Origin of the sequence: Planococcus sp. ISL-109 (assembly GCF_018613655.1) — a bacterium.
In the GTDB taxonomy this organism is placed as follows: Bacteria; Bacillota; Bacilli; order Bacillales_A; family Planococcaceae; genus Planococcus.
The window spans coordinates 1-48783 of the sequence record NZ_JAGGPW010000010.1 but is presented as its reverse complement, the minus strand read 5'-3'; the positions used below and the strand labels follow the sequence as shown (position 1 = coordinate 48783).

At 43.3% G+C, this 48783-nt stretch carries 41 protein-coding genes, 1 pseudogene and 2 riboswitches; of the genes and pseudogenes, 19 read left to right on the top strand and 23 right to left on the bottom strand.

Going from position 1 to position 48783, the window contains the following annotated elements; genetic code table 11:
* Positions 1–93: 93 nt before the first annotated feature.
* Positions 94–903: a TspO/MBR family protein gene (locus tag J7E21_RS09515; RefSeq protein ID WP_215106993.1), complete on the bottom strand. Its 810-nt coding sequence runs from the start codon at positions 901–903 to the stop codon at positions 94–96.
* Between the two features lie 315 nt (positions 904–1218).
* Between J7E21_RS09515 and J7E21_RS09510 the strand changes: the two genes are divergently transcribed.
* Both J7E21_RS09510 and J7E21_RS09505 read left to right on the top strand, forming a co-directional pair.
* Positions 1219–1413 carry a hypothetical protein gene (locus J7E21_RS09510; protein WP_215106992.1) on the top strand — a complete coding sequence of 65 codons (195 nt, stop codon included), beginning with the start codon at positions 1219–1221 and terminating at the stop codon, positions 1411–1413.
* A gap of 365 nt (positions 1414–1778) precedes the next feature.
* Positions 1779–3215 carry a carbon starvation CstA family protein gene (locus tag J7E21_RS09505; protein WP_215106990.1) on the top strand — a complete coding sequence of 479 codons (1437 nt, stop codon included), beginning with the start codon at positions 1779–1781 and terminating at the stop codon, positions 3213–3215.
* 277 nt (positions 3216–3492) lie between these two features.
* Here the strand turns inward: J7E21_RS09505 and J7E21_RS09500 are convergent, their stop codons facing one another.
* The 3 genes from J7E21_RS09500 to J7E21_RS09490 all read right to left on the bottom strand — a co-directional run bounded on the left by J7E21_RS09500 (position 3493) and on the right by J7E21_RS09490 (position 7926).
* The gene (locus J7E21_RS09500; protein ID WP_215106988.1) at positions 3493–4170 is read right to left on the bottom strand and encodes a type 1 glutamine amidotransferase domain-containing protein; all 678 of its coding nucleotides are present in this window, start codon (positions 4168–4170) and stop codon (positions 3493–3495) included.
* A 354-nt stretch (positions 4171–4524) separates the two neighbouring features.
* Positions 4525–6795, bottom strand: a complete 2271-nt coding sequence (locus J7E21_RS09495) for an ATP-binding cassette domain-containing protein (protein ID WP_215106996.1) — start codon at positions 6793–6795, stop codon at positions 4525–4527.
* A 330-nt stretch (positions 6796–7125) separates the two neighbouring features.
* On the bottom strand, positions 7126–7926 hold the full coding sequence (locus J7E21_RS09490) for a ZIP family metal transporter (protein WP_215106986.1): 801 nt from the start codon (positions 7924–7926) through the stop codon (positions 7126–7128).
* A 367-nt stretch (positions 7927–8293) separates the two neighbouring features.
* Here J7E21_RS09490 and J7E21_RS09485 point away from each other — a divergent pair, with 367 nt between their 5' ends.
* The 3 genes from J7E21_RS09485 to J7E21_RS09475 all read left to right on the top strand — a co-directional run bounded on the left by J7E21_RS09485 (position 8294) and on the right by J7E21_RS09475 (position 10902).
* A complete protein-coding gene (locus J7E21_RS09485) occupies positions 8294–9346 on the top strand; it encodes an aromatic acid exporter family protein (RefSeq protein ID WP_215106984.1) in 1053 nt (350 codons plus the stop codon).
* Between the two features lie 167 nt (positions 9347–9513).
* Positions 9514–9702, top strand: a complete 189-nt coding sequence (locus tag J7E21_RS09480; protein WP_215106982.1) for a YecA family protein — start codon at positions 9514–9516, stop codon at positions 9700–9702.
* Between the two features lie 18 nt (positions 9703–9720).
* The gene (locus J7E21_RS09475; RefSeq protein ID WP_215106980.1) at positions 9721–10902 is read left to right on the top strand and encodes a hypothetical protein; all 1182 of its coding nucleotides are present in this window, start codon (positions 9721–9723) and stop codon (positions 10900–10902) included.
* 131 nt (positions 10903–11033) lie between these two features.
* Here the strand turns inward: J7E21_RS09475 and J7E21_RS09470 are convergent, their stop codons facing one another.
* The 3 genes from J7E21_RS09470 to J7E21_RS09460 all read right to left on the bottom strand — a co-directional run bounded on the left by J7E21_RS09470 (position 11034) and on the right by J7E21_RS09460 (position 13349).
* A complete protein-coding gene (locus J7E21_RS09470) occupies positions 11034–11759 on the bottom strand; it encodes a CPBP family intramembrane glutamic endopeptidase (protein WP_215106978.1) in 726 nt (241 codons plus the stop codon).
* Between the two features lie 326 nt (positions 11760–12085).
* Positions 12086–12820, bottom strand: coding sequence for a plasmid pRiA4b ORF-3 family protein (locus J7E21_RS09465; protein WP_215106976.1), 735 nt, complete (start codon positions 12818–12820; stop codon positions 12086–12088).
* Between the two features lie 334 nt (positions 12821–13154).
* On the bottom strand, positions 13155–13349 hold the full coding sequence (locus J7E21_RS09460; RefSeq protein ID WP_215106975.1) for a hypothetical protein: 195 nt from the start codon (positions 13347–13349) through the stop codon (positions 13155–13157).
* Positions 13350–13795: 446 nt separating this feature from the next.
* Here J7E21_RS09460 and J7E21_RS09455 point away from each other — a divergent pair, with 446 nt between their 5' ends.
* Positions 13796–14188 carry a hypothetical protein gene (locus J7E21_RS09455; protein ID WP_215106973.1) on the top strand — a complete coding sequence of 131 codons (393 nt, stop codon included), beginning with the start codon at positions 13796–13798 and terminating at the stop codon, positions 14186–14188.
* 25 nt (positions 14189–14213) lie between these two features.
* Positions 14214–15080, top strand: a complete 867-nt coding sequence (locus J7E21_RS09450) for an alpha/beta fold hydrolase (protein ID WP_215106971.1) — start codon at positions 14214–14216, stop codon at positions 15078–15080.
* 267 nt (positions 15081–15347) lie between these two features.
* Here J7E21_RS09450 and J7E21_RS09445 read toward each other — a convergent pair whose 3' ends face one another.
* Positions 15348–15434 carry a helix-turn-helix domain-containing protein gene (locus J7E21_RS09445; protein ID WP_251047934.1) on the bottom strand — a complete coding sequence of 29 codons (87 nt, stop codon included), beginning with the start codon at positions 15432–15434 and terminating at the stop codon, positions 15348–15350.
* A 279-nt stretch (positions 15435–15713) separates the two neighbouring features.
* Between J7E21_RS09445 and J7E21_RS09440 the strand changes: the two genes are divergently transcribed.
* Positions 15714–16523 (top strand): CPBP family intramembrane glutamic endopeptidase, encoded by an 810-nt coding sequence (locus J7E21_RS09440; protein WP_215106968.1) that lies wholly within the window; start codon positions 15714–15716, stop codon positions 16521–16523.
* Between the two features lie 298 nt (positions 16524–16821).
* Here J7E21_RS09440 and J7E21_RS09435 read toward each other — a convergent pair whose 3' ends face one another.
* From J7E21_RS09435 to J7E21_RS09425, 3 genes are all read right to left on the bottom strand, one after another.
* Complete coding sequence (locus J7E21_RS09435) at positions 16822–17472, bottom strand: vWA domain-containing protein (protein ID WP_215106966.1); 651 nt, start codon at positions 17470–17472, stop codon at positions 16822–16824.
* Between the two features lie 81 nt (positions 17473–17553).
* Positions 17554–18552: a macro domain-containing protein gene (locus J7E21_RS09430; protein ID WP_215106964.1), complete on the bottom strand. Its 999-nt coding sequence runs from the start codon at positions 18550–18552 to the stop codon at positions 17554–17556.
* A 315-nt stretch (positions 18553–18867) separates the two neighbouring features.
* Positions 18868–19383 carry a YfiT family bacillithiol transferase gene (locus tag J7E21_RS09425; RefSeq protein ID WP_215106962.1) on the bottom strand — a complete coding sequence of 172 codons (516 nt, stop codon included), beginning with the start codon at positions 19381–19383 and terminating at the stop codon, positions 18868–18870.
* Between the two features lie 295 nt (positions 19384–19678).
* Here J7E21_RS09425 and J7E21_RS09420 point away from each other — a divergent pair, with 295 nt between their 5' ends.
* Both J7E21_RS09420 and J7E21_RS09415 read left to right on the top strand, forming a co-directional pair.
* Positions 19679–21157: an amidase family protein gene (locus J7E21_RS09420; RefSeq protein WP_215106960.1), complete on the top strand. Its 1479-nt coding sequence runs from the start codon at positions 19679–19681 to the stop codon at positions 21155–21157.
* 197 nt (positions 21158–21354) lie between these two features.
* Positions 21355–21873 (top strand): GIY-YIG nuclease family protein, encoded by a 519-nt coding sequence (locus tag J7E21_RS09415; protein WP_215106958.1) that lies wholly within the window; start codon positions 21355–21357, stop codon positions 21871–21873.
* A gap of 114 nt (positions 21874–21987) precedes the next feature.
* Here J7E21_RS09415 and J7E21_RS09410 read toward each other — a convergent pair whose 3' ends face one another.
* The gene (locus tag J7E21_RS09410) at positions 21988–22203 is read right to left on the bottom strand and encodes a lysozyme inhibitor LprI family protein (protein ID WP_215106956.1); all 216 of its coding nucleotides are present in this window, start codon (positions 22201–22203) and stop codon (positions 21988–21990) included.
* Between the two features lie 669 nt (positions 22204–22872).
* Positions 22873–22977: riboswitch (guanidine-I (ykkC/yxkD leader) on the top strand.
* 57 nt (positions 22978–23034) lie between these two features.
* Between J7E21_RS09410 and J7E21_RS09405 the strand changes: the two genes are divergently transcribed.
* From J7E21_RS09405 to atzF, 5 genes are all read left to right on the top strand, one after another.
* Entirely contained in the window at positions 23035–24387 is a 1353-nt protein-coding gene (locus J7E21_RS09405; protein WP_215106954.1) for an APC family permease, read from the top strand.
* Positions 24388–24483: 96 nt separating this feature from the next.
* Positions 24484–24588: riboswitch (guanidine-I (ykkC/yxkD leader) on the top strand.
* Positions 24589–24633: 45 nt separating this feature from the next.
* Positions 24634–25374 carry an urea amidolyase associated protein UAAP1 gene (locus tag J7E21_RS09400; protein WP_215106951.1) on the top strand — a complete coding sequence of 247 codons (741 nt, stop codon included), beginning with the start codon at positions 24634–24636 and terminating at the stop codon, positions 25372–25374.
* Entirely contained in the window at positions 25374–26024 is a 651-nt protein-coding gene (locus J7E21_RS09395) for an urea amidolyase associated protein UAAP2 (protein WP_215106949.1), read from the top strand. Before J7E21_RS09400 ends, J7E21_RS09395 begins: the two co-directional genes overlap by 1 nt.
* A 21-nt stretch (positions 26025–26045) precedes the next feature.
* Entirely contained in the window at positions 26046–29702 is a 3657-nt protein-coding gene (gene uca, locus J7E21_RS09390; protein ID WP_215106947.1) for an urea carboxylase, read from the top strand.
* Positions 29665–31410, top strand: coding sequence for an allophanate hydrolase (gene atzF / locus J7E21_RS09385; protein ID WP_215106945.1), 1746 nt, complete (start codon positions 29665–29667; stop codon positions 31408–31410). The genes uca and atzF overlap by 38 nt, the downstream gene beginning before the upstream one ends.
* Positions 31411–31593: 183 nt before the next feature.
* On the opposite strand, the gene J7E21_RS09380 is transcribed toward atzF, so the two are convergent.
* Positions 31594–31899: a MerR family transcriptional regulator gene (locus J7E21_RS09380; protein WP_215106943.1), complete on the bottom strand. Its 306-nt coding sequence runs from the start codon at positions 31897–31899 to the stop codon at positions 31594–31596.
* Positions 31900–32784: 885 nt separating this feature from the next.
* On the opposite strand from J7E21_RS09380, the gene J7E21_RS09375 reads away from it, so the two are divergent.
* The gene (locus tag J7E21_RS09375; RefSeq protein ID WP_215106941.1) at positions 32785–33237 is read left to right on the top strand and encodes an OsmC family protein; all 453 of its coding nucleotides are present in this window, start codon (positions 32785–32787) and stop codon (positions 33235–33237) included.
* Positions 33238–33653: 416 nt separating this feature from the next.
* Here the strand turns inward: J7E21_RS09375 and J7E21_RS09370 are convergent, their stop codons facing one another.
* The 5 genes from J7E21_RS09370 to J7E21_RS09350 all read right to left on the bottom strand — a co-directional run bounded on the left by J7E21_RS09370 (position 33654) and on the right by J7E21_RS09350 (position 41178).
* Positions 33654–34880 (bottom strand): DUF1572 domain-containing protein, encoded by a 1227-nt coding sequence (locus J7E21_RS09370; protein WP_215106939.1) that lies wholly within the window; start codon positions 34878–34880, stop codon positions 33654–33656.
* A gap of 165 nt (positions 34881–35045) precedes the next feature.
* On the bottom strand, positions 35046–36383 hold the full coding sequence (locus tag J7E21_RS09365) for a uracil-xanthine permease family protein (protein WP_215106937.1): 1338 nt from the start codon (positions 36381–36383) through the stop codon (positions 35046–35048).
* Positions 36384–37025: 642 nt separating this feature from the next.
* The gene (locus J7E21_RS09360) at positions 37026–38327 is read right to left on the bottom strand and encodes a glycosyltransferase (protein WP_215106934.1); all 1302 of its coding nucleotides are present in this window, start codon (positions 38325–38327) and stop codon (positions 37026–37028) included.
* Positions 38317–40356: a glycosyltransferase family 4 protein gene (locus J7E21_RS09355; protein WP_215106932.1), complete on the bottom strand. Its 2040-nt coding sequence runs from the start codon at positions 40354–40356 to the stop codon at positions 38317–38319. The genes J7E21_RS09360 and J7E21_RS09355 overlap by 11 nt, the downstream gene beginning before the upstream one ends.
* 366 nt (positions 40357–40722) lie before the next feature.
* Positions 40723–41178, bottom strand: coding sequence for a hypothetical protein (locus J7E21_RS09350; RefSeq protein ID WP_215106930.1), 456 nt, complete (start codon positions 41176–41178; stop codon positions 40723–40725).
* 347 nt (positions 41179–41525) lie between these two features.
* Here J7E21_RS09350 and J7E21_RS09345 point away from each other — a divergent pair, with 347 nt between their 5' ends.
* Together J7E21_RS09345 and J7E21_RS09340 are read left to right on the top strand one after the other, a co-directional pair.
* Complete coding sequence (locus tag J7E21_RS09345; RefSeq protein WP_215106995.1) at positions 41526–42410, top strand: oxidoreductase; 885 nt, start codon at positions 41526–41528, stop codon at positions 42408–42410.
* Between the two features lie 512 nt (positions 42411–42922).
* The gene (locus tag J7E21_RS09340; protein WP_215106928.1) at positions 42923–44452 is read left to right on the top strand and encodes an FAD-dependent monooxygenase; all 1530 of its coding nucleotides are present in this window, start codon (positions 42923–42925) and stop codon (positions 44450–44452) included.
* 270 nt (positions 44453–44722) lie between these two features.
* Here J7E21_RS09340 and J7E21_RS09335 read toward each other — a convergent pair whose 3' ends face one another.
* The 3 genes from J7E21_RS09335 to J7E21_RS09325 form a co-directional block, all read right to left on the bottom strand.
* Positions 44723–45316, bottom strand: coding sequence for a hypothetical protein (locus J7E21_RS09335; protein WP_215106926.1), 594 nt, complete (start codon positions 45314–45316; stop codon positions 44723–44725).
* A 3-nt stretch (positions 45317–45319) separates the two neighbouring features.
* A complete protein-coding gene (locus tag J7E21_RS09330) occupies positions 45320–45937 on the bottom strand; it encodes a hypothetical protein (RefSeq protein ID WP_215106924.1) in 618 nt (205 codons plus the stop codon).
* 124 nt (positions 45938–46061) lie between these two features.
* Positions 46062–46964 (bottom strand): exonuclease domain-containing protein, encoded by a 903-nt coding sequence (locus J7E21_RS09325; protein WP_215106922.1) that lies wholly within the window; start codon positions 46962–46964, stop codon positions 46062–46064.
* 441 nt (positions 46965–47405) lie between these two features.
* On the opposite strand from J7E21_RS09325, the gene J7E21_RS09320 reads away from it, so the two are divergent.
* Positions 47406–47753, top strand: a complete 348-nt coding sequence (locus J7E21_RS09320; RefSeq protein WP_215106920.1) for a GIY-YIG nuclease family protein — start codon at positions 47406–47408, stop codon at positions 47751–47753.
* Here the strand turns inward: J7E21_RS09320 and istB are convergent.
* Together istB and J7E21_RS09310 are read right to left on the bottom strand one after the other, a co-directional pair.
* On the bottom strand, positions 47748–48491 hold the full coding sequence (gene istB, locus J7E21_RS09315) for an IS21-like element helper ATPase IstB (protein WP_215106918.1): 744 nt from the start codon (positions 48489–48491) through the stop codon (positions 47748–47750). The two genes, J7E21_RS09320 and istB, sit on opposite strands and share 6 nt — an antisense overlap.
* Positions 48461–48783, bottom strand: a pseudogene (locus J7E21_RS09310) (hypothetical protein); the annotation flags it as partial. The pseudogene J7E21_RS09310 and the gene istB, both read right to left, overlap by 31 nt.

Sequence of the window (48783 nt, the reverse complement as noted above, 5' to 3'; positions counted from 1 at the left end):
TTATTTATTGTACAATATATTGTACAATAAATAAAGTGTGAACTATATTCCACACTATGTTTATGGCGTTTCATCGCTATTCCTAAAGCGCTCTTAAACCGTCTGTCTTGGGAAAAGAGTATTTCCATTTTTAATAAATGTCCACACAACAGCAATCAGAAAGATCCCGATACCTGTCAAAAGAACGCCTTGAATGGCCATGGACATAGCAGGATCGAGCTGTCCGTTCGCATAAGCACTATAGATCCCAAAGAAAGCCCAGGCTAAAGGAATCGGAAAGGCGGCGTTTTTGAAACGCGCCAAGTAAAAGAGGACAAATGCGATGGCAATCCCCAATACGATCATTGTCCAGATGGAATCGGAAATCCCGAATCCATTCCATTGCAGTTGCACTAAAAACACAGAGATATTAACCATTGTCGCAATTAAAACCCACGAACCGTACAAGGTAAAACTGATACCTGCAAGAGTAGAAGGAAATTCAAAGCGATTTTTGTAGATTCTTTCCACAATGATGAGCAAGGAGAACAACATTCCCAAAATTAGCAGCGTGGATATGCCCAATCGTTCATAAGAAAACGCAATGATCCATCCCATATTCAACAGGGAACTCGCGATAAATAAAGGCGAAATCAATAGCACCAACCTACTGATATTCTTGTCTTTCCTTTTTGCAAATAAGTAGATTAAGGTAATCAGCAGCAAGCTATAAATGACGCCCCAAATCGAAAACGTAAAAGGTGCCGGGGATATGAGCGTCATGTATTTATCTGAAATATCTTTTTGAGTGTTTCCATTAAAAAACCCTGAAGATCCGAGGTAATTGACGCCGAGCGTTAAAAAATAAAACACCAGATTTAACAAGGTGAATAGTTTTGTTTTTTTCAATGTGTTTTCATCCATAGTAAATTCATCCTCTCGATAGCTATTGTCCTTTTCAACATACTGATATGCCGCTCCTTCCTTATCTCTTCCCGAATCTGCTATGCGGCAAAACTGGTTTCCTGCAAATTCCTTCCAAACAAACGAAAATCAGCTCGAGCAATTCGCAGTATAGGAGCAAAAGCGATAGAAATCTTGCCGATCTGGTCTTCGTACTTATCGTAAACCGCTTGTGCTGCCTGGCGGGATTCAACGCGTTGTTCACCCGTCCCTTTGTTTATCTCCATTTGGTTTAGGGAATACTAATAAGAAACCGCTATTGAAAGGAAGATTATTATGAGCGACCACCCATCACCGGAACAAGAAAAGAACATACAAAAAATGAACGAGCTCCTTGGGAAAAAAAATAAGGCAACTTCCGAAAAACAAGATTTCGATCAACAAGATCAGAAAAACCAATCCTTAAAAGACAATGCACGTTTCGCCAATGACAACAATAAACTCACGCCCACCAACAACCGAACTCCATGAACCACCACTTTCACCCATTAAAAAACCAGCAAATCGCATCCTGATTTGCTGGTTTTTTATTGGGTTAAAATTGAATCCACAACGGAATGGCTCGAAGTAACGGATGTCCTCTTTCACATAAAACTGTATCTCAAGATAACAAAGAAATGGATAGGACAGCCCATGGATTAAAAAGAGTCATAGAGTATTTAGCTCTAAAAACCCATTGGATAAGCTTTCATCGTCACTATTCTTATCAATTTTCTCTCTGTTTGCCAAAAAAGTAAATTGAATAATTAACTTTTTCAAAATACTATATTTCTTTTTATAGGAAAGGTGTTATCATGTGTATACAATATATCACTGACATCAGGAGGAAGACGCATATGATTACATTTTTCGCTGCACTCGCATTATTGATTTTAGGTTACGTCTTCTATTCGAAGTTTATCGAAAAGGTCTTCGGCGTCGACGATCAAACACCGACTCCCGCATATGCCCAAAAAGATGGCATCGATTATGTGCCGATGAGCTGGTGGAAAGGCAATTTGATTCAATTGCTGAACATCGCTGGACTCGGCCCGATCTATGGAGCCGTGGCAGGCGCTTTGTATGGCCCGGTCGCATTTATCTGGATTGTCGTTGGCTGCATTTTTGCAGGCGGGGTTCACGATTACTTTTCCGGCATGATGTCGATGCGCCACGGCGGAGCGCAGTTCCCTGCACTCGTTGGCCGTTATTTAGGCAAAAACGCCAAAGTCTTTATTAATGGCTTATCGTTGGTGTTAATGTTACTCGTGGCTGCTGCTTTTACCGCAGGGCCAGCTCAGTTGATTGCTCAAATTACGCCAATTAGTTTTATCGTGGCATTAGGTCTTATTTTTAGTTATTTTATTGTGGCAACCATTTTGCCGATCAACCGGATTATCGGCCGTATTTATCCGTTGTTAGGCGGCATTTTACTGTTCATGGCCATTGCTGTGGCAGTAGCGCTCGTTTTTTCAGGGAAACCGATGCCGAACCTGACCTTCAGCAATCTACATCCGGGCGACCTGCCGATTTGGCCGCTACTCATGGTCACGGTGTCATGCGGCGCGATTTCCGGCTTCCATAGCACGCAAAGCCCGATTATCGCCCGCACCATGAAAAAAGAAACCGATGGCCGCAAAATTTTCTACGGCGCCATGGTCATCGAAGGCATCATCGCCTTGATCTGGGCGGCGGCTGGCATGACCTTCTTTAGCGGGACGGAAGGCTTAGGTGCGGCACTTGCCGCTGGTGGACCTTCTGGAGTAGTCAACGAAATTTCAATTTCTCTCCTTGGCACATTGGGCGGAATCTTGGCGATTTTCGGCGTCATCATCTTGCCGATCACGACGGGGGATACAGCGCTTCGCTCTTCACGCATGATTTTAGCGGACCTGTTGTCGAAGTTTTTCAAGACAGACGGCAAAGTAAAAATCCTATTGATCACGATTCCGTTGGCCATCCCGACATTTTTTATGGCGACAATTGATTATACCTTCTTATGGAGATATGTCGGCTGGACCAACCAAGTGGTCGCCACGTTCATGCTGTGGACCGCAACGATGTATCTACTCAAAAACTACAAACTGCATTGGATCAGCGGCGTGCCTGCCATCTTCATGACAGGCGTCGTGTCCATGTACATCTTTTATGCACCTGAAGGTTTGAACATGGACTACCACATCTCCGCCATAATCGGCTCGGTCATCACTTTAGCGGTCGTGTTATGGTATGCAGCACAGATCATTAAATATCGTCCTTCTACACAAGTTGATTCGGAGTATGAAGCTGTTTAAAAAAAGGGCTGTCTCCTAAGCCTCCAATAAGCAGTAGAACCAAAAAGAGCTATGGACTTAATCGGTCCATGGCTCTTTTTCTGTGTGTTTTTTTTTACGCGGGAATTTTAATCTTTTTGGAACGGATATCTATGCTATACCGATTCTCGGAATAATGGGCGACGCAATACAGGGGCCTAGTTTCCACAAAAAATACAGAACTATGCACTGGATCTTCGCAAAGTTCTGTATTTGGCATTTATGAAACTATAGCGGTAATTATGATTGAATCCATCACTTAGTTTTCCTGTTTGTTTCTCTTCTCAAAAGCCTTCACCAATTCTTCGGCCAATTCTTCAGAAGAAAACGGATCGCGTCCGGTCACCAATTGGTCATTACCCCATACTACTTTTTGTTCGGCGGAATAATTTCCTAGTTTATTCATTTCACCTTCCAGGCTGAATGGCAGAATAGCTGAAAGTCCTTCAGGTTCGACGGCTTCCGGATACCCTGTAACGTCCAAGCCGGAAATGATGCTTTTTCCATCCGGACGTTTTGTCCAAATTAATGGAGCCGGTCCGTGGCATACCGCTGAAACGATATTTCCGTTATCGTAAACGGCATTGATGATTTTATGCAGCGTTTCATCTTCAGCCAGGTCATACATCGCCCCGTGGCCACCAACGATGAACACCGCGTCATAGTCTTCTGGAGTAACTTCCGAAAGAGCTTTGGTGTTATCCGCTAATCCCGATTCATACATTTTTTTGTATTTGCCTTCAGGATCATAGTCTTCGCTGATGCTGACCTGATCAAGCGTCGGTTTTCCGCCTAGCGGTGAAGCCAGGTCCAGTTGATGTCCCGCTTTTTCCAATATCTCCATCGGCGCGAATAATTCTTCAGCCCACCAGCCGGTTTCGTAATTATTTTCTGTATCCTTGTGTCCACTTGATAGTACTGCTAATACTTTAGCCATTTTTGTTTCCTCCTCTAGTTATAAATCATCCTAATGCTAGTAGTTCCCGAATATTTTCCCGTTTAAACAAACTAACAATTCCTCAGGCTGTCGAGAAACTCCAGAAAACCGTATTTTCCGAAGCTTATCGCTCGCTTTCCGATGTAATGCGTAGCATTACTGAGCAGAAGTTTTTACGAGCGGACGCTTCTCCAAACACTTAAATAGCTTACACATTCTTTGAAGAGGTAAAAGTATAGATGCTTATAACTCAAATTGTGCGTGACACAGGGACCGCGTTTCTCGGAAATACTGCTGACACAAGGATCTTGTCTCTCGAATTGTGTCTGACACAGGGACACAAAACCGGAAAAACTACTCCTTCATACCTTTTCTTAGCCACTTCGCCGTCAATGTTTCCGACTGGAGCATATCTTCTGGTGTGCCTTCAAACAAGACTTCGCCGCCTTTTTTTCCTCCGCCTGGCCCCATTTCGATGACCCAGTCGCTCGCGGCGATAAAGTTTAAATTGTGTTCGATGATGATGACAGAATTCCCTTTGTCTACAAGGCCTTGGAAAACGTCCAATAAATGAGCGTTGTCCCTTGTGTGCAGGCCTAATGATGGTTCGTCCAACAAATAGATTTGTCCTTCTTTTTTCAGGTGGCTGGCCAGTTTGAGACGTTGCACTTCTCCTCCGCTTAACGAACTTGTCGTCTGTCCGAGTGTCAGATAGCCCAAGCCTACATCCTTTAAGGTATCTACTTTTTTGACGATTTTCGGCATTTTTAAATAATGATTTGTTTCGTCGATTGAAAGTTGTAAAATTTCCACGATATTTTTTCCTTTGTGGCGATAAGACAATGCTCTATCTGAATACCTCGTCCCTCTACAGGCTTCACATGTAACGGTCACGGGATCCGCAAAAGCCACGTCTGGGGTGGTGACGCCTTTGCCCTCGCAAACAGGACAGGCTCCCGACGAATTAAAGCTGAACAATCCCGCAGGCTGTCCTGTTTCTTTTGAAAGAATCGACCGAATGTCATCCATAATCCCCATGTAGGTAGCAAGTGTCGAACGGCTGGAAGTTCCGATGCTGCCTTGGCTAACCGCGATGGTTTCGGGATAGTTCTCTGTAAATGCGCCAAACAGTAACGAACTCTTGCCGGAACCTGAAACGCCGCATACAGAGACCAGGACATTTTCAGGAATTTCCACACTTATGTTTTTCAAGTTATTGGCAGAGGCATTTTTTATCGAAAAACTGTTTTCTGCTCCTCTCGGATTTTGATTGATCGTGACTTTGTGATCTAAATCGGTGATGGCGGAAGCTTTCTTTAACCCTTCCTGTGCGCCTTGATACACCACTTCTCCACCGCTCACTCCCGCTCCTGGACCCATTTCTATTATTTCATCTGCTGTTTTGATGACGGCTAAATTGTGTTCGATAACGACTACGGTATTATAGTTGTCCCTTAAATTTTCCAACATTTGCGTTAACATCTCGATTTCTTCCGGATGAAGTCCTGCACTAGGTTCATCGAAAATATACGTGATGTTATTTAAACTGCTGCCTAAATGACGGGCAATTTTCACGCGTTGAGCCTCTCCGCCAGACAAGGTACCCATTTTTCGCGCCAGGCTCAAATAACCCAGCCCCAAGTCAACCAGTTGTTTTACATTAGGAAACGCTTGCTGTGCAATTGATTTTCCGACAGGATCATTTATTTTCGCCAGTTCAACCAGCAATTCCGTCAGTTCCAACCCTTCGTAATGGGCGATATTCAAGCCGTTGATTTTGCATTCCAGTACTTTCGGATTTAACCCTGAACCCAAGCAGGTCGGGCACGCTGTGTGTGTCGACATCGCCAAGACATCTTCTTGGGAGGTTTTTTTCAGCTTAGAGAGATCTCGATTAATGTACAGACGGATAAATCTCGGAATGATGCCATCCCATTCGTAGTCCTGAGAGCTGTCTTTTGTATAATAAGTTCCAAATGCCCGCTCGCCGAACGGTGGTCCATAGACTAACAGATTATATTGTTCTTCCGTGAAATCTTTAATGGGTATGTCGGCATCAAACAACCCGCCATCCACCATCCATCTGCCTTGCCAGCCTGAGGGAGATAGCGGTTTAAATCTCACTGCGGATTCTCTGAGGGATTTCGTGTCATCGATTATTTTGGTGATATCAGGCGCAACGACTTCCCCGAAGCCATTGCATTCCGGGCAGTTGCCGAAAGAACTTTCACTCGAAAATTCGGTGGCTGAGCCGATCGATGGGCTGCCGATTCTTGAGAACAACAGCCGGATTAAAGGATCAATATCCATATAAGTGCCGACAGTCGAGCGGGAATTGCCTCTTATCGGTTTCTGTTCCACGACGACAACCGGGCTTAAGTGTTGCATCAAGTCGGCATGAGGTCTTTCGTATCTCGGCATCTGATGTCTGATATAAAGAGGATAATTCAACGTCATTTGTCTTCTGCTTTCTGTTGCTAAAGTATCAAATACGACTGAGCTTTTCCCTGAACCTGACAGGCCGGTAAAAACATTGATTTTTTCTTTTGGGATATTTAAATCTATATTCTTCAAATTATTTTCTTGAAGCCCTCTTAAAATGATTTCATCTCTTTTATGTGCCATGTTGACATTCTCCTTTTCCAATCCAATCATGGACTTGTCCTAGTAGTAAATGGGTTCCCTGTTTGGGGCCGGTTCACACAAACGTATTTAAGAAAATCACGATGGTTCCCTGAGTGCCGTACAATTTATAGACAGGCCAAAAAAAAACACAGCCGCTGCGTTGATGCAGCGAGTGCGTCTTAGCCAAAATTGCACGCTAATTGTGTGTGACACAGGGACTTTATTTCAGGGACTTTATTTCACCGAATTGCTTCTAGCACAAGGATCTTGGTTCTAGAATTGTGCCTGACACAGGGACACGTCTCAACTTCTAGCTAGCATTTTCTGTTTTCAGCTCAACGCGACATCGAGCATCATCATGACGGCAAAGCCGATAAGTAGACTATTGGCCGCAAGTCCGTGGTTGCCGTTTTCCCGTGAACCCGGAATCACTTCTTCTGCGACGACGAAAATCATTGCCCCCGCAGCGAAACTCAAGGCATAAGGAAGCAGCGGCTGCATCATGCTGACGGCTAAAGCGCCCACCACCGCCGCCACCGGCTCGACGAGCGCCGAAGCCTGTCCGTACATAAAGCTTTTCAGGCGGGATTTTCCTTCAAGGCGGATTGGCATCGCAACTGCAACCCCTTCAGGAAAGTTCTGTAATCCGATGCCGATTGCCAAAGCGACGGCGCCCGCAAGTGAAGCTTCTTCATAGCCAGCCGCCACCGCCCCGAAGGCGACGCCTACAGCGAGTCCTTCGGGGATGTTATGCAATGTGATTGCGAGCACTAAAAGCCGGCTGCGATTCGCACTTGGTGTGATATTTTTATCGGACGGATGCTGATGGGGAATGTACCGGTTTAAAAGGAAAATGAATAATCCGCCCGCCATGAAACCGACGGCACTGATGAGCCATGCGGGCTGGGAATGCGAATGTTCCGCCATTGCTATCGCGGGAGACAAAAGGGACCAGAAGCTCGCGGCGATCATGACCCCTCCGGCAAAGCCCAACATGGCATCCATGATTTTCAAATTAATGTTTTTCACGAGAAAAACTGTTGCAGCTCCAATCGCTGTAACGCCCCATGTGAAAAGCGAAGCGAGCAAAGCTTGCATGACAGGAGGCACGCCGATCAACCATTCAACCAAGAATCATCACATCCTCACATATGCGTGGAAAAGTCTAAAAAACCGCTAATTCACTGAAGAATTAGCGGTTACTAAAGGTTACTGGCTTAATTTCGCCTAAGAAACAGCAATTATAATGTTTGATAGATTTATTCCTTATTTCCTCTTTTTGTAAACCTAAAACAGAACACTAGTCGCATAAATAATGACGGAATATTCAGTCGGTCTGTTTCAAATTTTTTTAACACAGGGACGCAATTCCCTATCATCATTACTTTTTACTTTCATATTCTCAATGCTGATTGTAATTGCCTTGGAGTACATATAGAAATGGATGATATACTGAACTTCAGTGGAAATACTGCGTAAAGGAGATGGTGGTTAAAATATGAGGCGACCCTTTCATTTCAATGGCAGTCGAATTGTGAAAACAGGTATAGCTATATTTTTAACAGCCACTATTTGTGAATGGTTTAACTGGCCGCCTGTCTTTGCTGTCATCACGGCAATCGTTACGATTGAGCCAACTGTTAGCGATTCGATTAAAAAGGGACTGGTAAGGTTCCCGGCATCTGCTATTGGCTCTGCATTCGCTGTTTTCTTTATTACACTCTTCGGGAATTCCCCGATTACCTATACACTCGCTGCTGTTGCCACTATTTTAGTCTGTTATAGACTCAATCTGCATGCCGGCTTACTCGTTGCAACATTGACAGCCGTAGCCATGGTAGAAGTCATCCACGATAATTTCCTAATCGCTTTCTTCATTCGATTAGGTACGACGACTATTGGCTTGCTCGTGTCTACCGCTGTAAACATGCTCATTTTCCCGCCAAACTACAGTACAGATATCCTGAAAAGTATCAAAAGTATTAGTGAACGTGCAGGAAGTATGTTGGAACACACATTCCGCACGATCCTATTTGACGGTGATGCGAACCTTCAAGAAGATAGGGAGGTTGTTAAGCGACTGACTACGGAAATTAGAAAGACGGAGAAATTAATTCATTTCCAGCGGGATGAAGCGAGTCTTTATCCTTGGGTTCGCGGAAGGGAAGCTGAGCTTCGCATGGCGGAAAGGCAATTGCTATTTTTACATAATCTCGAGTTCCATTTAAATGCTTTACTTCGTGTCCCCCTGCATGATATTCAGTGGACAAAAGCTGAGCGGGATATTATTATGCATGCCGTTACGGCGCTCGCGAACGACTTGCGGTATTCCATTAATTACGATCACGAAAAGCATCAGCAGCAATTAAAAAGTATTACCGACCTATTCTGGGAGAACAGCAAACGAGTACCGGCAAACGATGCCCTGCACCCTACCATGTTTCCGCCGGAATTCACGATTCTTTACGAGCTCATCACAATTTATGATTTAGTGGATAAGTTTTTTGATCCGAATAGCGTGAAGGCCGCACAGGAAGCGGAAAAATCGTAAACAGATAGTAAAACGGCCGTGCCGGAAACTGAACTGTTTCCGGCACGGCCGTTTTAAATTAAATTGTGTCTCACACAGGGACACATCTCTTCCTCCCACCTCTTCCTTGAACTTCAAACACAGTCTCTGTACGATTAAGAAAATAGCTAAAGAAAAGAGAGGATCTCATGGTCGGACGAAATGATCCCTGCCCGTGCGGCAGCGGCAAAAAATACAAGAAATGCTGCGGCAAGGAACAAGTGGTGGATTTGCAGGAAATAATCAGTTCAGAGCTGGAAAAGATCATGGAAGGCTTCGCTGAAGAAGGTTTAGAACCCGCCAATTATTTCGAAGTGGAGCAGCGCACCCGCCACTAGAAGACAGCTTTATCTCAAGTGTTCGATACGGACATGATAGAAGCGACCGCATATGAATCTTATATTTACCATGACCGAGTGGACATTTGGAAGAAATACATCGCCCGCCAAAAAAAGCACCAGAAACGCCAGCGCATCATTGATGTGCTGACTTCGTGGGAAGAGCCGTTTTACCTGCTTGCGGAAATACAGAAAGTCGAAGGCGAAAATTTCGTCATTCGTGATGTGCTGACGAGTGACACCTACCAGTTTCCGGGATCCACACAGGGTCAAGCCGGCGAGTGGCTGTTCGGGCTCGTCATGCGAAACCCGTTAGAGAACAAAAAGGAATTGCAGCCGACTTCCGGCATCCTCTTTATCCCGCCGCATCAGAAAGCCGTAGTCGAAGGGATCAAATCCAAACTAGCGAACGGCATCAGTGATTCGCTGGAGCTATACAAAATCCTTGCCGAGCAAGTCCAATTACCGGAACTGCCTGTATTTGAAACGGATGTACTCGAACTGGTCGAAAGCTTCTTGAAAAAACATGATTTTGAAAACGAGCTTCCCAGAAACATGGCTTACTCTTTCCTGGCCGAAGTTCCACTCAATGCCCGCAAACCGGAAGGCGTCGCAGCCGGCATTCTGCAGGCGATCAATCTCTTCGGTTTTTTTGGGAACCTGTACGTCACGCAAAAGACCCTTGCCGAGTATTTTGGGACATCAGTCGCTTCCTTAACAAAATATCGTGATCTCATGGAAAACTACCTGATGGAACGAATCCAAGGAATGGCGGAAGGTCTAAAAGATCCGGATTCCGATCTGGATTTTGATCTCGATATGGATGTTGACCCGCACATGGCTATGCCGCAAATGCTGACGACAATGGGCACCGATCCACGAATCACCGAACGTGGCATGTGGCAAATGGTTATGCGGACGCAGCATTCAATTGCCGCAACCGAAGATGATCTGAACCGGCTTATTCAACAATCGATGAATTCCCCCTACTCGCCGGCTAATGATGCTGAAGCTGCGCAACTCACAAGCTATCAGGCTTATGAGGCCCGAACTGAAAAGGAACGCCAAAAACTCACCAAACAGGCATTTAAACTGGATCCTGAAAATACAGAAAGGGACCCTGTGTTCCGCACAATTCTCACACAATTAAAACGAAGTCGCAATAACGATGTAGCAGTGGTAGGAATGTATAGAATATAAAGTGTCGTGTATTATCAGAATCGTTTAGAATTTTTTTAGCACAGGGGCGTGATTTTACAAAGGCCTCACAATCTTCTCAATATGAGCCACGCCATGAGGTAATATCTTCTGACATTTTCAACAGGTGTCCTTTAGCGGGACAAAATAAATGTAGCAATAATAGTAAGACCTACCATCACAATGTTACTAATACTGTGCATCATCATCGGGTAATACATACTCTTAGTTTTTTCATAACAATCGCCATAAAAGAGCCCCAGCACAATTGCCATGACGACTTGGAACGGATGATAAACAACTGCGAAGGGTGCAAAAGAAAAGCTCATGTGTGCCAATCCAAAAATAACCGCAGCAATGATATTGGCTGCACTGACTTTTCCATTAAACCATCGATTTTTTATGACAACTCCCAGCATGGTGATCGCAAACGCTCTAAAAATAAGTTCCTCTGACGGCCCTGACAATAAAAGCTGAAAACTCAGTTGCCCTAGGATATTACTTGCCGTTAAAGGATAGGGGAATTGTTGAAATGAGCCGGTAAGAATCGTCAATAAATGTGACACAACTGAGCCTGCGCCGAAAATAAGCGTAAAGGATAAAACATATTTCTTGCCGACTTCTTTGTTGCCCCAGCCAAAACCATATTTTAGCGGTTTAAAAATATTAAGAATGACTATAAAAATGAGAAAGATAAGAGCTTGAACCAGATGCCTTAATGACATCCAAGCGTATGCGCCGTCCGGATCAATTGCTTGATAATCGAACAAGTTTGCAATCATGCCGGATAACCTGGGTACAACCAATAGAAGGAAAGTAAAAAACAACACCCATAAAATACTTTTCATCGCTTTTTTCATGCTCGGCTCCCCCTATCCTATTTGGTGAGGAATACGTTAGTAATATTTAGTCAGCCAAAAATCCCCTGCAATCGCAATCGGATAGTCTAGTTCATCTTCACTCTCCCGGGAGCGACACAATTCTCAGCAGTTCCCAGATTGTCCTTGTGTCGAGCTCCATTATGAATATTTAAACTCCCAGATATAATATTAAAGCTGTACCCGTTCATCCTTGAGATCACTGGGTACGGCTTTTTCTTCATGCAATTGTTGCTAACAAACTGAGTTGAGTTTGACAAGGGACGCGATTTTTTGGCGCTAAATGGCCAAATGAAATCGAAAACATCTCAACCCTTCCGATATTTATCCTCAATCACCCGGTGATTCTCATGATGGATCTTATCCCATTCTGTCTTTTTGTACATCCGGCTTTTCAGCAGCATGTTCATCAGATCAGGATCATACTCCCTAAAATACAGGCTATCCGCCCAGTCCTTAGTTTCTTTGTGCTCCGGATGCTTTGGATCCCGGTAAACTTTCAGGAACTCATAAAACCCCGGAATCCCGCCCACATCTTCCGGCGGCGCTGTTTCTGCCCCGTCCAGCAGCGTCGGAAAACCGAAATAATAATCGTCGACGATGTCTTCCAGTTTGATGCGGAACTGCCAGCCGTCCCCGAAGTCGTAGTTGTAAAGGAGCTCGTCGTGCTTCTCCAGATATTCATCGATCTTGATTCCGGAAGGCTTCCGCACAACCGCCGAGATTCGCTGCTGGTAAGCTTCTTCGAACCGCTTATGTTCGGGCTTCATATTCTTCAGCCGCTCCGCGAATTCTTTTTTGTTCTTCTTGTAATACTGATGTTCCAAGTAGGCTTCCTCGTCGTTCGTCACCCGGATCCCGTCTTCTGCCAAATCAAATTCAAACAAATGGTAAGCCTCATATGGATAACCGCTCTGAAAATTACTGGTCTGCTGCACGATGTCGTGGAGCATATTGAATGTGGCCCCTGCCGGCATGATCACTTGGCGCCAAATCAGCGGGTCAGAGTGTTCAAGTTCGATTCGGACAATATACGATTTCATTTAACACACACCCTACTTTCTATTTTGGGTCTTATTTTAGAGTAGTACGATTGAATAAAACCAGGTTCGCTAATCGGGAAGTAAGGGGATAATGCGCTTGCTACGGCTTAACGATAACATAATATACCCCGTACCTTTAACTCAAACTTTACCAGCAGTTCCCAAATCGCCCCTGTGTTTCGCACGATTCCCACACAATTTATATGGATGAATAAATTGAAAAAACCACACCTGCAATTTTGATACAGCGGGAATGCAATGTATGGAGTATAAATTGTCGTGTATTGTCAAAATCGTTTAGAATTGTTTTTTACACAGGGAAGCGATTTTTTGCTTATAATAGAAATAGTACAAGTAAGATAATCGGGATAGTTATGAACAAGGTCATCAAACAGCCAATCCCCACCATTGCGCCACCAGCTTTTTGCATCCCTTTCCCAACATTCTCCGCCTTTTCGGCTCGTTGCATGCCTTCGTGATACTCTACTTTTTCCTGATCAGTCATTTCATCATAGCTTTTTTTGGGCATACTGAATCCCCCTCATTTCTTAGGATGTTACAAGAAGCAGGCTCCTTCTGCAATATACAGATGTTTCCAATATACATAAGACTAAGAATAATTAGTAAAAAAGATTAAATAGCCGAATGAGAGAGGTCTTATTAGATCTCTCTCATTCGGCTATTTGCTCGTTTTATATCAAGTTTCACTTTTTAAAACAACTTATCATTTCCAGTTTGCTTTTGAACACATAGCTCATCTTACGTACTTGAGCGTACTGCCAATTAATTTACACTCCTAGTTTTGTAAGCGTATGCTATAATAAAAACTGATTATTCAGATTTTATTAAAACGTGTTGTCTGAAGGAGGTTCAATAAGATTCTTATTCTTCGACCACCCTAAGAAATGACGACGTTACTGGCTGTGGAATCGGAAAAAGAGGCGCTACTAAAAAAACACAAGGAGGCAATACCTTATGGCAGTAGCTAAAGAACAACAATGGGTTTCGAGTTTTCAAGAAGCAAACGACACAAACGAAGAATTAACTGCGCATGGCAAGTTTTTCACTTGTACGTATTTGTTGGATATGGAAACCAAAAAAGTTCTGATTCAAATGCATGCCGGGAAAGTTGAAAAAATCACTGTGGACCCCGGCCCTCTTGACTCGTACCAATTTGCCATTCGCGCCAGTGCAGATACATGGCAGAAATTTTCAATGCCTACACCCCCTCCGATGTATCACGGGATTTGGGCAGCCAGCTTCCAACGCGATATGAAGCTTGAAGGAGACTTAATTGTTTTAATGCAAAACCTCCGCTGCATCACAACGCAGTTAGAGCTGCTTCGAGTTGTTGGGTCACCGGTTTAAACTAAACTAAGAGGAGGAAATTATAGTGGCTAATTCTAAAATTTCACCGGTAACGGGGCGTTATGTAACATTTGATGTTGAAGGAGAAGAATACAGAGTCTTTTACTTAGAGAACGGTACAGGACAACCAATCGTTTGCCAACACACAGCAGGATGCCACAATCATCAATGGACCGGACTTCTGGAAGATGAAGAATTCACACAGAATTATCGAATCATTGCCTATGATCTTCCACGTCACGGGAAATCAGATCCTCCGCTGAATACCGAATGGTGGAAGGAAGAATATAAACTAACTGTGGACTTCTTTACAAAATTTGTCGTGGCTTTTTGCGATGCGCTTGAATTGGAAAAACCTATTTTTATGGGATCATCTTTTGGAGGAAATGCTGCTCTGCAACTGGCACTTCACTACCCGGATCGTTTTGAAGCGGTCATTCCTGTAGAAGCTGCTGATTATGCACCTGGGTTTTATCTGGACTGGTGGCATCATCCACACGCAAACGCCGCACAAGTTTGCGCAAGCGGTGTGTGGGATTTAATGGCTCCCCAATCGCCGGACAAACATCGCTGGGCCACATGGTTCTACTACACACAAGGATCCGAAGCATTCAAAGGAGACCTTTACTTCTATTCTGTCGATCATGACTTGCGCGGAAAACTTGACCAAATCCAAGGGGATAAAATCAAAGTAGTCATGATGACAGGAAGTTACGACTACTTGACCCCCCCTGAAGATGGAAGACGTACAGCCGATCAAATAAAAAATGCGAAATTTATTGAGATGGCCGACATCGGACATTTTCCAATGAGTGAAAATCATGAAGTGTTCCGAAAATATTTAAAAGAAGCTTTGAACTTTATTGGTGAATCTACTACTTCAAAAGCTTAGCAGCGTGTATTAATACCAGATTCAACCACCGTCAATGCAAGATGCCAACAAGACGGCACGGAGCATCCCTTTCGAGACAATAAGCAAACACCTGTTTAAGAGCCAGTTGTCGGTATTTCACCGATGGCTGGTTCTTTGTTTGTGTTTCCGTCTAACTATTTAATATAGTAGGGACGCGAGTAAGGCGGGTACTTAAAAAAAGGTGATGATATTTGCGAGGATGGGAATGATTTTCATGAACCACCAATGAATGATATTCGAATACGCTTAAAATCCAAAGCCGATGGTCTTGGCGATGAGCACATGCTGTTTTTGGTTGGGATAGAGTCGAAACTTGTAGGCTTTGTGGACCATCACGATAGGCCACCTCCTTAGCAGCACTAAAGTAAGAACGTATGTTCCTTCAACCGTGAAAAAAAAACAAAAAAAGCGATTCATCGCCCACCTACGCAAGGCGTTGAGATAGGGGTCTTCTCGCTAGGAATGATAAAATTAAAAGTCATGATATTATAAAGTCAAAACATTATCAATACTCCGACTTTGTAATGCTTATTTAATTTATTGTAGAGATTAGATGCCCGGCTCTCCGGGAGCAGTCAAAAACGAAAGGCTGTGATGAGGATGTCCGAGAAAATGAGGTCACGGTTTGTCCTCGGCTGGATGTTGAGCGCGTTCATCTTGGCGATTTTCATTCCGCTGCTGGCCACAGAAAATGTGCTTATCATCAGTGTCGCGATGCAGTTAGTTTTCTACGTAGCCCTGCCAGTGTTGCTATTCAGCTATCATTTTAAAAAACGCGGCGTGAAACTTCGACAGGTCGTATTCTTTCGCGGCACCGCACGCTGGCTGCTGCCGATCTTCGGGCTCACCGTGCTCATGTTGGCATTGTCCATGAGCTTATATTGGATGACGTTGCGGGCGATCATGCCCATCACTCCCACTGTGGTCAATTTTGCCCTCACGCCACAGCCGCTCCCCAAAGCGTTATGGTATTTGGTCGCGACCGGCTTCATTTTAGCGATCATCGCGCCGATTGCGGAAGAGTTCGTGTTCCGCGGACTGATCCTGAATCGGCTGATGGCGGCATTTGGCTTCTGGAATGGGCTCGGCTTGTCGAGTTTGCTTTTCGCCATATTCCACATCAACTTTTTCGGCGCATTCCTGTTCGCGGTGGTGGCGTCGCTCCTGTATTTGAAGACAGGCAATTTGCTCGTGCCGATTTTGCTACACATCGCCAACAACCTTGTCGCCGTTTACCAAAGCTTCATCAATCCGACTTTTCCACAATGGCTGATGGTGACGAGTATAAGCGATCTGTATACGAAAAGCGTGCCAAACTTTATTGTGCTGATTGGGAGTCTGGCACTGTTGCTGTTTGTCATTGAGCGGCTGGCTCAGGGGTTGGAAAACAAGATAGAAGAATATCGTATCTTTTGGAAATGATTCCTTAAGAAATGGCACGAAATGTCCATCCGTTTTTCTCCAAATACACTGCGCGGCCGAATCGACATTCCCGGCATTTGAGGCGAAAATGAGCTTTTTCACAAAGAAAATCCGGGAGCGCTATGCGATTCTGGATTTTCTTTTTAGTAGTTCGCTCCGAGGTATGTTGATTTTCTTGAAGCGACGATGTGTACAGTAAAGATTGAATCAATGACATATCAGTCACTCCCTCCCTCCCTTACTGTTGCCTTCAGATTACTAGCTCCTCATTTCCTCCCAAAAAAGAAAAGAAGGACCTTTATTTCTTCCCACGGGAATTATAATCTTCCTCAATCTCCTTCTTCCACTCCCGGTCAATCTTTTTCCCCGTCCGAAAAGAACTAACCGCTTCACTCAACACTTGATAATTAAGCTCCGTCCCTTCCGCATCCGCATGATAGTCGACCGCGAATTCCTCCTCCACACCAAACTTCCGTGCAGTAGCCACGGCATCGATGTTAGCGCCGAGGAAGATGAATTCCCAGCTCGCTGCTTTTTTCTTCGCGGCAATCATTTCGTGGATCTTTTTGTAGTTGTATTCACAGCTGGAGTTTTCCAGGCCGTCCGTCGTGATGACGAACATCACTTTGTCCGCTTGCTGGTCTGGCATTGTGCTTTTTTGGACGTTGCTGATTTTCTGGATGGTCGAGCCGACCGCATCGAGCAAGGCCGTCATGCCGCCCACTTCGTAATCCGTCTCCGTCATCGGGGAAATGCCTTCCAGCGAGATCCGGTCATGCAGCAGTTCATATCCCTGATTGAACAGCACCGTCGTGACGCGGACATCGCCGGGAAGCTTGCGCTGCTTGTCGATCAAGGCGTTAAAGCCGCCGATCGTATCCTTCTCCAGACCTGCCATCGAACCGCTTTTGTCGAGAATAAACACCAATTCCGTCGTTTGCGTTTTCATATCGGTTTCCTCCTCAAGTTTTCTTTCTAACCCAAGGATACGATTTTCCAACGTGAAAAAGGTCGCTTTAGAAGCGACCTTTTAAGAGCCGAGCAGCGCTTCGTCAAATGCGAACAAAGCCTCGTTGATTTCAAAGATATTGTATTTTTTCCGTTCAATGAAATAGAGGATTATCAAATCAAATTTATGGCTGCGTGATAATGTGTACCCCGCTGTGCCAAGCAATTCTTCAGTTTCGTGAAGATCCAATTCAAGAGCCACGGCAAACGCGACAATGGTCTTTTTCTTAGGTGTGTATCCCGGAGAATTCTTGATTTTGGAAAACAGCTTTTTGTCGATATTCGCTTTTTTATACGTTTCTGCGTCCGTCATGCCTTTGTCGTCAATGAATCGAAGCAGCCGCTCTGAAAAGGATTCGTCCACGTCTCGAAGGACATCCTCCAGACTGATTTCCATGGAAGATTCTAAGGTTATTTCCTCTTCTTGGACGTCCATGAGGATTTTTGAATCTCTTTTCCTACGGTACCGGCTATCCCTTTTCTCCAGTTCCGTTACTTCATGTTCATCAATGAAAGCGGCAATCGATTCGTAAAGTGTTTCACTGATGCCAAAAGACTGCCTGTCGAAGACGACCACATAGACCTGCATTTCATGCTCCATCAGAAAAGCTTCGATCTCCGACATGGCAATCCGCAACGCCGGTTCTTTCGGATAGCCGAAAATCCCGGTGGAGATGAGCGGGAATGCAATCGACTCACAGCCGAGACGAGCGGCAAGTTCAAGCGAGTTGCGGTAACAACTTCGCAGCAGCGCTTCTTCATTAACTGACCCGCCTCGCCAAACAGGACCGACCGTATGAATGATGAAATCGGCATCGAGCGCAAACGCCTCCGTAGATACCGCTTCACCGACCGCGCAATAACCGATCCGGTCGCATGCCTCTTGCAACTCTCGAGAACCCGCTGCATTGAATATCGCGCCGCAGACACCGCCGCCCATTTTCAGGTGTGAGTTAGCGGCATTAACGATGGCATCGGTTTTCATTTTTGTGATGTCGTTTCGCACGATTTCCAGTGGCATATGCTCATCCCTCTCTGGCTTCAGTCTCTTTTATTCTATAGTACCTGATTGTTCTCTAAGCTGCATTTGGTCCCTGTGCACCGCACAATTCCAAACGGCTAGATTTGCCGATAAGCTAGGCGTAGCAGAGGATTCCGTGTGCAGAGAACTGCAGCTTGTCCCTGTGCGCTACACAATTATTTGTAGAAAGGCAAAAATAAAAAGACGCACCTGCTAGCAGGCGCGTCAAATTGTGTGTGACACAGGGACATTTCTTCACCGGATTACTCATAACACAGGAATCCTGGCACTCGAATTGTGTCTGACACAGGGACACTAAAACTCTGCACCCAAAGCAATCTTGATATGCGCCAAATGATGCTCTTCGTGCCAAGACAGTTTCGCGAGATTTTCGGCGACGCGGATTTCGCCATCCGTTTCGTGGATGAAGACGCGTTCCAATTGCGCATCTGTCACATACTGCCCGAGTGCAACGATCCGTTCGTTCAGTCCTTCCAGTATGCGGATGGAACTTTCCACCGGCAGTCGGTTGTCCGGAAGCTGTGCCCATTTTTCCTCGTCGAACCCAGGCACGGTCGGATTGTATTCCGTCAAAGCCAGTTTCAGGCGCTGATACATAGCCAATTGCGAATCTGCAATATGATGCACGAGCTGACGGACGGTCCAACTGTCTTCCCTGTAGGTCTTGCCCAACTCCTCATCACTCAATAAATCAACCTCATCACGAAGCCGCGTCGTGTAACTATTGATCTCCCCGAGCCACTTGTCGATCTCTTTAGTCGTCACTTGATCCGGAACCTGCAATTGCCCGATCGGAAATTTCACATCCATTTATGTAACCCCTTTTCCATCTGTCTTTGTCGAACGCTATATTCACGCTCAATATACCAATGCACCCTGGGTTTGTAAACCAGCTATCTAATCTTGCGTTCACTTCCCTGTAAGCGGCACACTTCCAAAGCAATTGATGAATTCGACTGAAACCAGCAAGCATCTCGGCGAATGAAAACTTAAAAAATTATCTGCTTTATACGTGAAGTTTACCAGTTGAAACCTGCACTTTATGTAAAATTAAGAATTGATGTACAATTAAAGACAGTTCATCAATATAGTTAGGAGCCTACATATGGAGACAAGCACTTTCAAACTGATCGAAGCAACAATCGAAGACATTCAACAGGCTTTTCAGGAAAACAGACTCACTTCCGCGGAATTGGTTCAAGCCTACCTCGACCGAATCGAAGCCTTTGACCGCAATGGCCCGAAGATCAATTCTGTGCTGACCATCAATCCCGATGCGCTGAAGATTGCAGCGGAGCTGGATGAGATGCGCGGACAGGACGGGCAAGGGCCGCTTTACGGCATTCCCGTACTACTCAAAGACAATATCGAAACGGCGGACCCAATGCCGACAACGGCCGGTGCCATTGCACTCGAACACAATTTCGCGAAACAAGATGCCTTCCTTGCGAAGCAATTGCGAGGTGCCGGCGCCATCATTCTTGGCAAAGTGAACTTGAGCGAATGGGCGTATTTCATGTCGCAAGATGGCCCGAGCGGCTATAGCTCACTCGGCGGCCAGGTTCTGAACCCATACGGCGTCGGCATCTTCAAAGCAGAAGATGTCGGCGGCTCCAGTTCCGGAACAGGCGCCGCCATCGCGTCGAATTTCGCCGTGGTCGGCATCGGCACCGAAACTTCGGGATCCATTTTGAGCCCGGCCAGCGCCAACTCCATCGTCGGCATCAAACCGACAGTCGGGCTCGTCAGCCGCTCGCGCATCATTCCGATTGCCGAAAGCCAGGACACCGCAGGACCGATGGCACGCACCGTGGCGGATGCCGCGATCCTGCTCGGTGCTTTGACCGGCGTCGACGAACAGGACCCGGCCACACAAAAAAGCGCAGGTCAGTCATTGACCGATTACACACCGCATTTAAAATCGGACGGCTTGAAAGGCGCCCGCATCGGTGTCGATCTTTCATTCCTCAACAATGAAGAACCGGAAGAACGCGCCATCATGGATGAGGCGATCGAACAATTGAAATCGCTCGGCGCCACCGTCGAAGAAGTGACGATTCCCCAGCAGTCCTTCGAATCAGACGTGATGTGGTATGAATTCAAGCGGGGCGTCAACGATTATCTCAGCACCATGCCTGGAGAGGTGCCGGTCAAATCCCTTGCGGATGTCATCGCGTTCAACAAACAAGATCCAGAGCGCCGCATGAAATTCGGCCAAGCGGAACTGGAAAAATCGCAATCCTTAAGCGATGATCCGACTGACCCGACGTACGTGGAACACCGCCAAACCGATTTGCGCTGCTCCACTCTACAAGGACTGGATCTCATCATGCGTGAACACCAACTGGATGCACTGTTATTCCAAAACAACCGCGGCGCCGCGATGCCAGCACAAGCGGGGTATCCGTCCATCACCGTCCCGGCTGGCTACACGAGCAGCGGGCATCCGATTGGTGTCACCTTCAGCGCGCGGGCGTTCAGCGAAGCGCGCTTGATCGAACTGGCCTATTCCTATGAACAGGCGACCCGAAAACGGAAAGCACCGGATTTCAGTAAGCACCCAATAACGAACACATTCCAATAGAAGATTCTTGATGTGATACCCTTTCCAGATTTAGATTTCCAGGAGGGGTTTTTTCACGATTGTTTCTTGTGTGCCGCACAATTCACACACAATTTTAAAGATGAATAAACTAAAATAGATACATCCGCAATTGTGTTGTAGTGGGTGTGTTTGTAAGGAATAATACAAAAACTAGGTACCTTGAAAGGAGAAACTTTATGGCCCTTACTGCTTCTACCCTAATCCAGATTCACTGGGAAGGTTCTTATAAATTAGAGGACTTGCCGACGCTGATGAATGACAAGATCGACTACGGGATCTATCAAATTTACGGGACGCATCCTGTGTATGGAAATAATGTTTTGCTGTATATCGGCAAAGCCGATTACCAAACTTTGGGCAAACGGATTTCTCAGGAAAATTGGTTGTACACCAATGACTCCAACAATCACAAAATCTATATTGGCAGACTTCACGGCTCCCAACCGCTGAATGACGAAATTTGGTCTACCTATCTTGATTTGGCAGAACGACTGTTAATTTACACACATAAGCCTGCCTATAATGCTAGAAGCATCGCTTCTTTCCCAGACAAGGAACTGCAAGGTATCCATGTGTTAAACTGGGGCCATTACCGGTCACTGCTTCCGGAAGTTTCAGGGCTGCGCTGGACGAGTAAGTTGGATGATGTAGAATATGAAGTTTTTAAGGTTCGGGATGAAGAGGCTTCTATTTGATAATGAACTAAGGTTTACTCTTATTCTCTATGAAACAAAAAATGCATGAAAAATCTCCGCATTTCTGGAGCATTTTTCATGCATTTTTATATAGTTGAAAGTTACCATCAGTGCTTAGTCCAAGTAATTCTCGATTAAATAATAAGTTCTAGCTTTCGTTTCGAATGCTAGATAATCCATTCCTGTAGCTCTTTCTGAAGCTGGCTCTTTTGGTCTTTCAGCAAAATTTTGTTTCTTCATTTTGATCCATTCAGTTTGTTCTGTTTTTAGGTTTTCAAAATCAGATTGTGGCATCGTAGATTTAAGTTCGCCCCATACTTCGTTTAACAAGGCGTCGATTTCTCCTCAAAGAGAAGTCAACGCCTTAGTTATTTATTTCTCTATTCAAGAAGTGCATGCAGAGATCGATTTCCCGTATAGATCCAATTACTAGCTGAGCCGTCTCACTACCAGCTCAGCTAGTATTTATCCTCAATCATCCCGTAGATTTCATTATGGATCTTATCCCATTCTGCCTTTTTGTACATCCTGCTTTTCAGCATATCGTTAATCCAAGCAGGATCATAATCCCGGAAATATTGACTATCTGCCTATACTTTTGTCTCTTTAGGATTCTTTATCAATATCCTTCACGATAATACCAATCTGAGTAATAATGTTTGATTCCAGTAAATTCTTCATCGAACCTCTCCCTTTTATACATTTAGATAAAGATTTCTTTATGGCGATTTACAGAGTCTAAATTTCTAAGTTTTGAGGCTTTACCCCTTTATAATTCTACATTTAAATAGGCTGTCTTAGTGTGTCTAAGATGCTGAATAATTTATCTTAACTAAAAAACCATGTTAGATAATCTAACACGTTCGTTGATTTCATTCTTTTCTGACAATTATAATAAGGACATCACATACAAGACATGCTTAGAAGCACAGAAATTCGGAGCTGTTTTATCGGACTTCTGAACATCGCCTATAAAGGTTTTCACATTGCGTTGAAAACAAAAAAGCTATCTAGGGTTCCGTTTAAAAAGAAATTTTTAAAGACTGGTCCGAGAGAGAGCGTGCAGCTTAGCTGTATACACGGAAGGATAAAAGCCTGGGAGACTTCTCCCTGACTTTTATCTTTTTTATTTAAATCAAATATTAAAGAGGAGTGGATGGAATGGATGAAAAAATGATACTTGTTAAATCACTTAAGCTTCATCAAGTTGTTTTTATGGGACTTGCATGGATGACACCGATGATTTTCTTCACTGTATATGGAGTAGCGTTTGAAGCTGCTGATGGGATGATGGCAGCTGCCTACCTCACCGCCTTTATCGCCATTATCTTTACTGCCTACAGTTATTCCCGCATGGTAAAAGCCTATCCGATTGCAGGCTCGGCGTATACATACACAAAAAAAGCGATTCACCCGAAAGTCGGCTTTCTCGTGGGATGGGCATTGCTCATGGATTATATTTTCTCTCCGATTATTGCAATACTGACATTTGGAATTTTTATGAATATGGAGTTTCCCGCTGTTCCTATTTTTGTATGGATCATCATAATGAACATCGTGCTGGCAGTAGTGAATATTGTAGGCATTAAATCAGCGGCGCGAGTTAGTGGTATTTCTGTCAGTATCCAAGTCGGTTTTATTGTTCTGTTTTGTGTCTTGATTGCTAAGGATATTTTGACCGGCAACACAGAAGCAAGCTCGCTTTTCTCATTGGCTCCATTCCTTGGTGATAACGTTCAGCTTGGCGCCGTCTTTACAGGAGCTGCCTTAATCTGTTTCTGCTTTTTGGGATTTGATGCTGTTACAACGATGGCAGAAGAAACAATTGATCCAAAAAAGACCATTCCTAAAGCAATTTTTCTAATTGTAATAATAGCAGCGACAATGTATATTGCGATATCGTATTTAACACAAATCGCTTATCCGAATTTCACCTTTGTAAATGCAGATAATGCCGCCTATAGCTTAGTGGTAATGGTGGGTGGCAATTTATTGAGTTCTGTTTTTATTATGGTGCTAATCGTCGCTACTTTCACACAAGGTGTTGCTTCGGTAACAAGTGTCAGCCGCTTTCTTTATGCGCTGGGAAGAGAATCGATTTTGCCGAAAAAACTATTTACAACGCTTCACCCTAAATATAAAACACCCGCTTCTAACATATTATTTGTAGCTGTTATTTCCATGTCAGCTGTTTTTATTAACTTGAACACAGCTGTTATGTTTGTCAGCTTTGGCGCTTTAACAGCTTTCACATTCGTTAACCTTTCTGTTATCGCACATTACTACATCAAATTAAAAAAACGCTCACCGGTAGAGACAATATTATATCTTGTCTTCCCTCTTCTCGGTGCCAGCTTTATAGGATGGCTTCTCACACTACTGGATACACATACATTAACAGCCGGTGGAACCTGGCTTGCGATTGGATTTGTTTATCTTATGATCAAAACTGGATGGGCTAAAAAAGCTGCTTTATCCCCGGTTAAGGAAACTCAATTAGAAAAAACCATGTAAGATTATCTGACACAACTCTTGATTTCAGTCTTTTCAGACTATTATAATAAGTACATCACATCACCTATAAAGGTTTCCACGAGAATAAGTTGGAAACAAAAAGCTATCTAGGGTTCCGTTTAAAAAGAAATTTTTAAAGACTGGTCCGAGAGAAAGCGTGCAGCTCAGCTGTATACACGGAAGGATAAAAGCCTGGGAGACTTCTCTCAGACTTTTATCCTTTTTTATTTCAAAGGAGGAGATCGTATGAACACTGTTACACCTTTTATTTCATCCAAAGTCATCCCCGCTGGGGGAAAATGGTCCTGCCGCATTAGTAAAGGCAAACAATTAACTTTTACCGCATTGGAAGACGGGGTCAACATTTCACTGCTTTTGTATAACGCCACTGACTTAACAGAGCGCTATAACATGCCGGATACGCTAAAAGCTCAGCATACTTCTCATTTAACGAAAGGACATATCTTGATGAGCGACAACGGCCGAGTGCTCGCCAGTATTATCGAAGACTCTCTCGGCTGGCACGATACAATTTCAAGTTATGCTACCAAAAAGATGATTGACGAAAAGTACGGGCTGACGAACTACCAGAAACAACGAAACGACTGGTACCGCAGCGGCGAGGAAAATTTCGCTATTGAGTTATTCAGAAACGGCTTAACCACTCGTGATTTGGTGCCTGCCGTTAATTTATTTTCAAAAGTGTACTGCGATGAAAAAGGCAATATGCATTTTGTTCCGGGACACGCTAAAAAAGGAGACACCGTGACACTTAGAACGGAAATGGATGTCGTTTTGATTTTATCCAATACGCCGAATCCTTTTGATACAAGCAGCACGTATCCAACAGCTCCATTTGAACTCGCCATCACAGATGCCAAACCCATACAAGAAGATGATAGTTGCTTGAATAACCGTCCGGAAAACCGACGCGCTTTTGAAAACACATGGGACGATATGCTTCTCACTAAAGGAGGAACTTTATAATGACTGTTTTAACTCATGCTGTAAGCGAACGAAAAACAGAGGACGCAATTCAGACTGAAACTGTTCTGGCAGGAGCAGGCTGGACATACACTTTGGAGCCTGGCCAAGTCCTTCGCATTGTTGATTTAGAAGGAAATCAGGCTGCCGACACACTTTTTTACGATGCCGATAACACGGCTGACCATTACAGTGCAGTGAATACGATTCAACGTCAAGGAAACGTCTACTTGTCAACAGGATCCATGCTGGTAGCTGAATCGGGAAAAGAATTAGTCAAAATCGTTGCTGATACATGCGGACGACACGATACACTTGGCGGCGCATGCTCCGCCCAAAGCAACACCGTTCGTTACGCACACGAGACATTGCCGATGCACAATTGCAGAGACACGTTCATGCTTCAATTATCTAAATTCGACAGTAGCTTCACGAAACGGGATCTTGCACCTAATGTGAATTTCTTTATGAACGTCCCTGTCACACCAGACGGAGGACTGACTTTTGAAGACGGCGTTTCAGCACCTGGCTATTACGTAGAAATGCAGGCTGTCAATCGAACACTCGTCTTAATCAGTAATTGCCCGCAGTTAAATAACCCGTGCAACGCTTATAATCCAACGCCTATTCAGCTATTGATTTGGGATAACTAACAGAAAAAAGGAGTGATTGTCATGTTCAAAAAAATATTAATTGCCAACCGTGGTGCCATCGCAGTTCGAATTGAACGTACATTACGTGAGATGAACATCAAATCAGTCGCTGTTTATACAAAAGCAGATCAGGATAGCCTGCATGTTGACCTCGCGGATGAAGCCATTTTAATTGGTGAGGGAGCAGCAAAAGACAGTTATTTAAATGCAGAACTCATTTTAAAGACCGCTCTTGAAACTGGAGCAGAAGCAATCCACCCTGGCTACGGATTTTTAAGTGAAAATGCGGATTTTGCCCGCGCCTGTACTGAACACGGGATTGTCTTTATCGGTCCAACACCGGAACAGATGGAATTATTCGGGTTAAAACATTCGGCACGTGAAATCGCGGAAAATGCAAATGTCCCGCTTTTACCTGGGACTCCACTGATCACTGAATTAAATATCGCCTTGTTTGAAGCAGAACAAATCGGCTATCCGGTTATGTTAAAAAGTACAGCTGGCGGCGGTGGTATCGGAATGCGTGTATGCATGGATGAACGTTCGCTGCGTGAGGCATTCGATTCTGTTTGTCACCTGGCAGCAACCAACTTTAATAATGGCGGGGTGTTTTTAGAAAAGTATATTCAGAAAGCACGTCATGTGGAGGTTCAAATTTTCGGCAACCAGTTTGGTGAAGTAGTGGCATTGGGTGAGCGCGATTGTTCCATTCAACGTCGCAACCAAAAAGTTGTCGAAGAAAGCCCGGCTCCCTGTCTTTCGTCTTCTGTCCGTGAAGCGATGCACACGGCAGCAAAGCGCTTAGCTGAGGAAGTCGGCTACCATAGCGCTGGTACAGTCGAATTTTTATACGATCCGGATACAGAGCTTTTTTACTTTCTTGAAGTAAACACACGACTTCAGGTGGAGCACGGTGTCACTGAAGAAGTGCTGGACATTGATTTGGTTGAGTGGATGGTCAAAGAGGCGGCTAACGAATTGCGTTCACTCGATACGCTATACTCCACACCAAAAGGCCATAGTATCCAAGCACGTATTTATGCAGAAGATTGCTTAAATGATTTCCGTCCTAGCGGTGGACAGCTCGATCAGGTTCGCTTCTCTGAGCATGCCCGAATCGAGACATGGATACGTGATGGCCTGACAATCACTCCGCTATACGATCCAATGCTTGCGAAAATCATTGTTCATGCAGATTCCCGTGACGAAGCTATTAATCAATTAAGCAATGCACTTAAAGATACACGTTTATACGGGGTCACAACAAACTTACAATATATAGAAGCATTTTTGCAGGAAGAAAACTGCCGCTCAGGCAATGTACATACACAGATGCTAAAAGAATTTGCACCAGCTGAAAGTGCAATTGAAGTTCTTGATGGTGGTATTCAAACGACTGTGCAAGACTGGCCCGGCCGCGTTGGGCATTGGAATGTCGGTGTGCCGCCTTGCGGACCAATGGATCCCTTCTCCTTCCGTATCGGCAACAAGCTATTAGGCAACGATGATCAAGCGGCAGGCCTCGAATTGACACTTCACGGCGGCTCATACCGTTTCCGTGGAGATACCGCTTTTTGCCTGACAGGTGCAGATATGAATGCCACTCTTGATGACAAGGCAGTACCGATGTACACAGTAGTGCATGTTAAGCGTGGTCAAGTGCTTACATTTGGTGAATTAGAAAAAGGGATGCGCACCTATTTGCTCGTCTCAAATGGATTTGATGTACCGCTTTATCTTGGCAGCGCTTCTACCTTTACGCTGGGCGGGTTTGGCGGACACGGTGGACGCGCACTCCGAACTGGCGATGTTATCCGGGTAAACCCATATACCAAAACTTTTTCTTCAAAACTAGAAACTAGCCATCAGCCGATCTTAACGAAAGAATGGACAATCGGCGTTATCCCGGGTCCACATTCTACAGTGGAGTATTTATTGCCTGAGTATATGAAGCAACTTACCTCTACAAGTTGGGAAGTGCATTTTAACAGCTCTCGGACCGGCGTTCGCTTATCAGGCCCGGCACCACTGTGGGCTCGCGAAGATGGTGGTGAAGCAGGATTGCACCCATCCAATATCCACGATAACGCCTATGCAATCGGCACACTGGATTTAACCGGAGATATGCCCATTTTACTTGGACCAGACGGACCTAGTCTCGGAGGTTTTGTTTGCCCGGTCACAACAGCTTCTGCTGAATTTTGGAAGATTGGGCAGCTTCATGCCGGTGACCGCATCCGCTTCCAGCTTGTAACATTGGAAGAAGCAGAGAAATTACGGGATGAACAAGAGCTGCACCTGAAATCGATCGAAACTAAAGATCATGAAACGATGGCTCTGCCCTCTTTGTCGGCAGAAGCTTCCCAGTTATCATCCAGCTATCCTATTCTCGTTCAACAAACAGAAAGCCGCTTCCCTATGACAATCCGTGCTGCTGGGGATGAGCATATACTCATCGAATACGGCGAAATGGAGTTGGATCTTTTACTTCGTTTCCAAGTTCATATATTGATGGAAGCAATTGAGGCGCGCGAGGATATCCCATTGCTGGATTTAACTCCGGGCATCCGTTCCCTGCAGGTTCATATTGATTCATCCAAAATGCCTATTTTATCTCTTTGTTCCATCATTAAATCGATAGATAAAGAGCTGCCTTCACTTGAAGAAATTGAAGTGCCGTCGCGTGTCGTACGTCTCCCCCTTTCTTGGGACGATCCTGCCACCCAATTGGCCATCGACCGTTATCAACAAAATGTCCGTCCAGATGCTCCTTGGTGTCCGAGTAATTTGGACTTTATCAGACGCGTAAATGGACTTGATGACATTGAAGATGTGAAACGAACTGTTTTTGAAGCGAATTATCTTGTACTTGGTCTTGGAGATGTCTATCTTGGGGCTCCTGTTGCTACACCAACTGATCCACGCCATCGTTTAGTGACAACAAAATACAACCCAGCACGCACATGGACTCCAGAAAATGCTGTAGGTATCGGCGGCGCGTATATGTGTGTGTATGGTATGGAAGGTCCCGGCGGTTACCAATTTGTCGGTCGTACTGTTCAAGTATGGAATCGTCTGCGTGAAACTAAAAGCTTCCATGATGGAAAACCTTGGTTGCTTCGCTTTTTCGATCAAATTCAATTTTATCCAGTCAGCGCAGAAGAACTGCTTGTTATGCGTGAAGATTTTTCGCGCGGCCGCTTCGAAGTCGATATTACAGAAACTACCTTTAACCTTGGTGAGTATTTAGAGTTTCTTCAATCAATAGAAGAAACGACTGATGCTTTCCGTACCACACAGCAAGCGGCATTCAATGCTGAACGGGAAAGTTGGAGAGAGCTTGGCCTTGCAGAATATGTTTCTGAACAGGAAGTATCGGAAACATCTGAAGAAGTGTTGCCTGAAGGAGCTGAAGCCTTTCGCTGTTCGATGCCGGGGAGTGTATGGAAAGTCCTCGTCTCACCAGGCGATGAAGTTGAAAAAGGCGATACATTGATTATTGAAGAAAGCATGAAAATGGAATTTCCGCAGTTGGCACCATTTGATGGCTTCATTGAATCTGTTCACGTAATACCTGGAGATACGGTCCAGCCTGGGCAGTTGATTGTTTCTATTACTAAAGAAAAGCGAGGTGTATCCGATGAAAACGCAAAACTTGTCGCAAACACTGTCAATTAATGAACTAAGGGATAAATATAAAACAAATGAACTTACGCCTGAAGCGCTTTTTCAAGATATTGTTGCCCGTGCTGAAGAGGATAAGGACTTCAACATTTGGATAACCCCTCCGACCATGGAACTTATCCAGCCGTATTTAGATAGATTGAAGACATTTAACCCAGAGGAAAAACCACTTTGGGGTATTCCTTTTGCACTCAAAGACAATATTGACCTTGCAGGTACGGAAACCACAGCGGGTTGCGCTGAATTTGCCTACACGCCAACTGTACACGCAACCGTTGTTGAACGCCTCATCGAAGCGGGTGCGATACCGGTCGGCAAAACTAATTTAGATCAGTTTGCGACGGGACTTGTCGGCACAAGAAGTCCCTATGGGGAAGTTAAAAATGCCCTTAATCCTGAGTTGATAAGCGGCGGTTCAAGTTCAGGCTCTGCTGTGTCCGTTGCCCGAGGGATCACCGTTTTTTCACTTGGAACCGATACAGCAGGATCTGGACGAGTACCAGCTGGACTAAATCGCCTGATTGGTTATAAGCCAAGTCTCGGTGCTTGGCCGATTAAGGGTGTCGTACCTGCTTGTGCAAGCTTGGATTGTGTAACCGTATTTGCCAACTACTTATCAGACGCACAGCTTGTTGACAGCGTGGCTCGCGGACTTGATGAGTCAGATCCTTGGTCGAAAGCGATAAAGCACCATCCAAATGCATTACCCCAAAAGGTCTGTTTGTTACGTGAACCACCTGTTTTCTTCGGTCCATTTTCTGCAGAATACAAGCAGGCTTGGGAAGCAACAGTCGAACGCATCAAAATGCTTAATATTCCAATCGAATATATCAACGGTGACTATCTATCTGAAGCAGCAGCTGTTCTTTATGATGGTCCCTGGGTTGCAGAGCGTTGGGCAGATTTAGGTCCGTTTATTACAGAAAATGAACATACCGCTTTTCCTGTTACAGAAAAGGTGCTGCGCTCCGGTGCTAAACCCGAATATACCGCCGCTTCTGTCTTTAAAGCGATGCATAAGCTGCAGGCATTCAAACAAAAAGCGCATAACCAGTTGAAAAATTGCGTTCTTATCATGCCGACCTCAGGGGGGACATGGACACGGGATGATGTGCGAGAAAACCCGATCCAAACAAACAGCGACATGGGACTTTATACAAATCATTGTAATCTGCTGGATCTTTGCGCAGTCAATATCCCAGCTGAAGATGCTGCAGAAAATCTCCCATTCGGCATTACGCTGTTTTCCGGAAATAAGGATGAGCATTTGATTACTGGTTTGGCCGATTTATTTTTACATCGCCGTTCCTCTCCAGAAAAAAAGAATACTACATTAGTAGCTGTATGCGGATTACACATGCGTGGTTTCCCGCTTGAAAAACAAATGATTGAGCATGAAGCTGTCTTTATTCGAGAAGCCAAAACTGCACCTAAATACAAAATGGTGAAGTTGGATTCCCAACCGCCTAAGCCTGGTTTAACGCGAACCAGTGAACCGGCTGCTTCTATTGAACTGGAACTATGGGAAATGCCCCTTTCCCAGTTCGGCTACTTTACATCACTTATCCCTTCACCACTTGGAGTCGGAACGATCGAGCTGGATGATGGAACAGTTGCTCAGGGCTTTGTCTGTGAAGGCGCTGCTTCAGAATCAGCAGAAGATATTTCATCCACTGGCGGTTGGCGCTATTATGTGAAATAAACCAAATATTTCTTGAAACTGAAAAAGCCTGATAAACAGGGACTACTAGTTAAAAACTAGAATCCTTATTTATCAGGCTTTTTACTATGGCGGCAACAAAAAAATAATTGTCGCCAGAGCGTGTGTAGGGAGAAATGTCCTTAGATTGAACACTTACATGCCACAATGCCGCTTAAAAATATTCTATTTTCGCAGGTTAAAATGGGCATTAAATTGCCCTCGGAGCATCTCATCACGATAGTCTTCTTTTTTCTTTTTATTGCTAAAGTCTTGTTTTATTTCATACGTCTGGACGCCATCTTCTCTTTTATCAGCGATTTCTAGCAGCAGTTCTACATCAGAAAAGGAATATTTTCTTGTGCCACGCTCGGTTCTTTCTGGAAAAACCAACCCACGTTCCTCATAATATCGAATTTTCCGTTCAGATAAACCTGTTAATTCAGTCACAATGCCAATGGTAATAACCTTTTTATCTTTAATCGAAGACAACGTTGTTCCCTCCTAACAGGTTTTCAATTTGTACTTGTGGTCGTATTACTAGTATATCTTATTTTCATTATTGATGTTAGAAAACCTAACATCAAAATACATTTGGTATATATGAACTAAAAAAATCTAGTGTTTTATGGTAATTTCAAATTAATCAATGACTCTTTTCATTAGAATAGGTCCACCGATAATTCGAGCCCTTTCATCAACCCGTAGGTGGCAGTTAGGCTTTTTCTTTCGTACCATATATTCTAAGTGAATACAGCCAACGAAATGAGCCACTTATGCCATATTCCAGAGCCACTTTGGACATCAGAGTACCACTCATAAGAATAAGAAAACCGCTTGAGGAATGTTGATTTTCTCAAAGTGGTAATCGTGCAGTATAAATTATTGTGTCCTGACAACATCGTTTAGGATCTTGTCTTCTCCCAGAATGCGCTTGTGGTCATTTTCAAACAAGGGGAATTGAACCGCCTGCCGGTAAATACTCTATAAACTGATTTATATCATTTTGTAGTTTACCAGCAGTTCCCATTACCTCCCCACTAGCGTTGCATAGCTTCTAGTTGCTGTGAGGCATGGAAGCTGTGCAACGCTAGTGAATATTCCCTGTGTGGCACACAATTTATGTGGATGAATTAAATGAAAAAACCACACCCGCAATGTTGATACAGCAGATACGGAAATGTATGGAGTAAAAATTATCGTGTATTGTCAGAATCGTTTTAACACGGCCAAGTGATTTTTAATTTTAATAACGGATCGCCTTTTCTTTTAACAAGCTCTTAACCGTTTCACTCTTTACACTCGTATAGTTTTGCAATTTGAAATTATTAATCTATAATTAAGCTTTTAAGTTTACTACGGAATAGGAGTGTTGAAATGACAACAAAACAATTAGTAAAAATGGAAACGCGTGGAACTTGGGAAGGGAATTTAAAAACTTCTATCTATGCAAGGGAGTTTTCGCCTTTTATCATAGACGAACCTGAATATTTGGGAAGCACCAATGAAGGTCCGAATCCGCTTGAGTATTTATTGGGCGGATTGACAGGTTGTACATCCGTGATGATTGGATTGATAGCGAAGGAGAAGGATTTTTCTTTTCAAGGAATAGAGTTTAGCAATACCGGTACAATTGACGCGCGAGGCATGAAGGGAGTTGAAGGAGTTTCTTCTCATTTCCAAACTGTTAGTTTTGAGGCGGTTTTTTCAACAGATGAAAGCGATGATCGACTGGAAGAATTAAAAAAAGAAGTGGAAAGAAGATGTCCTATCTACAATCTAATTGTCGATGCTGGCGTAGCAATTGATTCCAAGTGGTATAAAAAATAAAAATTCCACTCTTCTTCACGAATAGAGAAAGACCCATTATTGAAAATATACTCTTATAAACGAAAAGGGAGAGAAGATGCGCTTTAATTAGCCTCTTCTCTCCCTTTGTATTCAAGTACGTTGATTAGTAACTGTGCCCTGTGTGCGAGACAGTTATGACTATTTACGCAAAGATATAAAAATGCATGAAGAATCTTTCATTTTTAAGGATCTAGATGATTCTTCATGCAGTATATCAGTATACGTGGAATTGGGTTTGACACAGGGAAGCTTTTTTAATTTGCCGGACTTACCGTTCATCTATAAAGAGTTGTGTGCTGTCGATCCAAAATAAGAGCTGCCCACCTTTTTTTCGGATGGACAGCTCTTCTTGTTCATTTACAAGCGAGTTCGACTCCCTAAAAGATCACTCTGCCTTAACGCGGGACATACGCATAAGCTTTATCGTCTTCTGTCACTTCGACCAACACTTCAGATGGCACCTCTTGCTCTGCCGCCTGTTGCTGGTCGATCTTCACGGGCACCAGTTCTTTCAAGCTCTCCAAATTGCGGTATTTCAATGCCTTCAGCCCGAAGTTGATCTTCACTTTATAGTTTTCTTCAATGCTTTTGACTTTCTCTTCAATGCCTTGAATCAAGGAATGATTCTCCGCCACGATTTCCGCCAAAGTCTGCGATTTCACGTCGGCTTCCTCGTAATTCCGAATGGTCCGGAGATAAGGCTCATAGCATTCCTGGATAAATTGCACATTCAATAGCAATAGTTCCTGTTTGGCGTTGAAACGCCCGATGAGTTGCTCGTACTCTTTTTTCACAGGGGCTTCTCCCCATTTCCGCAGTGTTTCGTGCTCTTTCAAACCTTCGACGCTCGCCGTTATCGCCTTCAAGTCTTTCGTCAGCACTTTCAAGTCTTGCAGCGTCGCCGTATAAAACCCTTCGATTTCCGCGTCTTCCACGCCGCCGAGTGTGATGCCGTTTCTCCGGAACCGTTCGATGACTTCTTTGAAATAGCCGAAACGTGCCTCGATCTTCCCCGCAAAATCGTGTTCCCGGTGTTGGATCAGCGTGTCCAATTTCTGTTCCATAATTTTCAAAGAGCTTTGGATTTCCATCAATTGCTGCTGGCCGACGACGGTCGTCAACAAGCTCATGCTCGCATGGGCCAGGAGCCCAGGATTCACTCGTTTCACCAATACTGCCTGCTCGTAAATTCCTTTGACGCCGTCTTTTCTTACTGCGGGAACATAGCCCTTGCCGTTGACCCGCTCAATCAGCGTCATGCTCTTATCCTTCAAGCCCTTCACCACTTCAGGGCTGAACTCGACGCGGTAGGTCCGGCTTTGACGAAACACCACCGCCCCGTCTTTCAAGGTCTCTGCGATAATCGGAATCATATTCGCCGGAATCTCGATCCGCTTGTAGCCGCTCTTGACCATTTCCCCGTCATCCAGTTCCGTTACGGTTGGATTCCAATGGCTATCATCATCTTCGGGCTCCGGTTCATCCGCTTCCAGCTCTTCCGCCACGCTTTCACTCGGCGTTTCTTCTATTTGTGCAGCTGCGTCTTTATTCTTTCTAGAGTAAATAAGGACGCCCACGACTATCACTACTATTGCCGCCATCAGGATATATATAGATTCCATACTCGATGCCTCATTTCTTTGGTATTTCATAGTTTACTAAAGAAATGTCCATTAATAAAATACTTAAGCCGTATCCATCAACCTTTGAGGTCACGGGATACGGCTTTTTCTTCGTGTTATGGTTGCCAATAAGCTGAATTGCGTTTGGCACGCAGCGGCATGAGTCTATGCTTCTTCTTTCACGGATTCCTCTGGAATAATCAGGTTCAATGCAATAGCAACAAAACAGGCTATTGTTATTCCAGATCCACCAAACAATAACTTGATAACTTCCGGAAACGCGTTCATCGCATCGGGTACTTGACTTAATCCGAGTCCAAATACTAAAGATAATCCAATAATAATCTTTGCTCTTTCGTTTAAAGGCTCTGATGTCAATATGGCTATGCCAGTTAACGTAATCTGAGAAAAAATGATTACGGTGGCACCTCCAATAACTGCTGGCGGCATTGTGGAGATAAGAGCTCCAACCTTAGGAATCAGGCCAGCCAATATTAAAAACCCAGCGCCAAGAGCTACGACAAATCTACTCATGACTTTTGTAAATGCGATCATTCCTACATTTTGGCTAAAAGATGTATTGGGCAAAGAATTGAAAATCGCGCCTAAAGAAGATGTAAACCCATTTGCGATGACTGAGCCAGAAAGCTCCTTTGCTGTGGGTTCTCTGCCTGCTCCCCCAGTAGTCATCGCTGTAACATCTCCAACGGTCTCAACAGATGTAACGATAAACATAATCATCATAGGGAGTATAGCTCCCCAGTAAAATTCCATAGGAAAATAAAATGGTTGTGGAACTGAAAACCAGCTAGCTTCTCTCATTGCTGAAAATTCTACCATCCCCAGTGGCAGAGCCACCATATATCCAATAATAATACCGATTAAAATGGAGGATGTTTTCGCCATTCCCGTTGCATATCTATTGAGAAACAGCACAATGGCCAATACCAGTAAAGCCACCAACCAGTTTTGAGCTGATCCAAAATTTTCAGACCCGCTGCCTCCAGCCATCGAGACAATACCTGTAGGTAAAAGTGACAAACCGATCGTAAGTACGACTGTACCGGTGACAATTTTCGGAAAGAACCTTCTTACTTTCTCTATGAAAAACCCTAAGAATCCGCCAAATAAACCTCCTATAAGACTTGCACCCAATAATCCTGATATGCCATAGGAGCTTGCGATCACGATATTGGTAGGAAGAAATCCAAAACTTGTACCCATAACTACTGGGAGTCGTGCTCCGACCATCCATATTGGGTAACATTGGATAATCGTTGCAACTCCTGCCATGATCATTGCACTTTGAATCAATATCGTTAAATCAGTTCCTGTTATGCCAACCACACCTGCGATGATGATCGGGACAGCAACATTACCTAAAAACATTGCAAAAATATGCTGCAATCCCAAAGGTACTGCTTCTTTTAATGGGGGTACACCATCTATATCGTATTTATTTGTATTCTTAATCTTCGTGTCAGCTCCAACTATTTCCTTCATAAAACACCTCTTTTCAATTCTATTTAGATGTTATTCGACCCAGATAGTAGACAACTGAATTTTTATTGTTTTTAAAAGAATAAAAAGTCATGTCACCTTCGGTATACAGGATTCTGCGCTTCATGCGGACGCTTTCCGCGGACGAAGCGCTGAGCCTCCTCGTCCGCTATCGAAACCCTTGTGCTCCCACATCTGCGTAGCAGATGCGTCGCAAATGAATGCGCTCAGCACTGCTTCGCTCATTCATTTCCTGCGGGGTCTCATCACTCCGTTCTTCCGCTGGAGTCGCCGCATTGCGCTCCGAATCCTTGAGAGATTGCTTGTAAAAAGTGTAGTAGTTCGTGACTCTCCCTGATTTGAGCCACCTGCTGACAACCGGTCTGGGCACGGCTCCCGCCATGAGCCCGTGGACGCGCTGGCGCTGAGATCGTCACTTACTAACAAGGAATCTTCTGTTTTCCCACTAACTTACTAACAGATATGAAGCAAAACAGCTGCGACTCCTGCGGTAAAGCGAGACGACCGAGACCCCGCAGGGAGCGCAGAGACCGAGGAGGCTTGGGCGCGAGCCCGCGGAAAGCGCAGCTGTTTTGCGGAATATCGACAACAAAAGATTATTAGTTCAGCTTATATATTTGTATTTTATTCGATCTCCAATATTTTTTTTACTGCATAATCTGCGCCTCTTTCTCTTGAGACGTTTCGCCAATACAGTAAATTGTCTTTAGAAATCTCTTCTATATCATTAAATGCCTTTGCTAATTCTTCTTTGCTGAAATTATTTGGATCCAGTACTCTTCCTAAATTATTCTTTTCAACATCATAGGCAATATTAAACTGATCGCTGGAAAACGGTAAGATGACCATCTCTTTTCCATGGTACATAGCTTCGGTTAACGTGTTGCATCCACCATGAAAGACAACTGTGTCTACATGATGCATAAGCGCGATTTGAGGGATAAAACCTTCTATGATGGTATTGGGCGAGCTATATTTTTTTAATTCCTCCGCATGGCTGCCTGCAGATACGATCAATAGCGCATTCGGGTGACTTTCTCTGGCCGACAGGATCAGTTTTTCCAGTACATCTTTTCTGTTCGATAAAAAAGTTCCTAAACTGATCATGATTTTCTTTTCGTTTGTATCTATTTTTTCCATCCATTCTTCATCTAACGTAACCGCTTCAAATGAATTTCCTATAAATAGTTCCTTCGGGTTTTCTCCATTTTTTTCGATATTGTTAAAATCAAAATAGTTGTAGATAACAGCTATTTCAGAAACTAAACTAAAAGCATTGCTGATTGTTTTAATCGACTTATTTTCAATGATAATATCGTTGAAAACTTCGGTAAATTCTCTTTGTGTTTGGGTGGAAACTTGCTTTAACATCCTCAAATCTTCTTCCTTGACCGTTATAGCCTCAGGCCAGCTTTTCGGTACATTAAAATACTTTCCTTCTTTTGGAATCGTATTGGGATGGGGCGGGCAAAATGTCACAAAAGGCAGTCCTAAAAAATACAAGCTCAGCGTGACAGAGTACGATAATATATCGACCACATAAAGATCCACATCTATGGAATCATCGATGGACTTTATCTTATCGATAAGCTCTTGCGGATTATAAAGCATATCCGCCTTTCTGTGGCGAGACTGCGTGATCAGTGTTTCCACTGCCCCTTTTTTGGTCGACTCAAAAAATTCTTCTAATCTTAATCTCTCCGTATCCGGTTGTGTTGTGTGTTCACCTTTTCCTATATTTTTATTTGAACTGATGTCTATTTCATAAAAATCCAAATTCTCTTTCAAGATTTTTTCCTTGAATTCTATGCTGCAGCCAAATGTCACTTCTGCACCATTTTCTTGAAAACTTTTGGCTAACACGAGCAACGGGTTAAAATGCGAATAAAAAGGCGGACTGATAAAAAAGATCTTTTTATATTTCATTTTCTTTTTCCCCTTTTAAAGACAAATAGAATGACACAAACTCATTTGAAATCTTTTGAATAGAAAAGTTTTCATCCACTGTTTGTTGTCCTGCAGCTTGAATTTTTTTCGCTGCAACTTTATCGATGTTAGAATCATAAAGATGTTTTTCCGTTTCTTTGGCAATCGTTTCCCAATTACTTGTGTCGATTAAAAATCCATTTTCTCCATTTCTCATATAACTTTTAACCCCACCTTTTATCGGTCCCAAGGTTAGGAAACCGATCGACATCGCTTCTAAAATAGCGATGCCAAACTCTTCTTTTACACTTGAGCACAGATAAATATGTGGATAGGTAAAGTCTCTCTTAATAATATTCCTTTCAAGCAATCTTATATCCAAATTCGACATGGCACCTTTATGTATGAACCTGTCTTTGAACTCGGGATGCTTTTGTAAGTAATCCTTAAAAAAATCAATCACCATTTTTTCTTCTTTACTCGGTCTCTCCAAGTCTCCACCGATTATGAGAAGATTATGGGTTTCCGAAAGCTTGGAGTTTGACCACGCTTTTAAAAGTTCCATCTGCCCTTTTAAAACAGCTAATCTCCCGACGTTTAAAATGACGGGTTTTTCAAAAAATCCTGTATTTTCTTCACTCACTTCTATAAGACGATTTGAATAGGCATCTCTGTTCTCTTCATCCATTGATTGGCCTGTTTGTATGCCTTCACCGATCATTTTTATTTTGCTATTTACATTGTCATCTTTAAATTGAGGGAAATAGACCCCAAGTTCTGTTTTCACATCTGCATTCCCGATACCAATGATTCCATCACTTGTGTGGATTAATTCGTCGCCTATTTTTATCTTGTTCAGTTTTTCAATAAGCTCGTTAAAACCAAGTTCTTTTATATGCCCCGATCCATCAAACATGTTTCGGTGCGGGTCTGGCGTTAGTGTAAAGACAAGTTTGCTATTTAAATCTTTACATAGATGGGCAACAGCTTTAGAAGCGTTGTCTAAAAATCTGATATGAAAGACATCGGGCTTTATGTTTGACCGTTTTAAAAAATTGGCTATCTGTCTTTTTATAAATAACTCTCTTTTGATAAACTTGTCGCTTACAGACTGATCTAAATAGATTGGCAATCTAATAAATATGTGTTTATCTCCATGAAAGCTGATAAAGGGCTTAGTGGATTCTTGAGTGATCGTAATAGTAAATACATGAGCTATACGACTATCTTTCGACACCTCTTCACCCAAACCTTTTAATAATACAGCTAAGCCTCCATTATTTCCTTTCCCGCTATCTTCAAAATCCCCATAAAACATCGACTGCAAAATTGAAATACCTTGCTTTTCAAATTTAAAATCTGTCTGGAGAAAGTCCATATAACTATCAAAAAACACGTTGTTTTTCTCATTCATTACATTGTTCTTCACAAATGAATGATCAACAATTTCCAGTGGATACAAATTCATCAATAAATTCATTCCCTGGATTTTTATGCTGTCCGGGTAATCGAAAGCCAATAATTTGTATATGGCATCTTTAAATCCCTGTCTGTTAAAGCGATCCAGATAGTCCAGTAAGATAGAAATGATTTCTAAATCCAGTTCGTATTTCTGAAGCATCACTAAGATATCGTCATCACTTAACATATCCAGGTCACATTCGATACAAAGATCTAACACATGATATAGCTTTTGACTATCATACTGTTGGTTTACGAGTATGTCTTTTGTCTTTTCCTCTACTATTTGCTTGATCTCGTCATCGAATAAGTTTAAAACAGCATCTACTATAAATCGGTCTGTAGTTGAATGCTCTCCTAAAAACGAGAGTAATTCATCTATTTCCTTTTCACCTAGTTTCTCTTTCAACTCTAGCTGCTTGATCGTTTGGATTTGCTCAATCACTCTTGTTTCATCGGAATTTATAGCCTTACTGTTATTTATGTACTCATCTAAAAATTGGAGAGGATAACTATGATTACTTTCATTGTCATAAACACGATTTCTGAACTCAATAAACTCGTTCATTTTTCACCCTCCGATGCTTTCAGCAGATTAGTTTCTTACTATTCTATACCACAGGAAGTGCTACTATATGCGCAGACGCTTCTTCATTCTTTATAATAGAACGAAAGATGCCAATTAATGCCAAAACTATTGAAGCAATTAGGGGCAAATATACTTCATTCCTTATACATCATTTCTTTGCACTGCATAGTTCACTAGCCAATTAGACCTAAAGGAAACAATATACTTTACTCACTCCTTCAGGCCATTTACTGAGTGCAGGACAATAAAAAAACCACACTTGCCAGGTTGATTCAGCAAGTGTGGAAATCTATTATATGTGTGAAGAAAAGCTTTTTCAGTTCCGTCATTCGACTAGATTACTCATCATTTATGAACAGCCATAATCTCTGTCATCAACCCAACCCAGTCGTCTCTCTTGAAATCATACAACTCCAGCTCTGTCTTTCTCAAAACCATGTGGAGGCTGTCGAATTTCTCGTCTGAGCGGAACCGCCACCAGCTTTTCGCGGTCGACGTCTGGGTGCCTGGCTCAAAGTACGTCAATGTGATTTCGGGATCGACGATGTCCTCCACCCGGTCGATGTCCAACAAATTATGCGAGAAATCAATATAAAGGCCGAGCGCCGCTTTATGAGGCGTGATGGATCCGATTTTATAGGCCGATTGCGCGTCCGTTTTCTCAAGCGCGTCATTCCACGGAACCGGGTTATCGCTAACGATCAAAATCCGGCCGTCCTCACTTGTTTCAACCTTGCAATTCGGCAGGCTGTTAAACACTTCGATCATCTCGCCCATTTTTTGTTCTACCATTTTGTTCATTTTACTACCTCATTCCTTTCAACTCATCTATCATTTTTGAATGCTGCACTTCCTGCTGGGCACGGCAACACCGCTTAATTTCTTGTTCCACTATCTGCTATTCTATCATGTTCACCCCTTTGCTCCGTGTTTAAATTGTACGCCCGACGCAACGGCACAATCCCCAAACCATTCTGCAGCAGGCATGATTATGTAAAATGCATGAATTGTCGTGTATTGTCAGAATCGTTTGGAATTGTGTCTTACACAGGGACATTTTCTCATCGGATTATCAGCAGCCGAATTAGGGTACATTTGATATGAAAAGTAGAATCAAACTAGGAGCTGAGCTTGTGGAACCACATACAATGACAGGAAAAACGGCTATTATCACGGGGGCCAACAGCGGACTAGGACTGGAAACAGCTAAAAATTTCGCCCGGCTAGGTGCACGGGTCATCTTGGCTGTCCGTGATATCGAAAAAGGAAATGCCGCTAAACAAGAAATTGTAGAAGAATCTTCTCAGGCAACTGTCGAAATCATGCAACTCGACTTGTCCGATTTGGATAGCGTACGGAATTTTGCAGAAACGATCATCAGCCGTTTGGACTCACTCGATTTACTGATCAACAATGCCGGCGTGATGACGCCTCCTTATGCAAAGACGAAAGACGGCTTTGAGCTGCAGTTCGGCAGCAACCATATCGGGCATTTTGCGTTGACGGGCCTGCTCTTGCCTCTCCTTATCCAAACAGAGAATTCGCGGGTGGTCACACTCAGCAGTCTCGCCCACCGGAATGCTGCCATTGATTTTGACAACCTGGACGGCTCAAAAGGCTATAAAGCCATGAAATTTTATGGCCAAAGCAAGCTGGCTAATTTAATGTTTGCAACGGAGCTCGATCAGCGACTGAAGCAACATGGCTCATCGACGCTTAGCATTGCTTGCCATCCAGGGATTTCTGCGACCAATCTTTTTAAATTGGGCAACCGGGAAATGCCCCGAATTTTCAGAGGGCTCATGACCCGCTACTTACAGCCTGCCGCAATGGGGGCACTTCCCACAGTCTATGCCGCAACGGACCCTGGCATCACAGGTGGCGAATACATCGGTCCGGATGGCAAAGGCCAACGGAGAGGCTACCCGGCTTTAGAGAAACCTGATCCGGCAGTGAATGATGAAGCAATCCGCCAGAAACTCTGGGACGTTTCAGAAGAGCTGTCCGGCGTCACTTTCGATTTCAGCAAATAACGCTTTCGAAGTGAACATGTTCAAGGCCATAGAAAAGAGCGTATGCGATCTCCTTGAGGGAAATTGTATACGCTTTTCTAGTTTTTATCTCCTGTCACTTTCCTGCCCTATTATTATAAAATAGATAGGCGGCAACTTGCTTGAAACCGGTCGATTAAGGATATAGTAGCTGTACAAGATCTTTTTCAATCAGCCTCACATGTTTTTTCTTATCAGTACTTTTTCGATACTCATTTTTAGCTGTTGAACTTAAATAATTACATTAACCGATATTCCGCAAAACAGCTTGCTTTCCTGGGGGCTCGCGCTGAGCTAACTCGGCACTTCGCTTGGTCCCTTGGGAGTCTGCGCTGTTTTGCTCCATATCTTCAGACACTTCTCTCAGCAAAGGCACTGTCCAAAGCGTCAAAGCGGTATCTATACTTTTTCTTGAATTCAACTTATATAGCTGTTACATCACATGTGAAACTGAACCGATCAGCAGGCGTGCTACTCATTAGGAGGTCTCTAGGATGAACCCACAAATCTTAATCGTCGGAGCTGGACCCACTGGCTTGGCTCTGGCCTATAGCCTGGCGCGTCAAGGCGTGCCGTTTCGGATTATTGATAGAAATGCAGGACCCGGCACCGCGTCACGTGCGCTCGCTGTGCATGCGCGCATATTGGAGCAGTACGATCAACTGGGCCTAGCCGAACGCAACGTCAAGCGGGGGCATCCGATTTTGTCGTTGGATATCAGCGACGGCAAAAAAGTAAGGGCCCAAGTGAAATTCCATGCGCTCGGCAAAGGGCTGAGCCCGTTTCCGTTTATCTTGAGTTTGCCGCAAGACGAGCACGAAGAAATTCTCGTGGACGAATTAAGTAAAGTCGGTATTGAAGTGGAATGGAACACCGAGTTGCTTTCGTTTGAAGACACAGGACGAGGCGTGAACGCCGTGATGCAACAACTAGGACAGCCGGTAGAAATAGCGGAATTTGCCTATTTATGCGGATGCGACGGGGCCGGCAGCATGGTCCGAAAAGGACTGGAACTCGACTTTCCCGGCGGCACGTACAAGCAATTATTCTTTGTCGCCGATATCGAAACCGAGACACCGGTAGACGACATGGAAAAGATGGACATGTACATGGACGATGACGGCTTTATGCTGTATATGTCCGTCCGCAATGCCAATACGAAACGAATCCTCGGCATTGTGCCCGAGGAATTCAACGAACGTACCGATCTTCAATACAGTGAAATCAGCGATTACATTGAAAACAAAATCCGTGTGAGGGCGGCCAAGGTCAATTGGTTTTCGACCTACCGCGTCCATAACCGCGTCAGCGAAAAATTTGCCAAAGGGCGCATCTTCATCGTAGGCGACGCCGGCCACTTGCACAGCCCTGCAGGCGGACAAGGCATGAACACCGGCATCGGGGACGCCATCAATCTCGCGTGGAAGCTCGCAGCGGTGATTCAAGGGAAAGCCGCCCCCCGCATATTGAGCACGTACGAACAAGAGCGCATCGTCTTTGCGCGCCGATTGATTGCGACGACCGACAAAGCGTTCCAAACGATCGTCAGCCAAAAACTGCGCGGCACTTTGCTGCGGCAGTATATCGTCCCCTACGTCTTGCCGTCGGTATTCAAATTCTCCTTTTCGCAAAAAAATGCGTTTAAGATCTTGTCTCAAATCCACATCAATTACCGCAACAGCCTCTTGAGCAAGGGCAAAGCCGGCAAAGTCTACGGCGGCATGCGCTTGCCGTGGATCGAAACTGACATAGGCGATAATTTCGCGCCGCTGCGCTCCGTCGATTGGCAAATCCATATATACGGCAAAGCGCAGCCCGAGCTCATCGACTTTGCCCACTCGCAGTCGCTGGAACTCCATGAGTTCGCCTGGGAAGCAAAAATGCACGATGCAGGATTCAAGCAAGATGCGCTCTACCTGATTCGACCGGATGGCCATGTGGCGCTTGCGACTGAAAGACAATGGCTGCGTGTGTTAAAAATGTATTTGGAGACTTTTGGGATTGTGGCTTTTGGAGCGGAGTGAGGGAGAAATAGTAAAGGAGGCTAGAGGAATGATTCCGTGGTGGGATTATTCCTCTAGCCTCCTTATACTTAAAAGCAAAAGTTCGCTGACATTCGCTGCAGTAAATTCTTCGCTTTTCTTCAAAGATACATATGTAATCGATATTCGTATTTTTGGTAAATGAAAAAATGCAGTGACTAGCATTTAAAAATGTCGTTTGCCTAAAACACCCTTTAGCGAAAAATTAGCAAAGGCCAACTGCTCGGTGAAGGGTGTTTCTCATTCTTCATTTTATATAAAGTCCTGCTGAATAGTTTCTTTTGTTTTACCTGTTCGTTCAAAAATAAAAGTGTGTATACTTTCAAGATCCTCTTCCTTCATTAGCTTTAGGAAAGTATCAACTTGCCGTTCAGTTCCTACAAAATATGCACTACTGTATTTAGGATCATTAAATAATTTATGATATTCTTGATAATCCATAAGGGTAATTCTGTCTTCAATTTGAATTAATATATTTTTCCATTCATTTATTCGTTTAGAGTGTATTGGTTTTTTTACACCTAACTCTTTTTCCTCTTCATTCTTAATTTGTTCAATAAACGATTCTACTTCTTTTTTATTGCTTGCTAGTTGCCATCGTTGCAATTTATCTAAGTTTTTTAAAATTTCATTTTTGTATTCGCTATATCTCTTTTTTCGAGGATGTTCTTTTAATCCTGAGTTTTTTTTCTTATCAATACGATAGTCGTTTAATTTTTTTGCTCCATATGCAAAAGCAGGAGCGACAATTTTGATAACTTCCTTATTTTCTTTTACAAACTTAATTGCTCCAGGTCCATTCTTTTTAGCAACATCTACTAAGTTGTTAATTGGCGATTTACTCATTATTTAAACCCTTCTTTCTTGAAAAATACATCGCATAGATTCTGATAAAAAAACTTCTTTTTGTTCTGCTCCGATAGACAACACTTCAAACGAATAGTCCTGTGTTGAAATTATATATAGTTCTTGATAAGTATAAAGATAAATTAAGTTATATTCTCGGCTCGTTCTTTCAGTCGCCTTAATATATTCAATTAAGCTACGAACTTCATACTCTTCTTCACCTTCTGCAAAAAGAAACAAATTGTTTTCTTCGAAGATTTTATAATTACCATCATTAAGTTTGTCCAGCTTATTACTAAAAGCTTCCTTAGTTTTATTTCCTGAACCCCAAACTGCTTCCGGAATGATAAACTTTATGACTCCGTCACCGTCTGTAACAAGTCTTACTCGGTGTTTCTTTAATTGTTCTTTCTTTTTTGAAGTGACATTATTTATGTGTTTATTGTATAAGGTTGAGAATTGAGCAACACCATACCTCAACCTTTGCTCTAGTGTTCCAGTCACTTCCACCCCAATGTCTTTTTGTTCATTCTGAATATCTGGCTGATCTCCCAATGAACTATTCTGATATTTTTCTGGGTATGTAGCTAAGAGCACTTGTCTTGCGTGTTCTTCCCGCAATTTAGTTTCATTTACCTTCAGTATATTAGACCCCACCTATCTTTCAATTACGATTTAAGTTTTTTATAAATACATTTCTTGGGTTGCTAGAGCTTTATTTTTTAAAGCGAGTTGGACAAATTTCTTATATCATTCTTACAAATTCATTTTCACTAATAATCTCGATTCTATGCCCCTTTAACAAAAGCGTTTCGGCTTTAACTATTTTAGAACTTTTAAAGCCTTCCGAAAATCGAGTTAAATCATAATCACCAATAACTAAATAGCTTGTATTCTTATTGACGCTATTCGAACAGACTCCTCCTCGATCAACAACTTTTTGTGCAGCCTCTTTACGTACCATAGAGTTAAGAGTTCCTGTAAAAACTACATTTGCTTCATAAAAAGAATGATCTGTCTCAAATTCTTCATTTTCAGTACTAATTAAAGTCAAATCGCTTTTGATTTTCTTATTGCCTGAAGGAGTATAGGATATACCATTGTGTTTACCAAGGTTCATATTAAACTTCTTCGTTAACTCAGTAATATTATTGCTGTCAGATAACTCCAAAGCTTTATTGATGACTTCACTACAGGCGTAAGCATCATCCAAAGCATCGTGATGTGTAAATTCGATACTTAAATAATCGGCTAATGTGGTTAGTTTATAGTTTATCAACTCCGGCCAAATTTTTTGAGATATTTGATATGAACATGTGTATTGAAAAATCGGATAAGGTTCATTTATGGCATTTAACGAACTACGCAATACACTCATATCAAAACTACTGAAATGGGCAACAATTAATTCATTCTCAATATGCCTCTTTAATGTCGGCCAATACTCCTTAAAAGTTGGGGCATCTTCAACTTTTTTTTCATCGATTCCATGAATCATAATATTATATGAATCAAAGGTCTGTTCGGGGTTTATATAAGTGTGGATTTTTTCTACTACATTCTTATCTTTTATTTTCACTAATCCAATTGAGCAAATACTATCTCTCCTGTTATTTGCAGTTTCAAAGTCTATAGCTATAAAATCCATACGCATTTTCCTTTCCTACAAAATTTCCAATAACACCAAGTTGTAAAAACACACTTCAGAATTCAATACTTCATTGGTAATATTATCCTACAAATACAAGTAAAAGCCTACTTATATTTTCAGAAATTTTAGTTTTATATATTAGTATCTTCCAAGCGTATGCATATCAGAACATACTCCTTTTACAAATAGTGCAAAATAAAAAAGACTCACTATAAGCGATCAACTAATTCAGTTGTAAAGCGTAAGGTTGGCAGTTTAACCACATCGCTAATAATTAAGTAAAAATTTTTTTCATAGTTACTTCAAAATCCTTTCTAAGTTATGAGTTTTTAACCTCATAAGTTTTATGCATCTAATACTAGCTTTTAAATTCGCATGAAAAATTCGGAAATAACATTTATTCACTATGCTAATATGGAAATAAAAGGGGATGTTTGAATGAACATTAATTTAACTTTAACTGGCGGTAAAATTACGATGGTGCCTAATGAAGAAGATTTACACCAGAAGAGGAATTACTATGTATACGAATGGTTTATAAAAGAAACTGGACAAGTTATTTATTTAGGAAAAGGGACGGGCAGCCGTTATAAAAATACGAAGCGAAACGATTACTTTAATCGACTTTTTGAGAAGTTCGAGTGTGATGTGAAGAAGGACAAGCTCGAGAACCAGTCGTGCCATGAAATAGAACCAAGGCGGACACGTTTGAGAACCACTTCGGACATCAGAGAACCACTCATAAGAATAAAAAGCCGCCCTCGGGCGGCCTTCTTATTCTTATGAGTGAATCCCTAGTCTTTCACGCATGGAAATCTTTCCGTCAATGAAAATGGAATGTGAACTATGAATCACCCGATCGAGGATGGCATCGGCCAACGTTGCTTCGCCAATTTGTTCATACCAACCGCCTGGTTCAAATTGAGAACAGAAGACGGTGGATGCGTTCTGATACCTGGCTTCAACGATTTCCAAGACATCTCTTGCCTCATTTTCAGTCAAGGAGACAAGCATCCACTCATCTAAGATCAATAAGTTTACCTTCCGGTAAGCTTTCATGGTTTTTTGGTAAGTTCCATTCAATCGCGCAAGGGCAAGCTCATCCAACAGATCCGGCAGCCGGATATACTTGGCGCTATAACCCGTACGGCAGGCACTGACACCCAATGCACAGGCCAGATAGGATTTTCCGTTCCCAGAAGCACCCTTAATAATGACGTTCTGCTTGTCCCCGATATAATTGCAACTGGCCAAGCGCAGGATGGTGGTTCGATCCAGCTTTCGGTCTTCGTGATACTGGAGGTCTTCGATGCAAGCGTCTGGCATGCGCAAATTCGCCTGCCGGATCAGCCGTTCCAGTTTGGTGTTCTTTCTGCGGATGTATTCACTGTCGATCAATAAATTGAAACGATCCTCAAAGGACAATTCTTTGTATTGGGGGTCGTTCATCTGGCTGTAATACGTGTCCGCGATGGCACTCAAGCGCATTTCATTCAGTTTGGTAATGGTGGATTCAATGGGCATTTATTTTCCCTCCCATAATAATCGGCCCCTCTGACAAACCCGTGCTCTTTTGAAAGGCTGATGTTTTTATTTCTGGATGGACTGGCAGTGATGACGTCACGCTCAGTCTTTAGAATCGTCTTAATCGTATTCAGGCTCATCCTCGGTGAGAAGGACAATGATTTTTCACAAGCGACTTCCAGTTCTTGCTCACTGTATTGCGTTCCAAGTTTGGAAATCGCCAGACACAGCTTTAACGCCTGTTTTTCATTTGTCCCATTTTGTAAGATCATTCTGATAGCTTTTTCCGTAG

Coding starts and splice junctions, on each gene's coding strand:
- J7E21_RS09515 (WP_215106993.1), bottom strand. CDS start 903: ATGGATGAAAACACATTGAAAAAAACAAAACTATTCACCTTGTTAAAT.
- J7E21_RS09510 (WP_215106992.1), top strand. CDS start 1,219: ATGAGCGACCACCCATCACCGGAACAAGAAAAGAACATACAAAAAATG.
- J7E21_RS09505 (WP_215106990.1), top strand. CDS start 1,779: ATGATTACATTTTTCGCTGCACTCGCATTATTGATTTTAGGTTACGTC.
- J7E21_RS09500 (WP_215106988.1), bottom strand. CDS start 4,170: ATGGCTAAAGTATTAGCAGTACTATCAAGTGGACACAAGGATACAGAA.
- J7E21_RS09495 (WP_215106996.1), bottom strand. CDS start 6,795: ATGGCACATAAAAGAGATGAAATCATTTTAAGAGGGCTTCAAGAAAAT.
- J7E21_RS09485 (WP_215106984.1), top strand. CDS start 8,294: ATGAGGCGACCCTTTCATTTCAATGGCAGTCGAATTGTGAAAACAGGT.
- J7E21_RS09480 (WP_215106982.1), top strand. CDS start 9,514: ATGGTCGGACGAAATGATCCCTGCCCGTGCGGCAGCGGCAAAAAATAC.
- J7E21_RS09470 (WP_215106978.1), bottom strand. CDS start 11,759: ATGAAAAAAGCGATGAAAAGTATTTTATGGGTGTTGTTTTTTACTTTC.
- J7E21_RS09465 (WP_215106976.1), bottom strand. CDS start 12,820: ATGAAATCGTATATTGTCCGAATCGAACTTGAACACTCTGACCCGCTG.
- J7E21_RS09460 (WP_215106975.1), bottom strand. CDS start 13,349: ATGCCCAAAAAAAGCTATGATGAAATGACTGATCAGGAAAAAGTAGAG.
- J7E21_RS09455 (WP_215106973.1), top strand. CDS start 13,796: ATGGCAGTAGCTAAAGAACAACAATGGGTTTCGAGTTTTCAAGAAGCA.
- J7E21_RS09445 (WP_251047934.1), bottom strand. CDS start 15,434: ATGGTCCACAAAGCCTACAAGTTTCGACTCTATCCCAACCAAAAACAG.
- J7E21_RS09440 (WP_215106968.1), top strand. CDS start 15,714: ATGAGGTCACGGTTTGTCCTCGGCTGGATGTTGAGCGCGTTCATCTTG.
- J7E21_RS09435 (WP_215106966.1), bottom strand. CDS start 17,472: ATGAAAACGCAAACGACGGAATTGGTGTTTATTCTCGACAAAAGCGGT.
- J7E21_RS09430 (WP_215106964.1), bottom strand. CDS start 18,552: ATGCCACTGGAAATCGTGCGAAACGACATCACAAAAATGAAAACCGAT.
- J7E21_RS09425 (WP_215106962.1), bottom strand. CDS start 19,383: ATGGATGTGAAATTTCCGATCGGGCAATTGCAGGTTCCGGATCAAGTG.
- J7E21_RS09420 (WP_215106960.1), top strand. CDS start 19,679: ATGGAGACAAGCACTTTCAAACTGATCGAAGCAACAATCGAAGACATT.
- J7E21_RS09415 (WP_215106958.1), top strand. CDS start 21,355: ATGGCCCTTACTGCTTCTACCCTAATCCAGATTCACTGGGAAGGTTCT.
- J7E21_RS09405 (WP_215106954.1), top strand. CDS start 23,035: ATGGATGAAAAAATGATACTTGTTAAATCACTTAAGCTTCATCAAGTT.
- J7E21_RS09400 (WP_215106951.1), top strand. CDS start 24,634: ATGAACACTGTTACACCTTTTATTTCATCCAAAGTCATCCCCGCTGGG.
- J7E21_RS09395 (WP_215106949.1), top strand. CDS start 25,374: ATGACTGTTTTAACTCATGCTGTAAGCGAACGAAAAACAGAGGACGCA.
- uca (WP_215106947.1), top strand. CDS start 26,046: ATGTTCAAAAAAATATTAATTGCCAACCGTGGTGCCATCGCAGTTCGA.
- atzF (WP_215106945.1), top strand. CDS start 29,665: ATGAAAACGCAAAACTTGTCGCAAACACTGTCAATTAATGAACTAAGG.
- J7E21_RS09375 (WP_215106941.1), top strand. CDS start 32,785: ATGACAACAAAACAATTAGTAAAAATGGAAACGCGTGGAACTTGGGAA.
- J7E21_RS09370 (WP_215106939.1), bottom strand. CDS start 34,880: ATGGAATCTATATATATCCTGATGGCGGCAATAGTAGTGATAGTCGTG.
- J7E21_RS09365 (WP_215106937.1), bottom strand. CDS start 36,383: ATGAAGGAAATAGTTGGAGCTGACACGAAGATTAAGAATACAAATAAA.
- J7E21_RS09360 (WP_215106934.1), bottom strand. CDS start 38,327: ATGAAATATAAAAAGATCTTTTTTATCAGTCCGCCTTTTTATTCGCAT.
- J7E21_RS09355 (WP_215106932.1), bottom strand. CDS start 40,356: ATGAACGAGTTTATTGAGTTCAGAAATCGTGTTTATGACAATGAAAGT.
- J7E21_RS09350 (WP_215106930.1), bottom strand. CDS start 41,178: ATGAACAAAATGGTAGAACAAAAAATGGGCGAGATGATCGAAGTGTTT.
- J7E21_RS09345 (WP_215106995.1), top strand. CDS start 41,526: ATGACAGGAAAAACGGCTATTATCACGGGGGCCAACAGCGGACTAGGA.
- J7E21_RS09340 (WP_215106928.1), top strand. CDS start 42,923: ATGAACCCACAAATCTTAATCGTCGGAGCTGGACCCACTGGCTTGGCT.
- J7E21_RS09335 (WP_215106926.1), bottom strand. CDS start 45,316: ATGAGTAAATCGCCAATTAACAACTTAGTAGATGTTGCTAAAAAGAAT.
- J7E21_RS09325 (WP_215106922.1), bottom strand. CDS start 46,964: ATGGATTTTATAGCTATAGACTTTGAAACTGCAAATAACAGGAGAGAT.
- J7E21_RS09320 (WP_215106920.1), top strand. CDS start 47,406: ATGAACATTAATTTAACTTTAACTGGCGGTAAAATTACGATGGTGCCT.
- istB (WP_215106918.1), bottom strand. CDS start 48,491: ATGCCCATTGAATCCACCATTACCAAACTGAATGAAATGCGCTTGAGT.